Raw genomic sequence first — 41094 nt, forward strand, 5'->3', positions numbered from 1 at the left:
GCTACCAGCAGGAGCGCATCCGTATCGACGTGATGTACAAGCACCCGGACAACCGGCGCATCGTCGACGAGTACAAGAACATCCTGATCGCCTGCAACAGGAAGGGCGAGATCAACAAGCTGGAAAACGCCCGCCTCACCCGGCTTAAGACCCTCTCGGTCCGCAACAAGATCCCCGGCGCGCTCTTTTACACCCTCGACGAGATGCTCAAGAAGGACAAGAAGCTGGTCGACCTCGAGGAGAGCAACTACATCTCCGAGACCCGGCAGATCCTCGAGGGGATGTTCCTCTCCGAGCGCCACATCGAGAGCACCATCGACACCGAGGACATGCTGAAGCTCCTCTTCGCCAAGAAGCAGGCCGCCGAGAACCGCGACCATGCCTTCGAGGAGATGCTTTTAGACGCGAGCAAGGTCTGCGACGAGAAGATCCGCGACGGCGCCGACATCTCCATCCTCGAGGGGTACTCGTACATCATCACCTACTTCGACCGCTACGACGCCACCTCCTCTGCAATCAACCAGCTGGCCTTCATGGAGAACGTGAAGATCTCCGAGGAGATGATCCGGAGCCTCTTGGGGAACAAGAACGCCTTCGACCTCCTGGCCCCGGGGCTCTTCACCAAGCTCTTTCTCTCCGGCATCTTCGAGGACAAGTACCTGGGGAACTACGGGCGCAAGAAGGTGATCCACCTGGCCGAGGGGTTGAAACTCATCGAGGAGAACCGGCTCACCATCACGGCACTTCTGGAGAAGCTGCAGCAGATCGACAGCGACGAGCGGCTCTACCTGATCCTGCTCGAGCACGTAAAAGAGCGGATCCGCAACTTCTACTCCAAGTACAGCACCAAGGCAGACCAGGAGGCCCTCCAGAAAGAGCTCACCGAGGAGCTGAACCACAAGAAGCTCGTCGAGGGGGAGATCCCCGAGCACCTGTTCCACGAGACCATCCTGGCCATCAAGAAAGAGGCGATCTACATCCACAACCTCCTGCCCCAGATCATCGCCGAGAAGAACGGCTCGCTCAGGGAGGACTTCCTGGAAAACTCCGGCCTGGACCGCTTCTACGTCGAGGAGCTCGAGCGCGAGTTCTTCGAGCTGAACGACCTGAACCTGGAGGAGCTGTACCAGATCCGCAAGGGGCTTAACTGATTCAATTAACAATGGACACTTGGCAACGAAAACCCCGTGCAACGGAAGGCGCACCAAAGCGCTACTTTTGTCGGGTGCTGGCTTTTCGTCAGGTGTTGTTCTTCACCCTTTCCGGTTTGGTGGTATCCCCTTCATCCTCTTCATCCCTGTTTCTTTTTTTGCTCTTCCCCTAAAAACGTGTTGGCAGCGTTGACTCCTTTTTCCCTTGCCGTTGGGGTCCGGGTTTTATCCGAGGACATCCGGAAGCCCGCAAGGTCCGCGTCATCCGCGTGCTAGGGCCTTTGCTTTTGACTTTCCCGACGATTTTCCCTAAAGTACCCACTGTGTAAATTTTTTACTCAGAGGTAAAAATGGCAGTCATCAACGAGCAGTTGACCCGGATCAGCGACAAGATCGCCTCCTTCGGCAAGGAAAACCTGGACGAGACGCTCCACATGGTGAGCGAAGGGGTGCGGCTCATCTCCTCGGTCGAGCGGGTCCGCATCTACCTCGAGGATCTGACCCGCGGCGCGCTCTCCTGCGCCTTCGCCTGCGGCGACTTCGCCGATGACATCCGCGAGGAAACCTTCCCCATCATCTCCAGCGAAGCCGCGGTCTCCCTCACCTTCGTGAACCAGAAGGTTGCCCGCTTAAACCGCCCCACCGAGACCGGCCTCCCCCTGGACCGCGAATTCTCCGCCCGCTTCGAAATCGAGGCCAGCGCCATCCTCCCCATCGCCAGCGAAGGGAAGTCGATCGGCGTCGCCTGCCTGGACGGCATGGAAGTGACCGGAGAGCAGATCGCCATCCTTTCCCACTTCCTCGCCAAGTCCGGGGAGCGGCTCGACCAGGCCCGCAAGTACCACCAGCAGCTCCTCTTGGCGCGCCGGGTCGAACTCTACAAGCGGCGCGAGGCGGCCGGTTTCATGGTGCGCTCCGCCGTGCGCCTGGTGGACGGTCTCACCCTCGCCTCGGTGCTGGTCCCCAACCGCGAGGGGATGGAGGTGCTGGCGAGCCACGCCGAGGATCCCGAACTGAAGATCGCCTACGACAGCGTGGGGAGCATCGGCCTCAAGCAGGGGACCTCGCTCGTCTCGCGCTACGTGAACGAAAACGGCATCATCGTCGACGAGCAGCTGTTAAAACCGCTCTACGTCCCGGACCTCTGCGACGAGACCATCCAGCGCCGCGCGCTCACCGAGGAGATGGCGCTGCGCTCCCTGTACATGGTGCCGCGCTTCGAGCCCAACACGCACCGCATCATCTGCCTCATCAACTACTTCACCCGCCAGCGCGGCAGCTTCACCGAGTTCGAGCGCGGCCTGTTGCAGACCCACGCCGAGATGGTGGAGCGGGTCATCAACGAGGTGGGGGGCGAGCACCTGGAGATCAAGGTCCTCTCCGAGATCTCCGATCTTTTGCAGGAGAGAAACGAGGGGCTGCACCAGTTTCTCACCAAGGTGCTCTCCAAGGCGACCGAGCTGATCGGTGCCGACACCGGCTCCATCGCCATCGTCGAGGAACGCGAAGGGGAGAAGTGGCTCGTCGTCGAGGACGAGGAGGGGAACATCGTCGGCGCCAAGAACAAGGAGTGGATCAAGAAGAAGATCCCCCACTTCAAGATCGGCGGCCCCGAACTCCCCGTCGAGGAGCGCAGCCTCACCGGGTACGTGGCCTGGTCCAAGAAGCCGCAGATCATCGGCCAGGTCTCCGACGCCGGGCAACACCAGGGGTTCCACCGCTCCATGAGCGAGCTCATCAAGAGCGAGATGGCGGTACCGGTGGTCTCCGACGACCAGGTGATCGCCGTCATCTGCCTGAACTCCCTGCAGGAGGGGTACTTCACCGAGGAGCACAAGCGGATCCTGCAGATCATCGACCGGCTCACCTCGCGGCACATCTCGGACATCCAGCGCATCGAGAGGCTTCAGAACGAGGTGACCAAGCTGCAAAGCGACATCGCCTACAAGGACCCCAAGGTCTCCTCCTATCGCCTGGGGAACATCATCGGCAACAGCCGCAAGGCGCAGGAGATCGTCGAGTTCATCAACACGGTCTCGGTCCCACTTGCGAACCGGATCGCGCTTTGGAGCCGCAACATCCTGCAGGAGGCGACCATCGGGCTCCCCTCCATCCTGGTCTTAGGCCCCACCGGCGCCGGGAAGGAGTTCTTCTTCAACAACCTCTACAACAAGCTGAACGAGCTCTACCGCAAAGAGGTGAACCCGGACGGCGAGCTTCCGGTGAAGAAGACCAACATCGCGGCCTACAGCGGCGAGCTCACCTACTCCGAGCTCTTCGGGCACACCAAGGGGGCATTCACCGGCGCCTACAGCGACCGCAAGGGGATCATCGAGGAGGCCGGAGGCGGGGTGGTCTTCCTGGACGAGATCGGCGACGCCGACCCGAAGACCCAGGTGCAGCTTTTGCGTTTTCTGGATAACGGTGGCTTCGTGCGCCTTGGCGAGAACCGCGAGAGGATCAGCCGCGTCCTCCTGGTCGCCGCCACCAACAAGGACCTGCGCCGCGAGATAAGCCTCGGGAACTTCCGCGAGGACCTCTACCACCGACTGACCGAGCTCTCCGTCGTGGTGCCGTCGTTAAACGAGCGGCGCGAAGACATCCCCGACCTGGCCACCCACTTTCTGGGGAAGCTCTACCGCACCTACCGCGGCCGCGAGGAAGGGCGCGACGAGTTGCCGGCCCTCTCCCAGGACGCCAAGGACGCGCTGGTCGGCCACAACTACCAGGGGAACATCCGCGAGTTGCGGAGTATTTTATTGCGGGCGCTCTTCTTCAGAAGCGGGAAGGTGGTGACCGGGGCGGACATCAAGCGGGCGATACGGGACGGCTCCCGCGACCAGGTGGTGCCGGCGGCCGAGCGGCTGGCCGACGAGGTGGCGGCCGGGATACTCGGTGCGATAGCGGCCGGGCAGGACTTCTGGGAGGCGGTCTACGAGCCCTTCTCGCAGAGCAAGATCTCCCGCGACGTGGTCTGTCTGGTGATCGAGAAGAGCCGCGTCCAGGCGGGGAAGACCATGCCCGAGATCGCGCGGCATCTCAAAGCCGTGGGTGCCAACCTCGAGGACGAGGAAGAGCGCAAGCGCTTTTTCAGGTTCAAGAACTTCCTCTACAAAACCGTGAGGATCTGAACAGGTAGCCTGATAGACGAAAGGCCGGAAGTCGTAGGGGCGAATAATCATTCGCCCGTGACTCCGGCCTCCCCCAACGCTCCCAACGCTCCCAACGCTCCCAGCCCGCGCAGTCCCCAGTCGCCGGCCACCCTGCCCCGCTCAATACGGCCGCAGCTGCTTCCCCGAGCCGATGTGCCAATGCAGGTGTTTCGAAGACTGGTAGTCGCCCAGGTTCGTGTAGACGCGGGCCGCGCCGCAGCGGGCCATCAAGTCGCCGGCAAGCGCCTTTGCCGCGCGCATCAGTTCCAGAAGCAGCTCGTTGTCCGCCTCCTCCAGCGCGATCAGCGACTCCACATGCTTTTTGGGCAGCAGGACGATATGGTGCTCCCATATGGGGTTTGTGTGGTGGAAGGCGAGAACCTGGTCGTTCTCGTAGCAAACCGGCACCTCGATGGCGCCGGTCAGGATCTTTTCACAGTAGAAGTCACACGACGTCATCTTGCAGCGTTCTCCTTTTTTCGGTTAGGTACTGCGCTTAGCTGCCGCAGACTATCCCAATCGGCACGACGAGTAAATGGAAACCGCTGCCTCTCCCTCAGGCCACATAAACTTTGACTAAAACGGCCGCAAGATGGTATCGTCTGAGCCACTTTCACCGGTTTCTCGGGCAGGTACGACAATGAGCTCCCCACATCTCTCCGTAGTCATACCCTCCTACAACGAGGAGCTGCGCCTGCCCCGTTACCTCGACGAGGTATGCCAGTACCTCGAGGGGCGTGGCTGCGCCTACGAAGTGCTGGTCGTCGACGACGGCAGCCAGGACGGCACTGCGGCCGTAGTGGAAAAAGCCATGTCCCGCTACCGGCACCTGCAGCTGCTGCGTCTTCCCGAAAACCGCGGCAAGGGAGCGGCGGTGCGCGCCGGGATGCTGCAGACAACGGGGAAGTTGCGGCTTTTTGCCGACGCCGACGGGGCCACGCCCATTGCCGAACTGGAGCGCCTGGAGCTGGCGATAGCCGACGGCGCCGACCTGGCCATCGGATCCCGCGCCATCAAGGGAAAAACCACCCGGGTACGCGGGACGCTGCACCGCAAGATCATGGGGACCATCTTCAACGCGGTGGTTCAGGTGCTGGCCGTTCCCGGCCTCCAAGATACCCAATGCGGCTTCAAGCTCTTCACCGACACTGCCGTACGCCGGACCTTTTCCCTCCAGATGCTGGACGACTTCGGCTTCGACGTAGAGATCCTCTACCTGGCACGCAAAGGTGGTCTCAGCATCGCCGAGGTTCCGGTTAACTGGGTGGATATCCCGGGAACCAAGGTCGACCTGGTGCGCGACTCCCTGCGCATGCTGCGCGACATTCTCGCGGTGCGGGGCAACGACCTGCGCTGCCTGTACCGTGACCGCGAAAAGCCGGCGTTCCCCCCCAACCTCTCAAGCCACGGAAAGTAAATCCCCAGCCCTTAGCCCTTACTCCCTAGCCCCTGCCTCTCCCCCTGCCTCATCCCTTCGTCTCTAACCGTCACCCTGATGGTCGTCCCCCTGCCCGGCGCGGTCTCCAGGCTGAAACGGCCACCCAGCAGTTCCGTCCGCTCGCGCATGATGGTGAGCCCCCAGCCGGAGCCCGTCGGTTGCGGCAGGTCGCTTTGCGGTTCGAATCCCTTGCCGTCGTCGGTTATGGTGAGACTTACCCCGCCGGCATCGTGCAGCACCACCGTGACCTTCGAGGCCCCTGAATACTTGGAGGTATTGTTGAGCGCCTCCTGGGTGATCCGGAACAGCGCAGTCTCAAGGGTGCTCCCCAGGCGCGGGAAATCCTCGCCGGCCAGGACCTCCACCTTGATCCCGGTCCTTTTCTGGTAGCGCATTCCATAGGAGCGGATCGCCTCCACCAACCCCAGGGTGTCGAGCTGGTGGGGGCGCAGCTCCGCCATCAGGTCCCGGATACTCGTGTTGACGTCCTTGAGGAGCAGTCTCGAATCCTCCAGGATCTGCGGGACGTCCGCAGCGGCCCCCTCCGGCACCCGCAGCCCCAGGTGACGAAGGTTGAACCCGAGTGCCACCAACAGCTGTCCGACGTGGTCGTGCAGGTCCATGGCGATCGACTTGCGCAGATCCTCCTCCTGCACGATGAGCCGCTGGGCGTACCGTTTCTGGGTCTGCTCCGCCAACTTGCGCGGCGTGATGTCGCGGATGATCACAAACGAGTGGTTTTCATCGTGCAGGATGACCGAGCTCACCTCCGCCTCGAACGTGGTACCGTCGCCGCGCACGCAGGTCAGCTCGCATTGCAGCCTCCCCTCCCGCACGCGTTGGGCCAGCGCCTCCTGCAGGCTTGGATCGCCCTGGTCCACGACGCCCGCGCGCCCGATGCGACAGAGTTCCTCTTCGGTCCTGCCGAACATGGCGCAGGCTACCGGGTTCGCCGCAATCACGGTGCCGTCGGGCACCGTCAGGAAGACCGCGTCCATGTTGTTCTCGAACAGGATCCGGTAGCGTGCCTCGCTCTCCAGCAGCTTTGCGGCGTCGGCCCTGCGCACTTCGGCCACCCTCGCCTGAAGCTCGGCTTCGGCAGCCCGGATGCGCAGATTATGCAGTGTTTTTACGATGAGGCAGATAGCGGTGCCGCTGATGATGAAGACGAGCAGGCCGACCCGGTCCGAGGCCTGCTGGACCATGAAGAAATGGCCGCGGGGAACCAGTTGGTAGGATATCAGCAACGTGGAGAGAAAGGTCGCCAGCAGTCCTGCTGTGGCACCTCCATAAAGCGCGGTCAGAGTAACTGCCGGGAAGAAAAACAACAGCGGGAAACGCTCGCCGACGACATCCTGCAGTTGGGCCTGTAACATGGCGGCAAGGGCCACCGCGCAGACAGCGGAAAGGGCCTTCCAGAATCTGTTCAACGTGTTTTTCAATACCCCCATCCGTCCCCCAGAACTGACAGTCTGCCTCTTATACTCAAGCTCTCTCACAGCACACCCAGGCGTTCATGAGCTGATAGGATATCAGATTCTGCGATGTTGTCTTCAGCCCTGTACGAGGTGGAGCTTTACAGTGTGCGGATTTGCCAGGTCCTATACGTTTGAGGCGCCAGGGGAGTAAGTGAGAATGCGGAGCGATCTGACGGCGGGTCAGCTAGGTACTTTGCGCGGATAACGACAGCGCGTGAAGCTTTGGGCAGGCAAAGGGGGGAAATGGCGAGGTGGCAAAACCGAGGCGGCGCGGGCTCCGGATGACGAGGCACATCCCGGCTCCCTGCACCGCCACGGCGGCTGCGGCTACGGGGTTTGCGTCGACTCCCAGGGGGAACCGTCGGCCTTGGTGAGCAGGACCGACTTGGCGATATCGTCCATGCCGTAGCTCACCACCGCACGCCCGGGGGTACCCTGCCCAAGGCCAAGCTCCATCGGCCAGAACACCAGCTCGGCCAGGCCGATCGTGAAAAGGTCGCCCGCGATGTAGACGACGATCCTCGCCTTGGTCCCTTCGGGGCTGCCGTTGACGAACTCATAGAGATCGGTCTTGGTGTTTTCCTTGATCTCCGACAGCTTCGGAACCCCCAGGGTTCCCACGATGGTCATGCGGCTCGAACCGTTTTTCACGTTCTCCAGCGCAATCGGAGCCGGCGCGGTTGCCGCCTTGTAGATCGAGCAGCCCTGCAGAGCAAAAGCCAAAACCAAAAGAAGATACAGCACACGCTTCATAGATACATCCCTCCAATTGTAGTAATTACACAACAACAGTATCTTCTCGACATCCCGGCCCGGCCTTCAGCTACTGGAGCCTGCGAGATAGCCCGAGCCAGGGTTATAAACTTTCGACGCACACTTCAAGCGGCATCCGCCGCCGTGAAAGATCCTGTCGCACCGCTCCCACACCTGGCACGACCCGAGCGAATATAGGAGATGTCACACCGAAAGTAAATTAAAAAAGGCTGAGTGTACCATCCGCTTCAGGAGGAACAGGGGGATTTGCCCGAAAGGCCGGCACCGCGTGCTTCAGTCAGACCTGCACCGGTCCTCACCCGGTCCAAGTTCCCCGCCAGCCTCCGCCGGGGGCCTCGAACGCAGGGAAGATGTTCACGGTAGTTTTGGCGGCCTTTTATGCTATGATGTCCCCTTCTGTGCGTGCCGGCCCTGGAAATTGCCGGCTGCCCATCAACTTTTCGAAGGACGGACCATGAGCACGATCACGAACAATACAGTCGTTACTCTCAGCTACACCGTTGCCGATACCGACGGCAACCTGATCAAGGCGGACGACGAGCAGCTTCAGTACCTGCATGGCGGCTACGGCGGCATCTTCGCGCCGGTTGAGGCGGCCCTCGAGGGGCAGAGCGTCGGCTATTCCGCCACGGTAAAACTGCAGCCCGCAGAAGCCTTCGGCGAATACGACCCCGAACTGGTGGACATGGTCCCCGTCGAGCAGCTCCCGCAACCCCTGGAGGTCGGCATGCAGCTGGAGGGAAGCCTCCCCGACGACAGCGACGCACCGCCCGCCTATGCGACGGTGACCGACATCGCCGAAGGCAAGGCAGTCCTCGACGCCAATCACCCGTTGGCGGGCATGGCGCTCGTCTTCGACTGCACGGTGGTAGCGATCCGCGAGGCCACCCAAGAGGAGCTCGCCTCGATTAAGGAGAGACGCAGGGGATAAGCAGTTGACGATCGACGATTGACAGCGAAAAGCAGAACGCACGAGGGCCGGTCATTTATGACCGGCCCTCGCTTGGTTTCCAACGGTGGCATTTTTTTGTTTGCCTACTCGATCCCGAGTCTCTCTTTGATCTCCCTGGCCGAAGCGCTGGTGGCATAGACCGCGGTGCCGACGTCGAAGAGTTTCGACTGCCTGAGGCCTCCCACCACGACAGGATCGAGCCCCGCTTTCTGTGCCAGCTCTACGGCCACGTCAATGGCTTCAGGGTCGTCGCTTGCGATAGGGATGCCGATCCTCTCGCCCTTCTTGTTGACACCCTTTTTGAGATCTTCGAAGTAGACCGAGTTGAACGCCCTCACGATCCTCGCCTCGGGCAGCAGGCGGGAGACCACCGTCCCCATGCCGCCCGAGTCCTGCCGCGCCTCGATCGCCATCACCCCGTCCCGCTCCGGGTAGGGGTTCGAGGTATCGATGACGATTTTTCCCTTCAGGGCCTGCTTCGTCTCCCGCTCCAACTCGCGGTAGCTCATAAGCGGAATGGAGAGGATGACCACGTCGCCGAAGGCGATGGCCTCGTCCACCGTCCCCGTGCGGGCGCTCGCTCCCGCCTCTGCGACCAGTCCCTGCAGCGCTTCGGGGTGCCTCGAGCTGAAGAAGATCTCGTAGCCCGCCTTGCCGAGCAGAATCCCCAGGTTGCCCCCGATATGACCAGATCCGACGATGCCGATTCTTGTTACCTTCATCTTCGTCTCCTCCACGACTGTTCCGGTTACGGTGCCCATGCTGCTTAGTTCATCGTAATACAACTCATGGGGCGAGGAAAGGGGACCAAGCATCGAGGGGTAGAAAACGGGCAGGGATCTTCAAGGTGCCCTAACCGTACCTCCACTTGCCAGATTAAATTAGAACTCTACAATCTTATGCGCAGCGATGATGAGTTTTGGAGGTAACCATGGACTTGGCGGAGTTGCGGACGATTCTCAGCGCAGCCTTCATTGTCTTCGGCGCCACGGTCTTTTACATTGCGTCGCTCGTATCGGGGCACAACATCTACAAAGATCTTGAATATAAAATCGCTATCCTCCTAACGATTATCATTGGTTTCATACTATTTATCTTTTCGCCGCTCTGCTTTGTGATCCTTTTCCCAGAGCTATTCTGCCTTGACCGAAATCTCAGCCTCAGCCCGACGAACGCCATTGATAACCTTTGCTGTCCATCCAGCTACCTACTGCGGACGATCAACGCCATTCACGACCTTATCTTAGGGCACTTGTTCTGGTCCTTCTTACTTACGGCTACGGGTCTTGGCCTGGTTTTCGGCTGTCTGTCAGCGATAAAGGCACGTACAAGCTTTCTCCACTGGATCAGATCAAAGACAGGGCTTAAATACCCCATTTACACCTATGGCCTTACCTGGGATCACCTGCTGATGAGGGTCAAAAGCCATGGGAGGATCAAACTTAAAGCAGGGGAGGACATAATAGACGGGGAACTGCTTGTTTCTTCGATAAAGGAGGAGCAGAAGCAGGTAATACTCAGGAACTATCGCAAAATATCCCCAGACTCCCCCTCCGGGCATCATCCTTCAGATGGAGAAATTCTGGTTACTGAATTTGCACAAATCAAGGAGATCCGCGTCCCTTCCGAATCGTTCAATCTCCATTACGACATGTTCAGCCACTCGACCCAGGCGTTATACCTTGCCTGTGCCGCTCTTGGGCTCACTATGCTTGCCGGTGGGTTCAAAATAACGGCATCGTTCTTGGCGCAAAATTTTGAGAGGCTCAGTACCTTCTATGTCTGGGGTACCTTCCTATTGTTGGTCATCGCTGTCGCTGCGACAGCAATTTCCGTAATGTTGTCGAGAATCGATTTTAAACGTAACAGAACTGCCTTTTATCTAACACCATTCGTATCAGGCAGCATTTTATTGAACGTTGCATTAATTTCCATAGGAACTGTGGAGACTATTCTAACTTTAATCAATACACCTGTTAATTTTAGTTATATTTCTTATTCGCTTTTATTCTCAGGAGTCACAATAACTGCAATTATTTGGCATACAAGTCGGACAAAGATGGGAATTATTGAAAAATTCCTGAATATCGTTTCCGACAGCACTATTCATAGTGATATGGTCACGGAATTATTCCACCAGATCTATCTTCGTTTAGACTTGATCAACCTGAATCAAACCCAGCAATGGGCTACTGCTCTCTTAGCTGGCAGTGACAATGGGGAACCGTACCGCACGATTCTCGATGTGAGGATGTACCCTGAGCGTCTGGCAGCCTGCGTCGATGCGTGTCGGGGCCAATTACCCAACTTTTTTCGCAGGATCGGCGATCTCATCATAGATGAAGATTTCAAAGGTGATGAGATCAATATTCTCCTACTTCTCAACAACTACCTCGCGAAAACTTCCAAACGGAAAGACTTTCCTATCCTACCTCCCCCACCCTAGGACTCGAACGTCAGGGGATATCCGCCTCGACGAGTTGCGCCAAAAGCGTGAGCGACTCCTGCCAGCCGAGATAGCACCCTTCCACCGGGATCGCCTCGGGTATCCCTTCCTGCACGATGCTGAGTTCCGTCCCGCAGGAGACCTTGCGCAGGGAAACCGTCACCACCATCTCTCCGGGGAGATTCGGGTCGTCGAAGCGGTCCGTGTGCCGGATCTTCTCGTTGGGGACCAGTTCCAGGTAACTGCCGCCGAAGAAGTGGCTTTGGCCGGTACTGAAGTTGGTGAAAGACATGCGGTAGTCGCCGTCCACCCGGGCATCCAGGTGGTGCACCTTGCCGGTAAAGCCGTGCGGCGGAAGCCATTTAGCCATGGCGTCGGCATCGAGAAAAGCGCGGTAAACCTTCTCGGGCTTGGCCCGAAGTACCCGGTGCAGCGTGACACTGTTCGTGGACATGATCGTTTCCTCCTTCAGACTGAAGTTACCGAGACGGAGACAGCTTTACCTCTTCTGGGATTATACCAGCGCCGGAAGGTTCACTACGAGGAGGAAAAACACCGAGGCGAGAGGAAAGGGCTCTGCCCCAACGAGAAAAGCCCCGGCAACCAGGGCTTTTCTTGTGTCTTTCAACATTTGCGGAAGGCTTTACTTCTTCGCAGCGGCCTTCTCGTCGAACTTCGCGTTTTTCTCAAAGACCACCAAGGCACCCTGGTCCTTGCCGTGCTCCGGGTGGTATTTTCCGAAGGGAACGGTGTTGAGCGAGATGAAGTTCAGCTGGTTCGCTACCGGAACGTAATCCTGCATCGCGGTCTTCACCGCCGTGGCGACGGCCTGGACGATGAGCCCAGCGATCCCTCCGCCTGAATTCTGCCCGGCCGTACTCACCTGCAAGACGTTCCGGTACTGCCAGAGAGTCTCCCCGCTCGTAGTCGATTTCAACACGTAGGTGATCCCCACGGTGACATGCCCGCCGATCACGTAGTAGCTGGTGTCCCACTGGTCGATGGTGATGTACATGACCCCGTCGGCGCCGAAGTACTGCTTGAATTTGCTCGGGGGAACGTTGAGCAGCATTTCGGACGAACTGATCCCCTCGGACTTCAGGATGTCCGAGATAGCCATCGCCGGGTACGAGTAGAATCCGACCGCGCCAAGTGCCGGTGTAAGGGTCGTGGTGAGGCAGTCGGAGGCATCGGCGGCCGTCGTATTGTTGATAGGGGGCAGCACCAGCACCGTCACCGGCATGTTCTGGTACATGTTGGGGAAGGCTTCCGCCTTGGTAATTTTCTTCGGTACGCAACCTGACAGTACGCCCGCCACAAGCACCAACGCGATTAAATGTCTCACGGTTCTCCTCCGCTTATTTTACAGTTTTGCTGTTGGTCTTGTTGATCATGTAGTCGACGAAAACGGCGGACTCGGGGTACAACTCCCGCTCCTGCTTGTACTTGGCCACAGCCTCGGCGTTTTTCCCGGTAACGGTGAGCAAGTAGCCGTAGTCCGCATAGATTCCCGGCGGCACTCTGCCACTGGAACTTTTGTCCTTCGAGTTCGCAATGATGTCGTCCAGCGCTTCGAACCTCTGTTTCATGGTCTGCTCATTGGGCTCGCGAACATACTCGAGCTGCGTCTTGGTGTAGTCGCCGTAGTAGTAGACGGGTTTTGTGGCACACCCGGCAAGGGTGAGCGCCGCCAGGGCCAGGGCAAGGGATCTTGTCACGGTACATGTACCTCCGTAGTCACGTCATTTACGATGTACACCGTCTTGAGCACCACGGTTACACCATTTTTCTCGATTTTCACACGGTGCGTCCCCTCGCCGATCTTGGACACGTTATTGTCCGAGGTGATCGCGATAGGAGCCCGGTCGTCCAGGTACAGCATGGCTTTTTCGTACTCGCCGGTAAACGAGATGATACCGTAGCTCGTTCCGGTGATGATGTTGGTGTTGCGACACGAGCAGAGCCCGATGATCAACAGCAACGCCGTCACGATTTGGATGCTTATCTTTTTCACGCCCCCCCCCCTCACTGCGAGATGTACAACTTGTCGAAATCCCGGTCGGGCAATTGCGCCCCTGATGCCGGAACACAGAGGCTCACCTCGTCATCCACGGTGGATCCGAGTGTGGTCACCACCTTGATCTTCCCTAAGCTCACCCCCGGCAGTTCGATCGGCAACCCGGTCTGCGGATTCGCGATGACCTGCCCCTTCTTATAGACGGCAAACTCGTCGTTTACCTTGATCCCCTGCGCCTTCCCACCGGCAATGATGTACTGGCCGTTGGTGAAGGAGAGCACGTAGCTCCTCCAGGGCTTGTCGAGCAGCTTGTCGATGACGTTACCGATCATCTTGGTGATCGCCGCGGAGATCGCCTTGTCGTCGAGGGTGGCGTCGTAGCCCGCCCGGCTGCCGACCCCCAGAGTCGAACCGACCTCGCTGGCCGCTTCGCCGGAGCCTTCAGTACCAAAGACCACCTGGCCGGTCTTGGTATCGACCAGCCTGATGTTCACCTTCGCGTAGGCAGTCTGTTTCTTGGAGCGGCTGAACACTCCTACCTCGCTGGTGTCCTTTCTGCCGAACTCGGAAACGGAGCCGATGATCAGGTAGTCCGCAGGGACGTTGATGGCAGCGATCCGGCCGTGCTCCACCTCGTCCTGGACCCGGTTGAAGTCGGCACGTTCCAGCATGATGAACTTGTTGGTCTCGGTGAGTCGGGCTGCGAGGATGTCGGAAGCCTGCTTGCCGACCCGGTCCCCGTAGTTGTCCATAAGGAAGTTGTTGCCGTACTTCGTTTCGTTGGAGAACCTCGCTATCGCCACCTTGCGCTTTAAGGTCCTCGATTCGAGCTGTTGCTTGAGAGCCGGTGCTACTATAGGAGTACCGGTCCTCATATCGCCGTTTGGTTCGTTGACCACCGTCGCGGCGGCACATCCGCTCAATAGTCCAACAGCCACTAGCAAACTTAAATATTTTTGTTTCACATTTCCCTCCTGAATCAACAACCATCTGGACACAGCGACAAGGCGAACCAACGAGAATCATTCTTTGGGAGGAACATTTTTTTGCTTACAATTTCTTTTTTAATAAGCTTCTTTCTATTTACCGCGCAACTTTTCTAATATTAATTTCCACTACAAAACCACCAAGACATTTAAATACAATGACAGAGAAAGTCGGCAAGTCCCGTCTCCACCAGCACAGATCTCGCCCCCCGCATGCCGGACGATTCACCCGGCATGCCCCACTCCTTTGTTCCGTCGATTTGGCCTCTCAAGACGAATGCCATAAGGCCCGCATGACTCCGACCGGTGCTCCCCGCACTTTCCCGGGAAACGTCTCAGACTCCGGGTTGTCAGCCCCGCTGGCGCTCGGGACTACAGGCAGAGCCGTAGGACGCACCTCGGTTAATTGCGCCTGCCCGAAAAAAAAGAGGTTACAGCATAAGCCGTAACCTCTTCTAGCCTTCAACGATGTGTAGATGGAGACCGGGAAACCGGGCTCTTTCGGTACCTCAGCGCAGACCGCCGGTCACATGCAGCGTCTCGCCGGTGATGTAAGCCGCGTCGTCCGAGGCGAGAAAGACCACCGGCCCCGCGATCTCCCCGACCGTGCCGACGCGGGCCAACGGCGTGGTCGCCTCGATCCACTCGCGCATCGGCCCCTCATGGAAGCCGGCACTCTGCACCCCTTCGGTCACCACCATGCCGGGGTTCACCGCATTGACGCGGATCTTGCGCGGCGCGAGCTCCTTGGCGAGCACCATGGTGATGGCGTCGACCGACGCCTTGGTCGCCGTGTAGACCGCCGAATTGGCCGGGGCGATGGTCGACACGCCAGAACTTATGTTGACGATGCTCCCCCCCTTCTCGCCGAAGATGCGCGCGGCTTCCTGCGATACCAGCAAAAGTCCCAGGACGTTCAGATCGAACTGCCGGTGGAAGTGTTCCGGGGTGATCCCTTCCAGGGGGGCGAACTCGTAGACCCCCGCGTTGTTCACCAGGACGTCCAAGGCGCCAAAGGCCTCTTTCGTCGCCTCGACCAGCCCCCGCACCTCCTCGGGTTTGGCCAGGTTCGCGTGGATGGCGACGGCCCTGCCGCCGTCTTTCACGATCTGTGCGACCACCCGGTCCGCCCCTTCCTTGCTCGAGCTGTAGTTGACGGCTACCGCGGCACCGGCTGCCGCCAGCTGCAGCGCTATCTCGGCGCCGATCCCTTTCGAAGCCCCCGTGACGAGTGCTACCTTACCCTCCAATTTTCCAGTCATGATCGTTCTCCTTTTGACGGTTAGCCGTTGCGTTGTTGAGTTCCTCTTTATGCCTGGGCCATAACGCCACCACGGCAGTTATGAACCAGAGCGCCGATATCGCTAGTACCATTTTCATGACTCACCTTCTCTTTCGTTGCGGGCGCCCGGCGTTACCGCTTCCTGCGCGCCCTTTGCGACAAACTGCACGTTACTTCGAACCTGCGGCACCTGCCGTTGCAGGTTCGTCCGACCAGCCGCCGCCGGCTGCGGCGAAGATGTTCACCAGGTCGTTTCTCAGGCTGGCATCCGACGCCGCCAGGCTCGCCTCGGCATCCAACCGGTTGCGCACGGCGATCAACACGTCGAGCAGGCCCGTATAGCCGTTTCGGTATTGCTGCACGGCCAGATCGGCCGCCCTGCGGTTTTGCTCCACACCGTTTCTCAGCGAGGCGTTGCGGGTGGTCTCGTGCAGGTAGCTCGACAGGGCGTTCTCCATGTCGGCAAGCGCCTCCAGCACCGTCTGCTGGTAGCCCAGGAAGGCCTGCACCTGCCGGGCATCGGCGGATGCGATGCGCGACCGGATCGCGCCGAAATTCAGCACCGGCTGGACCAGGTTGGCTCCGATACCCCACGGTGTCGCGGAAAACGGCGTCGACGCCTGCACCCCGAAGAGGGCGGTCAACGAGATATCCGGAAAGAGCTCGGCCCTCGCCGCCTTTTCCGCCGACATGCTGGCGGCGAAGCGGCGTTCGGCCGCCCGCACATCGGGTCGCGCCGCGAGGACCTTGGCCGGCGCCGCGATCAGGATGCCGTGATCCAGGGGGCGCAGCTTTTCGGCGCCGGCAAGAAGGCTGTCCCTGGTTCCCGGGGGATGCCCCAGCAGTACGTTAAGGCGGTTACGGGCGCCGTCGTAGGCGGCCTCCAGGGCAGGCAGCAAAGCCTCCGTGGTGGAAACCTGGGCGCCGGCGCGTTGGACATCGAAATCGCTGGCAAGTGCACCCTGCATCTGCGCCCGGACCAGTTCCAAGGTCTTTTGCTGGGTCTCCAGATTCTGCTTGGTCAGGGAAAGCTGGCGCTCGCTGTTGCGCATGTCGAAGTAGTTGCGGGCCACTTCCACCAAAAGCCCCACCCTGACCGCCCGCTGGCTCGCCTCGACCGATTCCCAGATCGCCGCTGCTTCCGCCGCGCGGGCACGGTTGCGGCCGAAAAGATCGAGCTGCCACGAGGCCTCGACGCTGGCCCCTGCGATCCCCACGGCCTGGTTACCGGTGGCGAACCCCTGGTTGCCGCGAAACGCCGTGCCGACGCCGTTTATCTCCGGGAAAAGCCGGGCCACGGCGCCGGCGCGTCCGGCCCGCGCCTCTTCCACGCGGGCCTTGGCGATCTTCAGGTTCTTGTTGTTGGTAAGCGCCTCGTCGATGAGCAGATCGAGTGTGGGGTCCCCGAAACGGTGCCACCACCGGTGGTCGACCTCGGCGTCGGGGCTTAAGGCCAGCGCCCCCTGGTGAGCGGCGTCGGGAAGGCGGCTCCAGTCGGCAGGTGTGTCGATGCCCGGGTCGAGGTGAGCGGCCGGTCCGGCGCAGCCCGCAATAAGCGCAAGGGATAACAGCCCGAGTAAGGCGATGGCCCAGGTGATTTTACGCATGGTGATGTACCTTTTCCGTTCGCGTGATGCGCTTTTCCAGCGTGCGCAAAAGCACATAGAATACCGGTGTCAGAAACAGCCCGAAGAAGGTGACCCCCAGCATGCCCGAGAACACCGCCACCCCCATGGCGTGGCGCATCTCCGCCCCCGCGCCGGAGGAGAGCACCAACGGCACCACCCCCATGACGAAAGCAAACGAGGTCATCAGGATCGGACGCAGCCTCAGGTGCGAGGCCTCGATGGCCGCGGCCAGCGTGGTACTGCCGGCAATCTCCAGATCGCGGGCGAACTCGACGATCAGGATCGCGTTCTTGCAGGCGAGCCCCACCAGGACGAAGAGGCCGATCTGGGTGAAGAGGTTGTTTTCCCCGCCGGTCGCCCAGACCCCGAAGATGGCCGACAAAAGGCACATCGGGACGATGAGGATGATGGTGAGCGGCAGGAACAGGCTCTCGTACTGTGCGGCCAGCACCAGGAACACCAGGAGCACGCAGATGGGGAACATGTAGAGCGCCGTGTTGCCGGACAGGATCTGCTGGTAGGTGAGTTCCGTCCACTCGAAGCTCATCCCCTTGGGGAGGGTTTCCTCGAGCAGCTTCGTTATCGCCGTCTGTGCCTGGATGGAGGAGACCCCCGGCGCCGGCCCGCCGTTTAGATCTGCGGACCGGAAACCGTTGTAGCGCATGGCGTTGTCGGGACCGGTGGTTTCCGAGACCTTGAGGAGCGAGCCGAGCGGAATCATGCGTCCCTCGAAGTTCCTGGTATGCAGGTTCAGGATGTCGTCCTGCCTGGAGCGGAACTCCCGGTCGGCCTGGGCGATCACCTGGTAGGTGCGCCCGAATTTGTTGAAGTCGTTCACGTACAGGGAGCCCAGGTAGATCTGCATGGTATCGAAGACGTCCTGCACGTCGACCCCCAGTTGCGAGGCTTTGGTACGGTCCAGGTCGGCGAAGAGCTGGGGCGTCGAGACGTTGTAGCTGGTGAACACCCTCGAGAGCTCGGGGGTCCGGGCCGCCTTCGCCTGCACCGCCTTCATCGCCTGGTTCAGCGCTTCGTACCCCTGGTCGGTCCGGTCTTCGACCTGGAGCTTGAACCCCCCGATGGTGCCCAGCCCCTGTACCGGCGGCGGCGGGAAGATCGCGATGAAGGCGTCCTTCATGCCGGCGTATTTCTGCTGGAGCCGCTGGGAGATCGCGATCCCGGAGAGCTCCTTGGCCTTGCGCTGTTCGAAGGGCTTGAGCGACACGAAGACGATCCCCGCCGAGGGGCTGTTGATGAACCCGTTGATGGAGAGGCCGGGAAAGGCGATGGCGCTCTCGACCCCGGGCTCCTTGAGCGCCAGATCGGTCATCTGACGGATCACCGTCTCGGTGCGGTCGAGCGTGGCGCCGTCGGGCAGTTGCGCGAAGCTCACCAGGTACTGCTTGTCCTGGGTGGGGACGAACCCGGACGGCACCCGGGCGAAACCGAGATAGGTCGCCCCCAAAAGCACGAGGTACACGAAAACGGCGGCGCTTTTGCGTCCCAGGATGCCGGTTACCCCGCTGCTGTAGCGGCTCGAACTTCTCGCGAAGAAGCGGTTGAAGACTGCGAAGAAGCGCCCGAGGACCCGGTCCATGGCCCGGGTCAGCCGGTCCTTGGGGGCGTCGTGCGCCTTTAGCAGGGTCGCGGAAAGGGCCGGCGAAAGCGTGAGCGAGTTGAACGCGGAAATCACGGTGGATATGGCGATAGTGAGGGCGAACTGCCGGTAGAATTGCCCGGTCAGGCCGCTTATGAAAGCGATCGGCACGAATACGGCACACAAGACGAGCGCTATGGCGATAATCGGCCCGGTCACCTCGCGCATCGCCTTGACCGTCGCGTCCCGGGGCGACAGCCCGCTCTCGATGTTGCGCTCCACGTTTTCCACCACCACAATCGAGTCGTCGACCACGATCCCTATGGCCAGGACCAGGCCGAAGAGCGACAGGGCGTTGATGGAGAAGCCGAAGAGGAGCATGACGCCGAAGGTCCCGATGATGGAGACCGGCACGGCAAGCAGCGGAATGATCGAGGCCCGCCAGGTCTGCAGGAACAGGATGACCACGATCACCACCAGCACCACGGCTTCCAAGAGGGTGTGGACCACGGCCTTGATGGAGTCGCGCACGAAGACCGTCGGGTCGTAGGCGATGCTGTAATCGAGCCCCTCGGGGAAGTTTTTCTTCAGCTGCGCCATGGTACTGCGGACCCTGTCCGAGATCTGGATGGCGTTCGAGCCGGGCGACTGGAAGATCGGGATGGCGACGGCCGGCTTGTTGTTCAAAAGCGAGCGCAGTCCGTACTGCGAGGCGCCGATCTCCAGCCGGGCGATGTCCTTAAGGCGCGTGACCACCCCGTTGTTGCGCTTGACGATAATCTCCGAGAACTGGCTGGGATCCGTCAGACGTCCCTGCGCGTTGATGGGGAGCTGCAGCTCCACCCCCTTTTGGTAGGGAGGGCCCCCGATGACCCCGGCCGCGACCTGCACGTTCTGGCGGCGGATGGCGCTTACCACCTCGTTCGCGGTCATGCCGCGCTCGGTCACCTTTTGCGGATCCAGCCAGATGCGCATCGCGTAATCGCCCGAGCCGAAGAGCTGCACGCTGCCCACCCCTTCGATCTTCGCGAGCTGATCCTTTACGTTGAGCAACGCGTAGTTGCGCAGGTAGAGCATGTCGTAGCGCTCGTTGGGCGAGTTGAGGTGCACGACCATGGTCAGGTCCGGAGAGCTCTTCACGGTCGTAACGCCCAGCTGGCGGGTAACTTCCGGCAGCCGCGGCAGGGCCTGGTTCACGCGGTTTTGCACCAGCTGCGTCGCCAGATTGGGGTCGGTGCCCAGCTTGAAGCTCACGGTAAGGGTCAGGGTGCCGTCGCTGGCGGCCTGCGAGTTCATGTAGAGCATGTTCTCGACGCCGTTGATCTGCTCCTCGAGCGGCGTCGCCACGGTCTCGGCGATGATCTTCGGGTTGGCCCCGGGAAACTGGGCCTTGACGATCACCGACGGCGGCACCACCTCGGGATATTCCGAGATCGGCAAGAGGAACATGGCGACGAGACCGGCGAGGAGTATGACGACCGATATCACGCCGCCGAATATGGGGCGGTCGATAAAAAACTTTGAAAGATTCATGACTAGGCTCTTTCGGATCTGCTCCGCGTGACGGATATGCCCCGATGCTGATGGGTGAATGCGGCCGGACGACCCGGTCTTAGGAAATCTCTCCGGCCGGGACCCACGTGCCCCGACCGGACCGGCTACTTGGCCGCAGCCAACGCGGCACCGGAGCCAAGAGGCACCGCTTTCGCCTGTACGGGCTCGCCGGGTTTTACATGCTGCAGCCCGTCGACGATCACCCGGTCCCCGCGCGCAAGCCCCGCCAGGACGATGCGATGTCCCTGGGCCTGCTGTCCGAGATCCACCTCGCGGTAGACGACCTTGCCGTCGGCGCCCACCAGGTAGACGAACTTCTTACTCTGGTCGCTGCCCACCGCCTGTTCCGGCACCAACAGCACCTCTTTCGCGCCGCTGCTCGCCAGTCGCACCTTGGCGAACATCCCCGGCACCAGTCGGCCGTCGCTGTTGGCGAACCTGGCGCGGGCGCGGATGGTGCCCGACGACGAGTCGATGCGGTTGTCGAAGCTGTAGATGGTCCCCTTGTAGGGGTGCCCAGCGTCCCCCTGGACCGCCAACTCGACCTCTATCCGGTCTTCCTTGTCGCGCGACGCGGCGGGGGTGCGGAAATTCTGCATGTAGGTCTGCTCGTCCACCTCGAAATCGACGTAGATCTCGTCCTTCGACACGACCGAGCAGAGTACCGGCGCGCCGGCACCGGCCTGGACCCGGTTCCCCAGGGTTATTTCCGCCCGGCTGACGCGTCCTCCGATGGGCGCCTTGACGAAGGCATGGTCTAAGTCGATGCGGGCCTGCTTTAACTCCGCCTCGGCCCCCAGGATTGCGGCCTGGGCCACACGGCTTGCGTTGGCACGCTCATCGAAGACCCGTTGCGCGATGGCCTGCGTCTTGATCATGTTGGCGGCGCGATCCAGTTCGGTGCGGGTAAATTCGCCGTTGGCCTTCGCCGATACGAGGTTGGCTGCGGCCTTCGCTACTGCCGCCTCGTAGGGGCTCGGATCGATAACAAACAGGACGTCGCCCGCCTTGACCAGTTGGCCGTCCCTGAAGCGCACGCCGGTGATCCGGCCGCTCACCTCCGGGCGGATCTCCGCGGATTCCACCGCATGCATGCGCCCCGAGAACTCGGACCAGATGCGCACCTGTTGCGGCTCGACGGCAACCACGTTCACCTGTGGCGCGGGAGCGGGGGGCGGGGCTACCTGCGCGTCGGCCCTGGTCGCGATATGGTAAAATGCAGTAACCGCCAGCGAAAGCACCGCGAGGGTCCCCACGCCCAGGAGTACCGCCCTCCTTTTTGCCAAACTCGTCGTATTTTTAAACATCGCTTTTCCCCTCTCTGAGAACTTCGTGGTCGACCCGATGCATTTAGTCCGGGCCGGCATAGGTTCAATTTGTTATTTTAAAAGAAACAATTTCTTACAAAAAAAAAGACGCAGTGCTCCCTAGGTTCCTTTTTTGATCTCTTCTATCACGTCCGCCAGGGTCGTTTTGGTCAGCGTCTCCTCGAAAGAGAGCTGTACGTTCTCGAGGACCTTGTCGATCATGTGTTTGAAACCGCAACTGACCGGGCAGAGGTTTTGGGCCGGGTACGAGTGCACGGCGAAGACCTTCGGGGCATCGACCGCTTCGTAGATGTCGAGCAGCGTGATGTCGCCGGCGGCACGTGCCAGCTGGCAGGTACCCGATTTCCCCCTCATGGTACGGACCAGGCCGGCCTTCGAGAGTTTGGACAGGATCCGCCTGACGAAACTCGGGCAAGCGTTCACGCTTCCTGCCAGGTCCGTCGAGGTGAGGTCGGCCCTGACGCCATAGCCAAGTCCCGCCATGAGGTGAATCGCAATCGAGAATTGTGTGTTGTTCGCTGACATATTTGTTACCCTAAAAGAAACAATTCCGAATTGCAACAAAAAACTTCGGATTCGCGATGCGGCGCACGCGCCGACCCGGTTCGCTCCCCAGGAGGGATTGGGCTTTTAATAGCGGCTTCGGTGCGCCGTGCGGCGCCTGGACAAACTCCTGCCCTTTCCTGCTAAGCTTCGGCCCCCCCTTCTCCATCACAACCAATTCCAGCTTCACCAGCGCCCAAACGATATTCGCTGCCGAACGTTCCCCGAGCCAAACCGCGCCTGCAGCTAAGAACTGTTCCCTTGAACTCCTCTGCGGTGAGGCTCTTGTCTTTGATCCGCTCTCTGGCTTCAAAAGCTCTATCAAACATTCATGTTGCGCCTAACCATTAATGTGTCAGCATTGAGCGAGCAGTATCTGCGATAACCGCCACAGAGACCCCGCAACGCGGAAGACTGTAGGTCGCTCAGTAGTATTCTTGCAATTTTGCCGTACACTTTGCCGAGACATACAGCGCCGCAGATCTGGATACAATACGTCACGCCGCTATGGCATTCAAGACTCATCAACCTGAGGGAGGCGAACATGACAGACATCGATCGGTACCAGCAACTCGCAGTCACCTACGCCACGGAGTTTGGAACCAAAGTCATAGCGATCATCATTTTCTGGTTGGTTGGCCGCTGGCTGATCGGGCTTGTGGGGCGGATGCTGCAAAGCGTGTTCGAGCGGCAGAAACTGGACCCCACCCTGATGCGCTATGTCGGCAACTTTGTGGCGGTTACCCTGAACATCATCCTGGTTGTCGCCATCCTGGGATACTGCGGGATCCAGACCACCACCTTTGCAGCATTGGTAGCCGGTATCGGTATCGCGATAGGTGCTGCCTGGGGAGGGCTGCTCTCAAACCTTGCCGCGGGGATTTTTCTCGTCGTCCTGCACCCCTTCAAGGTCGGGGATTTTGTCACGATCGGAGGGGTCACCGGTACGGTGAAGGAGATCGGACTATTCGTCACCTCGGTCAACACCCCCGACAACGTCCTCACCCTGATCGGGAACTCCAAGATTTTCGGCGACAACATCCAAAACTACGCCGCCAATCCGTTCCGCAGAGTGGAGCTGAAGTGCCAGCTCGCAGGGAGTGCCGATCACGTCGCGGCGATGCACCTGCTGAGGGAGCACCTGGCCAAAGTACCCAACGTGCTTGCGCAACCGGGAGTTGAGGTGGAGATTCTGGAATTCACCCTGGTCGGCCCCGTGCTGGCGGTCCGCCCCTACTGCCACAACGACCACTACTGGCAGGTTTATTTCGACGGCAACCGTACCATTCGCGAAAGTCTCCTAGCGGCCGGCTTCCCCGCACCGATGCCGGCCCAGATGGTCCTGGTCAGCCAGCCCCAAGGAGCTTGAAGAAAAGCGGAAAAGCATGTCGTGTCGGTTTCAGCCGGCCGCGCGGCGCTTCTGCCATCCGCAAGGGATGTCAAAAAGAGTGGGCTATCAGGCCCAAAGACCGTCGTTGGTGACGCCTCGACGCGAGACGACATCGAACGGATGGTCATTGCAGCCGATTGAGGGCGACAGCTATGAACACGACGACCGCAGCAGACCCGAAACCCCTGCTAAAGCATCTCGACCAGCTGATTCCCGACCTCGAAGCCTTCTACAAGGACGTCCATTCCCATCCCGAGCTGTCGATGTGCGAGACCCGAACCGCGGCACTGGCCGCGGACTGGCTTCGCAAGGCCGGTTACCAGGTGACGACAGGGGTCGGCAAAACGGGGGTGGTGGGACTGCTTTGCAACGGGGAAGGGCCGACCGTCATGCTGCGCGCCGACATGGACGCCCTCCCGGTCGAAGAGGCAACCGGCCTTCCCTATGCAAGCCGGCTGACCGCAACGGATGCCGAAGGAAAGAGCGTGCCGGTCGGGCACCTGTGCGGGCATGACATGCACGTTGCCTGGCTCGCCGGGGCGGCGGCCCTGTTCGCCCGGGAGCGGGGTCTCTGGCGGGGTACGGTGATGGTGGTTTTCCAACCCGGCGAAGAGACGGCGCAGGGTGCCCAGGCCATGCTCGACGACGACCTCCTTACGCGTTTTCCCCGTCCTGCGGTGGTACTTGGGCAGCACGTCATGCTGGGCGCGGCCGGCGACCTCGCCGGAAGTGCCGGCCCCATCACCTCGGCAGCGGACAGCCTCCAGATCAGGCTGTTCGGTCGCGGTGCGCACGGGTCGATGCCGCAGGCAAGCGTCGATCCGGTGGTCATGGCCGCGGCGACGGTCCTGCGGCTGCAGACCATCGTTTCCCGCGAGGTGGCCGCCACCGAGGCGGCGGTACTCACGGTCGGCGTCTTGCATGCCGGCACGAAAGAAAACGTCATCCCCGGCGAGGCGATCATCAAGCTGAACGTGCGGACCTTCGACGCCGGGGTCCGCGAGCGGGTGCTCGCTGCGATCGAGCGCATCGTCAATGCCGAGGCAGCTGCGTCAGGTGCGCCCCGCCCTCCCGAAATCACCCCCTTGGACCGCTACCCTCTCAACGTGAACGACGCGGCGGCAAGCCAGCGGATCGCCGAGGCGTTTCGCGCCCACTTCTCACCGGCTAGGGTGCACCATACCGGGCCGGCACCGGCAAGCGAAGACTTCGGCTGTTTCGGCACGGCCTGGCAGGTTCCCTCGGTCTACTGGTTTGTCGGCGGCACCGACCGGGAGCGCTATGCCAAGGCCAAGGAGGCCGGGACGCTCAACCAACTGCCGGTCAACCACAGCCCCCAGTTTGCCCCCGTGATCCACCCGACGCTGGAGACCGGCGTCGAGGCGATGGTTGTCGCGGCACTCGCCTGGCTCGCGCCAGAGGGGGGGAAGGCGGGTTAACGCCGCTCTTGAGGAGCGCGGAGTTTGCAATGAAAGAGCACTGGATGGGAACGCTGCTCCTGGCACTCGACCTCTCGGGGACCTTCGTTTTTGCGTTGAGCGGTGCAACGGCGGGGATCAAGAAGCGCCTCGATCTGTTCGGGGTCCTGGTCTTGTCATTTGCGGCGGGAAACGCCGGGGGGATCGCCCGGGACGTCTTGATAGGTGCGGTGCCTCCGGCGGCGCTCGCCACCTGGTATTACCTGGCGGTTTCGCTGCTCGCCGGAGTGGTGACCTTCTGGCGCCCCGCCGGGATCGACCGGCTGCGCAACCCGGTGCTCCTGTTCGACGCTGCGGGACTCGGACTCTTCGCGGTTGCCGGCACGCAAAAGGCGCTCAACTTCGGGCTCAACCCGGTCATGGCGGCTCTCCTCGGCATGCTGACCGGGATCGGCGGCGGGATGACCCGCGATCTGTTTCTGACCGAAGTGCCCATCGTGCTGCGCGCCGACATCTATGCGCTCGCCGCCCTGGCTGGCGCCGCCGTGGTCGTGATCGGCTCGGCAGTGCGGCTCCCGGCTACCGCGGTGACCATAGCCGGCGCGGCCCTCTGTTTCGCCCTTCGGTACCTGGCCATGTGCCGAGGCTGGCGGCTTCCGGTCGCCGACGATCCCCAGCCCCCCAAGACACCTGCACCCAAGGACCGCAAAGACGACGGCGGTTCGCTCTAGCCCCTCCCCCCCTTACTTGCCGAACACCTTCCGCAACAGCTCGGTTCCCCTGGCTGCAGGGTCGGTGCGGATTTTCTTTTCTTCCTCCCCAAGCATTACGAACAACCCGTCAACCGCCTTGGTCGTCACGTAGGTGTCCAGGTCCAGGGAACCCGCGGTGGCTCCGGCAAAGGGAATCGACTTGAGACTGTCGGTCATCTGATTGTAGCGACGGGTCACGCCGACGTTCTGCATGCTGGACGCTACAGCCGGCTTGAATGCCGAGAAGATCTTCTCCCCGGTCTTTTCTTTGAAGTATTCGGTTGCAGCAGTGTTGCCACCCTGGAGGATTTTCCTGGCATCGTCGAAGGTCATCTCTCGAAGCGCCGAGACGAAATATTCCGCAGCCTTGGGTGCCGCCTTTTCCGCAGCACGGTTCATGCTCAGGACGAATTCGTCGACCTGGGGCTGGAACCCGAATTTGCCCAGCAGATTGGTGACGCTGCGGATCTTTTCCGGTATCGGGATTTTGATCAGGTCGTTAGCGAAGTAGCCGTCTGTTTTGGCGACCGACTTGACTGCCCTCGAGGTCCCTGTGGCAAGGGCTTCCTTCAGCCCCTTGACGATGGTGGAATCGTCCAGATTGCCGCTTTGGGTGTCGGAAAGACCCAGTTTCTTTCCCAGGTCGTCCAGAAAGCCGGCATGGGCTGCGGTGAAGGAGAGCGTAACGAAGACCTGCACGAGAATGGCTGCCAGGATGCGATGACGTTTCATGGTACCTCCAGAGTTTGACCGCGCGGCTGTGCTCCACCTGTAGCACAGATCCCACCTGCACACAAAGGAGATCGTCACAAGACGGGGCACCTGGTTTTCGTCCAAGGAACACTACCTTTTTGGCTACCGATGACCGACACCGGGACGATCAGCGCGCCGGTTTTGCGACCCATTTCTTCAGAAGCAGGGCGAAGAGCGTCACGGCGGCGAAACCTGCACCGGCGTAGAAGGTAATGGGAGCACCGAAGCGGTCCCACAACTCCCCGGCCGCGGCGCTGGCGATCAACATGGCGATACCGCTTACCAGGTTAAAAAAGCCGAAGGCGGTGCCGCGCAGGTCTTCCGGGGCCGCGTGGGCGACCATCGCCGCGAGCAATCCCTGGGTCATCCCCATGTGAAGCCCCCAAAGCGACACCCCCAACGCGACGGTACTCCAATGGCCGCTTGCCGCCAAAACGAAATCCGCCGCGATGAGGACCAGCAGCCCCAGCGACAGCAGCGTCGCGTGGCTTTTGCGGTCGGAAAGCCTGCCGAAGGGGTAGGCCGACCCCGAGTAGACCAGGTTCATGCCGACCATCACCAAGGGGACCAAGGCAACCGGAACGCCACCCTCTTTGGCGCGCAGCACCAGGAACGCCTCGCTGAAGCGCGCCAGGGTGAAGACCGCGCCGATGCCGACCACCCACCAGTAGGCTCCGGTCAGGCGGGCCAGGTTTTCGCGACGAATGGGGTTGGTGCGGCGCGCGCCCTCGCTCCGCGCCGGTTCTTCCACGCCGAACGCGAGCAGCAAAACGGCGAGGAACCCCGGGACCAGCGCGACCCAGAACACGGCGCGGAAATCGTCGGCCCAAAGAAGCATGAGCCCGACCGCCAAGAGCGGCCCCAGGAGCGCGCCGACCGTGTCGAGGGCCTGGCGCAGCCCGAAGGCGGCGCCGCGCATCCCGGGTGGAGCGAGGTCGGCCACCAGCGCATCGCGGGGAGCACCGCGCACCCCTTTCCCCACCCGGTCCAGCATGCGGGCGGCGAAAACGAGGCCCACCGTCGGCGCGACGGCAAAGAGAGGCTTGGTCAGCGCGCTCAGCGAGTAGCCGAAGACCGCCAGGAACTTGCGCTTGCCCAGGTAGTCGCTGAGCGTGCCGGAGAAGACCTTGACGATGAGCGCAGTGGATTCGGCCAGCCCCTCGATGAGGCCGACCAGGAAGGTGCTTGCGCCGAGCGATCCGACCAGGAACAAAGGGAGCAGGCTGTGGATCATCTCCGAGGAGATGTCCATGAACATGCTGACCAGCCCGAGGGTCCAGATGCCGCGCGGGATACGCTTCAGGGTATTAGAGCCCATACTGCCACCCGTACCGTGATTCCGTGAAAAAGCCGTCAGTACAACGCCATGGGAAGAGGTCTATCCAGGAAGACACTTCACCGTGCACCCTCAACCCACGATACGCCAACGGCTTACTGTGTCAACATCTGCCAGGTACTGTGCCGGGGACTACCGTGTCGCGGTACGTCGCCAGGTAGCGAGCACCCCAAAGAGCAAGGCAGCGACCATGACGAGGGCTCCCGCCACGAAGAAGCAGCGGGCCAGGGCATGGTCCCAGGAGAGCATGTTCAGGCGCCCGAGCATGACCTCCCAGTCGTGGTAGTCCTCCACCTCGCTCCCCGTCACGCCGCCCAAGAGCATCAGTTGCCCCGCGCGGGCATCGTCCGCATACGGGGCCACGTCGAGAAGGCTTTCGCCGAGCCACCAGAAGCCAGCCGCTGCTGCGAAGCGGTCCCGGCGTCTTAAAAAGGAGCATGCCACCGCGGCCGGCACCAGAAGTTGCATGAGGGTGCCGCCGGCGACCTGGAGGAACCGGCCGAAGGGGGAGAAAAGGACGTGTCCGGCTTCGTGGAAGGGGAGCAGTACCAGGTGAAGGAAGCTCTCTCCCACGTAGTTGGAAGCGATGGGGTGGGAAAGGAAGCGGAAGGTGAGATAGCTAAGCAGCGCGAGAAAGGCGGCGCGGGCATAGGTGACGCCCGCCCCCGCAGGTTCTACCATCGTGGCGCGACCGTCAAGAAGATCGACCGGGGAGGAGGCGGAGGCGCGAGCTCGCACCTTCGCGAAAATCACCCCGCAGTTGCGGCAGGTGGTGTCGCCCTCCCGGGACAGAGCGGCACATTTCGGGCACACCTGGAGAGTCTCAGGTTCGGATAGGGACATCTGCGACCTTCTTCCCATACCAGCCGTGTATCATAAGGGCTTGGAAAAACCGCACCGGGCACGCGATCCCGCTTTCCCGGATGAGGGCCTCCGTTTCTGCCGGGGGGATGACCGCCAGCACCTCTTTCAGTTGCTTCGGCAGCATCGCCAGCGACTCGGGCGTGCCGCCCATCAGTTTCTGCACCTCCGCCCAACCAGCAAGCATCGACGGGAATTCCGCCGAGTCCAGGTCGAAGCTGATCTCGGCGTTCACCAGGTAGCCGCCGCTGCGCAGGTGGCTGGTCATGCGGCGAAAAAAGCCCGCCCGTTGTTCGCGCGGCACGAAGTGGGCGACGAGGACACTCAAGGTCGCATCGAAGACGAGCCCGTCGGGGAGATCCTCGACGTACCCGTGGATGAACTCGCAGCGATCGGCCACACCGGCTTCCCGGACACGCTCCCGGCACATGTCGAGCATCCCGGCAGAAGGGTCCAGGCCGACGAAGCTCCATTCCGGAAAGGTTTGCGAGAGCGTGAGGATTTCCGCCCCCGTCCCCACCCCCACGCAGAGGATCTTGGAGCGGGCGGGAAGATCCTTCAGGACCAACCCGATCAGGAAATGCAGGCAGTCCGAGATCCGCTGCAGCTTGCTGTTTTTCTCGTCGTAGAGTTGCGCAGCCTCTTTGGAAAAGAAATCCACCGGCTTTTTATTCATAAATCATCCTGCTTTCCCGATGCCGCAGCTTGAACGGGGCGGCCATGCGGTCAAAAAACGCTAAGGCTTAAGGGGAGCACCAGGTGCCGTTATCTTGAATGCCTGAAGGTTGTTCATCTTCAGGTAGTCGGCAAATTCCCTGTCCAAGCCGTCGATGTGCTCGATAAAGTACTTGAAGAGACTGGTCTCCACCTGGTGGGCCAGGTCGAGCGAGGATCGCTTCTTGCGCAGCATCTGCTGCAGATCCTGCGTCTCCTGCTTGAACTGCGCATGGGCCTTTTGCTGCTTGTACAAGCCGTAGTAATTACAGCTCTGCATCAGCTTTTCTTCCTCGAAGAAATGCTTGTTGGCGTAGGCGTACAGGAAGTCCAGCACGTCCCGGACCTCGATGTCGTCGGCCCCCTCCGTCAATTTTTCGGAGAGCTTGTTGATCTGCTCCAGCATCTCCTGGTGCTGCCTGTCGATCCCCGGATGCCCCAGACGCAGATTCTCATCAAAAACAATGGACATAAAAGGCGTCCTCCCTACCTTAAACGGTTACACTACCGCGCCACTATCCGACCACTTGACGACATTGTCAAGAGAGGTAAACCGCCGACGTTGCGAAAGATGCCTCGCCACGAGGTTCGGGGTACATCAGACGTCGTCGAGCTCATCGAGATCGTCCAACTCTTCGCGATCGAGCTTCTCGTCCAGGCAGTCCTCGCAAAGCCAGTTGCCGTCATCCATCCGCAGATGGCTGCGCTGCACCTCCAGCGGCTTACCGGCAAAAGCACCACATCTCGCACAACCACGCCCGGGCACCTGACCAACACGCATGTTCCACCTCCCTAACAGAAGAGATCACGTCACTCGTCCGACTCCTTTCGTTTTGCAGCCACAACCTGTCATTCTCCCAACCAAGATAGCGGCTCACCTTAAAACAGAGCGTGCTCTTTGTAAAGTCTTTACAATGTTGACAGTCTAAGAATCAGAGCGCCCGACGAGACGAAGGGCACGGTTAAAAGGAGAGGGCCGTTGATCGTTACCGAGGGTCCCTTGACCGGCTCACCTGATATACCCCCAAAAAAATTCGCTTGCCATCGCCCCAGAAAAGGTTAGAGTTTTCTAAAATTTTAAAAGGAGGTGCCCCGCCCATGCCTCACACAAAAGGAGAGGATCCCGATCTCATCGCAAAAACCGAGCAACTGTCCAAGGTAGTGACCACCGAACTGCACGCCTACCTGCTTTCACTCATCCCTTCCCCCCAGCGTGTAGTCGACGTCAACAACCGCCACCAGGAAAGCTATGCCGCCTCGTTAAAAGGTAGCCCCGAGGACATCAAGAAGTGCGAGGAAAGCCGCGAGGAGAGCCGTCAACTGCATAACCTTTATCAAGCCCTCGGGAAGGCCTTCGCGAAGGTCGATCCGAAGGTACCCCAGATGCTCGGTTTTGAGCAGCCTAACGAGAAGTTGACGTCCGCGGTGCCCGTTTTGGCAGAACCGCAGGATTTCAGGGTGGTGTACAATCCCAAGGGGCAGTTGGTTGGCGGGCTGAGCCGAGTCCTGGGAGCAAAGGCCTACGAAGTCTGGGGGTGCTACGGCGACCCGATGGTAGAGTCAAACTGGATCCGTCTGGCCGAGTCCTTCAATTGTAGAGGGATCATCATTGCCGGATACGAAAAGGGCAAAGTACTCTGGCTCAAAGTGAGGGCCATCCGCAACGACGGCCCCGGTCCCTGGTCCAACGTCGTCGTCATCAACCCGACCTAAACACCCTCGCACCTCCGCTTGACCTCGTTCATGCGGAGGTGCATTCTTCGTGCGGCATCTTCTATGTTCTCCATCTAACCCGGCCTTCCCCCAGTGGAAGTCCCCTGCCGAACAACCGCAGCGGCATCAGCCCAGCAGCCACGGTACGTCCCCCCGCCTGATGTAAGCCCTCCGACCAAAATTCGCAAACTTTTTTCAGATTTGACGATTTTCCGGGAGAATTTAAAAATTTTCTGGAGATTCGTCAAATTTCCCGGAGATTTTGCAATTTTCAAAAAAAAATTGCAATTCCCGCTGGGATTTCGCAATTCTCGTGGAGATTTCGCAATTCTCGTGGAGATTTCGCAATTCTCACCGAGATTTCGCAATTCTCGCCAGGACTTCAGGTTTTCGGTTCAGGAGCGTGTAAATCATACGTAAAAATTGCCACTTCGGCACCTGGCGGCCTCCGTCGAGGCCTCCAATGGTCCAGGACAAGGCAGGCACCTGAGGGTTCGCCGGACACGAAAAAGCCCGCCTGTGGTGAAGGCGGGCTTTTTCAGACGGTTCATCGTTCAGACGCTCATGATGTCGGCTCTGCCCTCAATGGCTAGCCCTCTTGATGCTTGCGGTTACACGACGAGCCCCCCCTTTTCGCCCCCGGGATTCTTCCCCTGGCGAGCCCGGGGCTACCTGAACAGCTTCAAGCGTCCGGCAAGCGGCTGGATCTCCTTCTCGCCGGGCTGCCCTGCCGGTTTGCCAAACGGCATCTGGGCCAAAAGCTTCCAGGTCTCCGGGACCCCCCAGTTCTGTCGCACCGCCTCGTCTATCACCGGGTTGTAATGCTGCAGGGTCGCCCCAAACCCTTCCAACTCCAGCGCGGTCCAGATGGCAAACTGCAGCATGCCCGAGGACTGGCTGGACCACACCGGGAAATTGTCCCGGTACAGGGGGAAGGAGCGCTGCAACCCCTCCACGACCGCGGTGTCCTCGAAGTAGAGGATGGAGCCGTAGCCGCTGCGAAAGGATCCGTCGATCTTCGCCTCGGTCCCCGCAAAGTTCTCGGGCGGGACGATCTTCTTCAGCTCGGCCTTGGTCAGGTCCCACAGGCGCAGGTGGTGCTCACCCAAAAGAACGAGCACCCTGGCACCCTGCGAGTTGAATGACGACGGCACGTGCCTGAGCGCCTCGGCCACGATCTCCTCGATGCGTTCGTCGCTGGCAACCGGTTCGCTGCTCAGCGCGTAGTACGACCTTCTGTTTTTCACTGCGTTTAAAAATGAACTGCTCACCTGCTATCCCTCCTCTGCATGGCTACCGCCCGCTCCGACTATTTCAGCTGCTGCAACAGCGCCGCGTTGTCCTTGTTTTTGATCATCTCCACGTCCAGGGTGATGGCGATCTCGTCCCCGACCAGGACCCCGCCGGTCTCCAGCGTCTTGTTCCACACCAGACCGAAATCGCGGCGGTTGATGTGGGCAGTGGCGCTCGCGCCGCGGCGCAGGTTCCCCCAGGGATCCTTGCTCTCCTTGCTGGGACCTTCCACGACGAGCACCACCTCTTTGGTCTGGCCGTGCAGGGTGAGGTCGCCGGTGACCCGCAGCCGCCCCTTGCCGGCCTTTACCACCTTTTTCGAGACGAAGGTCATGGTCGGGTAGTTGGCGACGTCGAAGAAATCGGCGCTGCGCAGATGCTCATCGCGTTTGACCACATTGGTGTTGATCGAGGCGGTATCGATCACGATCTCCACCTTGGACTTGGTGACGTCCCGGTCGTCGATGACCACCGTTCCGGAATGCTTCTGGAAGTTGCCGTTCACGCTGGACACCATCAGGTGTTTAACCCGGAAGCCTACGTTGGTGTGGTCCGGATCGATGGTCCAGGTGGAGGCCAGGGCCAGGCCAGGTAAGGACAGTGCGACAAGGGTACTGATACCCGCCAAGATGCGTTTCATGGTGTTCTCCTTTTCTCGTGGCTCCGCGGAGTGCGGGGCGTTTTTTGATTGGCAAGGCCGATCGGTTCCCTGAAGCACGCGTTGTCCCAGTCGCGCGTCTGGTAAATTTGCGCTTCAAATGGGACTGAAAACGTCCTCTTGAGACACCAATTTACCTTATTGCGCGAAAAATACAGTAATAGAAACGGGTAAAAGGCTGGTAATTTCAGGCAGCGGTCCGACGCTGCTTGAACTCGGAGGGGGTGAGGCCGGTGACTTTTTTGAAGACTTTGGAGAAGTAGGAGTGTTCTTCGAACCCGAGCTCGAAGGCGATTTCCTTGATGGAGAGTTCGGAGAAGAGGATCAGGCGCTTGGCCTCGGTGATGAGGCGGTCATCGATGACGATGGACACGTGTTTGCCGGTGTAGAGCTTGACCACCTCGCCCAGTTTGCGGGGGGAGATGCCCAGCGCGGTGGCGTAGTAGGCCACGGTGTGTTCGGCCTTGAAATGCCGCTCGATCTCCGTGTTGAAACGGTTCCAGAGGCAAAGTGTCGAGTTCACGTCGTGAGGTACCAGGTGTGCGGCCGTCAGGCGCAACTCTTCCAGCTTGGCGATGAGGGCGCTTAACAGGTGCCTGGCGGCGTGGAGGTTAAAGGGGTCGGCCTGGCGGCATTCGTGCGCGAGCAGGGAAAGGTAGCGCGCCACCCAGTCGGCCTGTTCCGCGGTGAGGCGCAGGGCAGTGTGGTCCATGAACTGGGAGAACAAAAGGTGCGAGGAGAGTCCCAGGAACTCCTCCGTGAACCTGATCGCTGCCCCGCGGCAGGCGGGCGTGGGGACCAGGCTATGGATTCTGCCCTTGGGGATGATGAGGATCGTGGGAGCCGGGTACTCGATGCTGTCCGAGTCCAGGAGGTGCCGCACCGCCCCGTCGCGGATCCAGATGATCTCCTGGTAGGCATGGCGGTGCGGCATTTCCCCCTGGCGGGTCAGCCGGGCGGCCAGTTCGTGGTCAAGTTCCAGGTAGGCTAGTTGCGCGGGGATACGGTCGAAATGGCAGCCCGGTTCACTGGATTTGGGTTCGGTAGGGTAGGGTGTCAAGCGTCAGCCTCTCTGTTGTTCCGACCTAAAGCGCGCGGATCGTTATGTCCGCTCGACAGATATACGCCATGTCGGGCAGCAGATCAATGGCGATGAGGGCGACCAGGCTTCCCCGTTCATTCTTTCAGGCCTGTCCCGGGGTTTTTCCCCAACGGTCTCACCCTGCCGCAAGAAGGAGACGAATCTCCTCGTCCAACTGCTCGATGTGAGCGGCAATGTCCTTTCCTTCGCCTATCAGGCGCCCACGTTCTGAAAAAGCACTGTCAGCAGCCTGCCTGGCGCACTCTTTTTCCGTCTGGAGCGATTCAACGATGAACTCGTGACGTCTCTGCTCTTCCGCTCCAAAGAGGTCCAGCTTGTCCCACAGGTAACAGAGAAAGGCGGTGCCGAGGCCTACCGCCACTCCTACCAATACCGGGGTGAGGTACGGGGCGAATTGCCCGATTACCGGGATTGTTGCCACTGCTTTGTCGACGGCTTCCTCCGCCAAGATACCGAGACTAACGGCAACTCCGCCGGCGATGAACTTCCCCGCCTCATGGTAGGCTTCCGCTTTGCTCAACCCCTCAGGGGGGGCGACGATGAACTTGAAACCCCGGAGAAGGGATGAGAATCCTTCCCTGATGATCCGCACGGCATTCTTGGCGGTCTTCAGGAACATGTTGACCAGCGTGGTAACCAGGTTGGATAAGAACCCGCTGATTGCTCCGTCTTTGAAGGCCACCGCCACTTCTTTCCATTTCGAGAGGACGCGCTCCCCCACGCGCCTCAATCGCTGAGCAAGTGCCCCTGCCGTTGATTGGCTCGCATCTGTCGCTATACCGTTAGCCAGTGCGTCCCGGGTTTCACTCCACATCGCGCGGGCAAGCTCCAGGAGAAATACTCCCATCGCCTGTTGCAACCCCATTTTCGCGCCTTCCGCACATCCGGTCTTCGCAATCCTTTCCGAATAGTAGGCGGCCTTCTCCGTTGACGTCGGCAGGTGTCGCTCGGCCGTCTTCTCTCCGCGCCGAACTGCAGCGTTCACCCTGCGGTTATCGTGCCCGTGGGCCTCCTTTTGGGAGCGGCCACTGCCGTCACGTGCCTGCTTTTCCTGCCATTCGTGTTTGTCCTGGTCACCGAGGGAGCGGTTGGCCGCTTGATGGGTAGGGGCCAAGTTCTCCTTATCTGCACCGAAGTCCCGCCTTTTCTCCCGGGACTGCATGAAACCGCCCTCCTCGTGGTACCTCTTCGTAGCGAAGATATGGTCCACGTCGGCGCTATCGGGATGGGTTTCCCGTCCGCTGTAGCTATCGGTCAGCCAGCTGCTCTCGTTTGTTTCATAGAGATCGGACGGATCCTCGCCGTAATGGATTTCATCGTCTACGGTACGAGCCTCCTTGATCTCGTTGGCAGCGGTGCGATACCGGCTGGTGCGGTAGTCATTGTCATGGTATCGGTCCTCCTCCCGCGCATAGCACCCCTGGCGCGCATTGTTCACGGTCGTGACGTTTCCGCCCTCCTTGTCCTCGAACAGGACCTTCGCAAGCCCGAAGGGGCGGATGATGGCCTCCAGCACTCTACTCTGGGCGTCGTTCAAGTACCCATCCACCTTCGACTTCGAGTACTCCCCGGCCAGTTCATCTACAATCCGTTTGGCTTCACCGATAGTGACCGGGGTGTAGGTTGTTTCGCCGGCGAACAACCCCAGCCCCGACAGTCCAGCTATGTCTTCTTTGGCTAACCGGTAGCCGTCAGCGGAGACGGGATTGGAGATCCGCCGGAAGCTCTCCCGCATCGCCGATTTCAGTTTCTCGTCCATGTGAACCTCCTTGGAGACGTATTACGCGCAAGCCCTAACCGTCAGTACATGTTCCTGAAACGCATCAAGGATTGCCTGCTCGCCAGGGGCCACATGCTCATCTGCCTGGACGACCATATCGAGCACGAATCCAAGCCGATCCAGGCTTCTGCTGTCACGGCATTCGCTTACCTTGGCCATGGCGCTTTCGATCGACATCGGCTGATTGAACAGGTCCCTGCCGATCTGGAGGGACTCTTCGGGATCGATGCAAAGGAAGGAAATGGCATTGGCCGCTGCTTCGAATTCCTTTTCATCGACGTGCCCGTCTGTCTGGGCCGCTGCCGCGGCCAGGGTGTACATCAACTCGACTTCGGATCGGGTAAATCGTTGTCTCTTCACCTCGGCGAGAAGGCTCTCGTATTTTTTCAGCAAGTTAGCCACCGTCGCATTGAACGTTTCAGCTTCGGCGCGGTGCTGCTCAGCCTGAGCCTTCCTTTTTGCTTCGGATTCTTTCCACCCCGCCAGGTTTTCTTCCGCCTCTTTCCGGTACCGTTCCGCCTCATCCGAGTCACCGCTTACCTGGTCGAATACGGTTTTTCCTGCCAGTCCAGCGGCAGCGCCAAGTGCGACACCGGCTGCGGTGGTAGTTCCGGCCGCGCCGATCAAGACAGCCAACGAGCCGCCCCCCGTTATCGGTGCGGCTACAATTGCACCGACTCCCGCCGCCACCCAACCGAGACTTTTCCAAACGGACATGATTCCCTCCTGATGCAGATGTGCTCTTTGAGCCAGGTTTAAGTGACGTTTGGGATCCGAGGACCACCATGCTGATGCAGGACGACAAAATAATGGGATAGGGACAGCGAAGCCGTGTGTCACCCATCTCTGATTCAATTAATAAGGATCGGAGCAGTCATGAGATTACTTTAGGAGGATCGTTACCAGGGGAAATTGCCTTGGGTTAGAGTAGTGAGCAGGACCACCAGATTACCCTTTCCAGTTGACTTCGAAGCCGCGGCATGCTGGTATGGGCGCGTCATTGAACCGAAGCGGCAAGGAAGGATGCATGAACGTGAGCCGCCTGCGCAGTCAGCAGGCCCAAGAGAGAGAAGATCTGCCCCGCACGCCCAAGGAGATCGGATCGGCGCCGGTTTCATAACCTGCGACAACTTCAGCAGCTATTTCAGGAGATCTTCATGCTGGTAACTACCACGGAGAACGTCACGGGATATCAGGTCGTCGAGGTCAAGGGACAGGTTTTTGGTGTGGTGGTGCGCAGTCGCGGATTGGCGGGCAATATCATGGCCAGCTTGCGCTCCATCTTCGGCGGCGAGATTACCGAGTACACCCAACTCCTCGAGGAGGCGCGCCGACATGCCATCGACCGCATGGTAAAAAACGCTACGATGATGGGAGCCAACGCCATCGTCATGATGCGCTTCGATTCCGCCGAGATCGGTCAGTCGATGAGTGAGATTGTGGCGTACGGGACGGCGGTGAAACTGGAAAAACGGGAGGGGTAGAGCATGCTGAGGTATGTGCTCCTGGCCGTCGGGCTGGCCTTTCTTGGAGTGGGTTTGCTGCAGTGGTTCATTCGCGGCACCTGCTATTATCCCCAGCTGATCTGGGGAGCGGTGCTGACCGTGGGGGTGCTCGCCGAGCGCTGGCGTTACCGGCGTATCGAACAGGAGAGGGCCGCACATTGGCAGAAGACCGGCGAACGCTTCATCGACCCGGAGACCGGGAAGACGGTGGAAGTTTACTACGACCCGTCCTCAGGCGAGCGGCGCTACGTTAACGCCGACCGCGATTCCCGATAACGCAATAGTCCCATTACCGGAAGGAGCGCCAGAGAGGCGCCCTTGAAATCTTGCTAGACTTCCACACCCCACCCTGTGCCAGGTAACATTTCACGGGCGCCCCTCTGCCCCACTTTCGAGGGCGAGGGGGGGTCCCTTGCGAAAAAGCAGTGCCCCCTTCGATCTTCACAGCTCCTTCAGTCCGATTAGTTCTTCGTCCTGGTTGAGACAGGCCTTGTAAAACTGGCGGAACTCTTTGAAGTCCTTAGCGGCTATCCGCTTCACCGAGATATTCACCTCCCGGCGCACCTTGATTACCCCCTCCGACTCCTGCACCTCGTAGATGTAGCTGCCGAATTTTTCGTGGACGAGCTTCATCGGCTTGGGCAGGCTTTCCACCTTTACCGTCTTGGGTAGCCGTATTGTGGCGGTGGCGACCAGTCGTCTCGGTGCCTCGAATTCAATATCGCTGGTCCGGGTCGAGGATCCGACCGAGCTCTCGTTGCCCAGATGGTCGGCATCAAAGAGTGGGTTGAAGATGTACCACTGCCCCATTTTTCTGGTGAAGTCCCGAATTTCCAGAGTTGTGGTGTTTCTCAGTATCCCACCACGGTCGGCGGGCTCGAGTTGTAACTTGAGGATCTCAAAATCCTTGTACTGCTTGGAGACCCCCTCTTTTAACGCTTCCAGCATCAGGTGCTGGGGGATGCTCGGAATGGCGTGATACCACTGGTTCGGGCTATAGGTCCGGGACCGACTGGTCAGGGTGACGCTATGGACGTCGTGAATATCCGCCTCGATCGTTTCCTCGACCGCGTTGTTTTCCACGGGCTGCGGCGGTATCAGGACCAGTTCGCCCCCTTTGTCCCGGGGAATGAGCGCGTGCCGGTGCTGGAGCACCTCGGGAAGCAGCCCGTAGGGAACCAGTGCCGCAGTCGCATCCAGGAAGGAATAGCCCGAGGCTGGAGTCTTAAGGGCCACCACGGCATGATCGAAGTAGCGCGGCGAGGGAAGGTCGGAGGTGATGAGACTGGGAACCCGGACCAGGGCTACGGCACCATCGACCCCGATGCAGCGGAGCAGCGAGAGGAGCAAGACCGCCTTGTCCTTGCAATCCCCGTACTTGTTCTTCAGTGTCTCCTCCGCGGGGTGCGGAAGGTAAGCGCCGCTGTTGAGGTGAATGGAGACATAGCGCATCGACTTCACGAAATCGTACAGCGCCTTGATCTTGTCATCTTGCTTCGCCAGGTCCTTGGTCAGTTCCTCGGCCTTCTGCCTGACCTCCCCACTGGTGGAAACCTTGGGTTCATAGAGACCGGACCACCACCGGCCGATCTCGTCCCAGGTGGCCAGGCTGGCAAAGGTAACGCTGCTGCCGGTCTCCTGCGAGGGTACGCTTACCGGCTCGGGTGTGGTCGGCTTTACCTCGGAGGTCCCGTAAAGGTAGAAGAGCTCGCCCTTGTCGGTTTTCCGTTCCCTGATCGCGGTTGGCGCCGGTGTGGCAAAGCGCTCCCTCTTAGCGACCTTGGTGCCCGGTTCGAAACGAAGCACGACAAGCGTCTCTTGGGTAGGAACCAGTACGTCGAAAAAGCCCTGGAAGAGGAAGAACCCCTTGTCCACATCGGGACGAAAGGTGCGCTTGACTACCACGCGCAAAACCGATCCTTCCTCGACCCCTTTGAAGGAGATGGTCTTTATTTTCAGGTCAGAGTAGTTGAGGGCGGTGAACGGTTCTTTGATGAGGGCTTGGGAAACGTCGGTGACAACCTTCTTCCCGTTAGGGAGGTACACCTCAGCTGAAATGATCTCGATGGATTCCTTGCTGGCGGAGAACGTGGCCGTCAGCTCTCCGAGAGCCTGCACGGCCTGAGTGGTGTTCGGGCGTACCGCTCTGTCCTGGTACACCACCTGGTTGCCGTCCTTGTCCACCGAATGGTACTCATGGTTAAAGACCACCATGGCCATGCCGGCGTCACCAGGGGAGTATTTCTCCTTGAGGCCCGCTTGAATCAAGGCTTCCAAGTGGGCCGCCGAGACCTTTTGGTGAAACTCTCCCATCACCTCCGCAGCAGGCCAGGGTATGTCGGGTGCTGCGTAAGCGATTGAAGAGAAAGAAACGAAGAGTACGGCGAGAACGGTCTTTTTCAAAAAAGTCAGCATCTTTCACCCGTAACGTGCTGGAGGTTATGTTGCAGTAGGGATGTTTCGCATATTGGCCGACCAGGCGTCAATAGATCTCTTCAGCAAGATCCGATAGATCTTGATCTTCTGGTTTCTGTGGCTCGCCCCCACCTATCCAGGCAGTCCGCGAAGACCTCCCTCAGAAGAAATCACATCACCCGCCCTAACTCCACCTGCCCCCGGGAACAACAAAAATGTCAAGCCAGAGCCGCTTTAGTCGTTTGCTTTGAGAGGCAATATTCCCTTCTTTGTCAAAATCTTTTTGAACTTATGATAAAACATTGCTGTTCTAAACGGTTCACCTACAAGTACAACCAGCAACAGATATATTGCTGTCGCCCCAACCAATAGACCAAAATCGGTTAATGACGAAATGTTGAATGAATACTTTATTGCAATCAAATAATACATTGAAATCACGAACACCATCAATAATGACCACGCAGCTCCAATAAAATCGACGAAACCAAAAGTAATCCGAATTTTGTCGTTATCGACGCAAATATATGAATGCATGCTTCTAATTTGAGCCATGGTGAAAACGCCCAAGGCGTAAACTGTCATTATAAACTGATATGTGTCATAATTTGTGTTAATCCCTGTTGCTATCTTAAGATTCTCATCTCTTCTTAACTGTTTTACAAAGTCTGACTCAGTACTGGATTTATCACAACATTTTATTAGGTAACCATATCTTTCAAGCTTTCGTCTCACAAAAAGCTGCTCACGATTTTCACAAAATTTCTTTGTTAATTGTACTATCGCTGTAAAACCTGCAACTACAGCACTAATCACTTTCAATACATCATTCGTAGATAATTCCATCAACAGTTTATCCTTTTTTGACCTTGAGGACGAGCCCAGAGGGACGGTCATAGGTTGATAAGATTCGTGCGGGAGAAACTTATAATCTTACCTGATTAGCGCCAATCTTCCGCTGTCCGCAACCACGCCTCAGGGCGACGACCAGTGCAAACAGTCGCAGCGATCAGGCGAGGCAGCATAGCGGCAAGATCAAAGCGGCGGTTAAATCGGTACTGATACTCCCCGAGATACC

General features: G+C 59.7%; 38 protein-coding genes and 1 pseudogene (1 of these 39 running past the window's edge). 11 read left to right on the forward strand and 28 right to left on the reverse strand.

The features are described from left to right. Window positions 1-1151, forward strand: the 3' portion of a protein-coding gene (locus GMST_RS16565) for a TIGR04442 family protein (RefSeq protein WP_183355809.1). It extends 691 nt beyond the left edge of the window; 1151 of the gene's 1842 nt are visible here — the last part of the coding sequence; its start codon lies off the left edge, out of view; it ends in the stop codon at window positions 1149-1151. Window positions 1152-1501: 350 nt separating this feature from the next. Next, complete coding sequence (locus tag GMST_RS16570; protein WP_183355810.1) at window positions 1502-4282, forward strand: GPMC system transcriptional regulator; 2781 nt, start codon at window positions 1502-1504, stop codon at window positions 4280-4282. A gap of 141 nt (window positions 4283-4423) precedes the next feature. Here GMST_RS16570 and GMST_RS16575 read toward each other — a convergent pair whose 3' ends face one another. Continuing rightward, window positions 4424-4762: an HIT domain-containing protein gene (locus GMST_RS16575; RefSeq protein ID WP_183355811.1), complete on the reverse strand. Its 339-nt coding sequence runs from the start codon at window positions 4760-4762 to the stop codon at window positions 4424-4426. A 181-nt stretch (window positions 4763-4943) separates the two neighbouring features. On the opposite strand from GMST_RS16575, the gene GMST_RS16580 reads away from it, so the two are divergent. Further along, window positions 4944-5720, forward strand: coding sequence for a dolichyl-phosphate beta-glucosyltransferase (locus GMST_RS16580; RefSeq protein ID WP_183355812.1), 777 nt, complete (start codon window positions 4944-4946; stop codon window positions 5718-5720). Window positions 5721-5731: 11 nt separating this feature from the next. On the opposite strand, the gene GMST_RS16585 is transcribed toward GMST_RS16580, so the two are convergent. After that, window positions 5732-7183, reverse strand: a complete 1452-nt coding sequence (locus GMST_RS16585; RefSeq protein ID WP_183355813.1) for an ATP-binding protein — start codon at window positions 7181-7183, stop codon at window positions 5732-5734. Window positions 7184-7546: 363 nt separating this feature from the next. Continuing rightward, window positions 7547-7972: a hypothetical protein gene (locus GMST_RS16590; RefSeq protein WP_183355814.1), complete on the reverse strand. Its 426-nt coding sequence runs from the start codon at window positions 7970-7972 to the stop codon at window positions 7547-7549. A gap of 475 nt (window positions 7973-8447) precedes the next feature. On the opposite strand from GMST_RS16590, the gene GMST_RS16595 reads away from it, so the two are divergent. Next, window positions 8448-8924, forward strand: coding sequence for an FKBP-type peptidyl-prolyl cis-trans isomerase (locus GMST_RS16595; protein ID WP_183355815.1), 477 nt, complete (start codon window positions 8448-8450; stop codon window positions 8922-8924). Window positions 8925-9028: 104 nt separating this feature from the next. On the opposite strand, the gene GMST_RS16600 is transcribed toward GMST_RS16595, so the two are convergent. Beyond that, the gene (locus GMST_RS16600; RefSeq protein ID WP_183355816.1) at window positions 9029-9667 is read right to left on the reverse strand and encodes an NADPH-dependent F420 reductase; all 639 of its coding nucleotides are present in this window, start codon (window positions 9665-9667) and stop codon (window positions 9029-9031) included. Window positions 9668-9876: 209 nt separating this feature from the next. Between GMST_RS16600 and GMST_RS16605 the strand changes: the two genes are divergently transcribed. Continuing rightward, on the forward strand, window positions 9877-11391 hold the full coding sequence (locus GMST_RS16605; RefSeq protein ID WP_183355817.1) for a hypothetical protein: 1515 nt from the start codon (window positions 9877-9879) through the stop codon (window positions 11389-11391). A gap of 10 nt (window positions 11392-11401) precedes the next feature. On the opposite strand, the gene GMST_RS16610 is transcribed toward GMST_RS16605, so the two are convergent. From GMST_RS16610 to GMST_RS16655, 10 genes are all read right to left on the reverse strand, one after another. Next, window positions 11402-11845 carry an SRPBCC family protein gene (locus tag GMST_RS16610; RefSeq protein ID WP_183355818.1) on the reverse strand — a complete coding sequence of 148 codons (444 nt, stop codon included), beginning with the start codon at window positions 11843-11845 and terminating at the stop codon, window positions 11402-11404. A 189-nt stretch (window positions 11846-12034) separates the two neighbouring features. Beyond that, entirely contained in the window at window positions 12035-12736 is a 702-nt protein-coding gene (locus tag GMST_RS16615; RefSeq protein ID WP_183355819.1) for a GNA1162 family protein, read from the reverse strand. Window positions 12737-12749: 13 nt separating this feature from the next. Continuing rightward, window positions 12750-13109, reverse strand: coding sequence for a DUF4810 domain-containing protein (locus GMST_RS16620; protein WP_183355820.1), 360 nt, complete (start codon window positions 13107-13109; stop codon window positions 12750-12752). After that, complete coding sequence (locus GMST_RS16625) at window positions 13106-13405, reverse strand: hypothetical protein (protein ID WP_183355821.1); 300 nt, start codon at window positions 13403-13405, stop codon at window positions 13106-13108. Before GMST_RS16625 ends, GMST_RS16620 begins: the two co-directional genes overlap by 4 nt. A gap of 11 nt (window positions 13406-13416) precedes the next feature. Beyond that, window positions 13417-14373 (reverse strand): CsgG/HfaB family protein, encoded by a 957-nt coding sequence (locus tag GMST_RS16630; protein WP_198424569.1) that lies wholly within the window; start codon window positions 14371-14373, stop codon window positions 13417-13419. A gap of 530 nt (window positions 14374-14903) precedes the next feature. Further along, on the reverse strand, window positions 14904-15656 hold the full coding sequence (locus GMST_RS16635; protein WP_183355822.1) for an SDR family NAD(P)-dependent oxidoreductase: 753 nt from the start codon (window positions 15654-15656) through the stop codon (window positions 14904-14906). Between the two features lie 190 nt (window positions 15657-15846). Next, on the reverse strand, window positions 15847-17283 hold the full coding sequence (locus tag GMST_RS16640; RefSeq protein WP_198424570.1) for an efflux transporter outer membrane subunit: 1437 nt from the start codon (window positions 17281-17283) through the stop codon (window positions 15847-15849). Next, window positions 17276-20434, reverse strand: a complete 3159-nt coding sequence (locus GMST_RS16645; RefSeq protein WP_183355823.1) for an efflux RND transporter permease subunit — start codon at window positions 20432-20434, stop codon at window positions 17276-17278. The genes GMST_RS16640 and GMST_RS16645 overlap by 8 nt, the downstream gene beginning before the upstream one ends. Window positions 20435-20559: 125 nt before the next feature. Next, entirely contained in the window at window positions 20560-21762 is a 1203-nt protein-coding gene (locus GMST_RS16650; RefSeq protein ID WP_183355824.1) for an efflux RND transporter periplasmic adaptor subunit, read from the reverse strand. 120 nt (window positions 21763-21882) lie between these two features. Next, a complete protein-coding gene (locus GMST_RS16655) occupies window positions 21883-22308 on the reverse strand; it encodes an Rrf2 family transcriptional regulator (RefSeq protein WP_183355825.1) in 426 nt (141 codons plus the stop codon). A gap of 562 nt (window positions 22309-22870) precedes the next feature. Here GMST_RS16655 and GMST_RS16660 point away from each other — a divergent pair. From GMST_RS16660 to GMST_RS16670, 3 genes are all read left to right on the forward strand, one after another. After that, window positions 22871-23695: a mechanosensitive ion channel family protein gene (locus GMST_RS16660; RefSeq protein ID WP_183355826.1), complete on the forward strand. Its 825-nt coding sequence runs from the start codon at window positions 22871-22873 to the stop codon at window positions 23693-23695. 173 nt (window positions 23696-23868) lie between these two features. After that, the gene (locus GMST_RS16665; protein ID WP_183355827.1) at window positions 23869-25155 is read left to right on the forward strand and encodes a M20 family metallopeptidase; all 1287 of its coding nucleotides are present in this window, start codon (window positions 23869-23871) and stop codon (window positions 25153-25155) included. Window positions 25156-25184: 29 nt separating this feature from the next. Next, window positions 25185-25865: a trimeric intracellular cation channel family protein gene (locus GMST_RS16670; protein WP_198424571.1), complete on the forward strand. Its 681-nt coding sequence runs from the start codon at window positions 25185-25187 to the stop codon at window positions 25863-25865. A gap of 12 nt (window positions 25866-25877) precedes the next feature. Here GMST_RS16670 and GMST_RS16675 read toward each other — a convergent pair whose 3' ends face one another. The 6 genes from GMST_RS16675 to GMST_RS16700 form a co-directional block, all read right to left on the reverse strand. Further along, entirely contained in the window at window positions 25878-26618 is a 741-nt protein-coding gene (locus GMST_RS16675; RefSeq protein ID WP_183355828.1) for a DUF4197 domain-containing protein, read from the reverse strand. A gap of 148 nt (window positions 26619-26766) precedes the next feature. After that, entirely contained in the window at window positions 26767-27957 is a 1191-nt protein-coding gene (locus tag GMST_RS16680; protein WP_183355829.1) for an MFS transporter, read from the reverse strand. Window positions 27958-28107: 150 nt separating this feature from the next. Then, window positions 28108-28818: a zinc ribbon domain-containing protein gene (locus GMST_RS16685; protein ID WP_183355830.1), complete on the reverse strand. Its 711-nt coding sequence runs from the start codon at window positions 28816-28818 to the stop codon at window positions 28108-28110. Beyond that, the gene (locus tag GMST_RS16690; RefSeq protein ID WP_183355831.1) at window positions 28799-29512 is read right to left on the reverse strand and encodes a class I SAM-dependent methyltransferase; all 714 of its coding nucleotides are present in this window, start codon (window positions 29510-29512) and stop codon (window positions 28799-28801) included. The genes GMST_RS16685 and GMST_RS16690 overlap by 20 nt, the downstream gene beginning before the upstream one ends. Before the next feature lie 60 nt (window positions 29513-29572). Continuing rightward, on the reverse strand, window positions 29573-30022 hold the full coding sequence (locus GMST_RS16695) for a bacteriohemerythrin (protein WP_183355832.1): 450 nt from the start codon (window positions 30020-30022) through the stop codon (window positions 29573-29575). Between the two features lie 126 nt (window positions 30023-30148). Continuing rightward, complete coding sequence (locus tag GMST_RS16700; RefSeq protein ID WP_183355833.1) at window positions 30149-30331, reverse strand: hypothetical protein; 183 nt, start codon at window positions 30329-30331, stop codon at window positions 30149-30151. Between the two features lie 317 nt (window positions 30332-30648). On the opposite strand from GMST_RS16700, the gene GMST_RS16705 reads away from it, so the two are divergent. Then, a complete protein-coding gene (locus GMST_RS16705; RefSeq protein ID WP_183355834.1) occupies window positions 30649-31263 on the forward strand; it encodes a hypothetical protein in 615 nt (204 codons plus the stop codon). Between the two features lie 668 nt (window positions 31264-31931). Here the strand turns inward: GMST_RS16705 and GMST_RS16710 are convergent. The 5 genes from GMST_RS16710 to GMST_RS16730 form a co-directional block, all read right to left on the reverse strand. Further along, a complete protein-coding gene (locus GMST_RS16710; protein WP_183355835.1) occupies window positions 31932-32534 on the reverse strand; it encodes a nitroreductase family protein in 603 nt (200 codons plus the stop codon). A 38-nt stretch (window positions 32535-32572) separates the two neighbouring features. Next, entirely contained in the window at window positions 32573-33196 is a 624-nt protein-coding gene (locus GMST_RS16715; protein ID WP_183355836.1) for a YceI family protein, read from the reverse strand. 205 nt (window positions 33197-33401) lie between these two features. After that, window positions 33402-34274: a helix-turn-helix domain-containing protein gene (locus tag GMST_RS16720; RefSeq protein ID WP_183355837.1), complete on the reverse strand. Its 873-nt coding sequence runs from the start codon at window positions 34272-34274 to the stop codon at window positions 33402-33404. Window positions 34275-34431: 157 nt separating this feature from the next. Continuing rightward, window positions 34432-36075, reverse strand: a complete 1644-nt coding sequence (locus GMST_RS16725; RefSeq protein WP_183355838.1) for a hypothetical protein — start codon at window positions 36073-36075, stop codon at window positions 34432-34434. A gap of 21 nt (window positions 36076-36096) precedes the next feature. Beyond that, the gene (locus GMST_RS16730; RefSeq protein ID WP_183355839.1) at window positions 36097-36813 is read right to left on the reverse strand and encodes a tellurite resistance TerB family protein; all 717 of its coding nucleotides are present in this window, start codon (window positions 36811-36813) and stop codon (window positions 36097-36099) included. Window positions 36814-37253: 440 nt separating this feature from the next. Between GMST_RS16730 and GMST_RS16735 the strand changes: the two genes are divergently transcribed. Then, window positions 37254-37580, forward strand: a complete 327-nt coding sequence (locus GMST_RS16735) for a YbjQ family protein (protein WP_183355840.1) — start codon at window positions 37254-37256, stop codon at window positions 37578-37580. A gap of 3 nt (window positions 37581-37583) precedes the next feature. After that, the gene (locus GMST_RS16740; RefSeq protein ID WP_183355841.1) at window positions 37584-37877 is read left to right on the forward strand and encodes a hypothetical protein; all 294 of its coding nucleotides are present in this window, start codon (window positions 37584-37586) and stop codon (window positions 37875-37877) included. A gap of 165 nt (window positions 37878-38042) precedes the next feature. Here GMST_RS16740 and GMST_RS16745 read toward each other — a convergent pair whose 3' ends face one another. From GMST_RS16745 to GMST_RS16755, 3 genes and pseudogenes are all read right to left on the reverse strand, one after another. Further along, window positions 38043-39914, reverse strand: a complete 1872-nt coding sequence (locus GMST_RS16745) for a DUF3858 domain-containing protein (protein ID WP_183355842.1) — start codon at window positions 39912-39914, stop codon at window positions 38043-38045. Window positions 39915-40250: 336 nt separating this feature from the next. Continuing rightward, on the reverse strand, window positions 40251-40862 hold the full coding sequence (locus tag GMST_RS16750) for a hypothetical protein (RefSeq protein WP_183355843.1): 612 nt from the start codon (window positions 40860-40862) through the stop codon (window positions 40251-40253). Between the two features lie 95 nt (window positions 40863-40957). Continuing rightward, window positions 40958-41094, reverse strand: a pseudogene (locus GMST_RS16755) (IS1595 family transposase); the annotation flags it as partial.

This window comes from Geomonas silvestris, assembly GCF_014193515.1.
GTDB classification, from domain to species: domain Bacteria; phylum Desulfobacterota; class Desulfuromonadia; order Geobacterales; family Geobacteraceae; genus Geomonas; species Geomonas silvestris.

Coding starts and splice junctions, on each gene's coding strand:
- GMST_RS16570 (WP_183355810.1), top strand. CDS start 1,502: ATGGCAGTCATCAACGAGCAGTTGACCCGGATCAGCGACAAGATCGCC.
- GMST_RS16575 (WP_183355811.1), bottom strand. CDS start 4,762: ATGACGTCGTGTGACTTCTACTGTGAAAAGATCCTGACCGGCGCCATC.
- GMST_RS16580 (WP_183355812.1), top strand. CDS start 4,944: ATGAGCTCCCCACATCTCTCCGTAGTCATACCCTCCTACAACGAGGAG.
- GMST_RS16590 (WP_183355814.1), bottom strand. CDS start 7,972: ATGAAGCGTGTGCTGTATCTTCTTTTGGTTTTGGCTTTTGCTCTGCAG.
- GMST_RS16595 (WP_183355815.1), top strand. CDS start 8,448: ATGAGCACGATCACGAACAATACAGTCGTTACTCTCAGCTACACCGTT.
- GMST_RS16600 (WP_183355816.1), bottom strand. CDS start 9,667: ATGAAGGTAACAAGAATCGGCATCGTCGGATCTGGTCATATCGGGGGC.
- GMST_RS16605 (WP_183355817.1), top strand. CDS start 9,877: ATGGACTTGGCGGAGTTGCGGACGATTCTCAGCGCAGCCTTCATTGTC.
- GMST_RS16610 (WP_183355818.1), bottom strand. CDS start 11,845: ATGTCCACGAACAGTGTCACGCTGCACCGGGTACTTCGGGCCAAGCCC.
- GMST_RS16635 (WP_183355822.1), bottom strand. CDS start 15,656: ATGACTGGAAAATTGGAGGGTAAGGTAGCACTCGTCACGGGGGCTTCG.
- GMST_RS16640 (WP_198424570.1), bottom strand. CDS start 17,283: ATGCGTAAAATCACCTGGGCCATCGCCTTACTCGGGCTGTTATCCCTT.
- GMST_RS16645 (WP_183355823.1), bottom strand. CDS start 20,434: ATGAATCTTTCAAAGTTTTTTATCGACCGCCCCATATTCGGCGGCGTG.
- GMST_RS16650 (WP_183355824.1), bottom strand. CDS start 21,762: ATGTTTAAAAATACGACGAGTTTGGCAAAAAGGAGGGCGGTACTCCTG.
- GMST_RS16655 (WP_183355825.1), bottom strand. CDS start 22,308: ATGTCAGCGAACAACACACAATTCTCGATTGCGATTCACCTCATGGCG.
- GMST_RS16660 (WP_183355826.1), top strand. CDS start 22,871: ATGACAGACATCGATCGGTACCAGCAACTCGCAGTCACCTACGCCACG.
- GMST_RS16665 (WP_183355827.1), top strand. CDS start 23,869: ATGAACACGACGACCGCAGCAGACCCGAAACCCCTGCTAAAGCATCTC.
- GMST_RS16670 (WP_198424571.1), top strand. CDS start 25,185: ATGAAAGAGCACTGGATGGGAACGCTGCTCCTGGCACTCGACCTCTCG.
- GMST_RS16675 (WP_183355828.1), bottom strand. CDS start 26,618: ATGAAACGTCATCGCATCCTGGCAGCCATTCTCGTGCAGGTCTTCGTT.
- GMST_RS16680 (WP_183355829.1), bottom strand. CDS start 27,957: ATGGGCTCTAATACCCTGAAGCGTATCCCGCGCGGCATCTGGACCCTC.
- GMST_RS16685 (WP_183355830.1), bottom strand. CDS start 28,818: ATGTCCCTATCCGAACCTGAGACTCTCCAGGTGTGCCCGAAATGTGCC.
- GMST_RS16690 (WP_183355831.1), bottom strand. CDS start 29,512: ATGAATAAAAAGCCGGTGGATTTCTTTTCCAAAGAGGCTGCGCAACTC.
- GMST_RS16695 (WP_183355832.1), bottom strand. CDS start 30,022: ATGTCCATTGTTTTTGATGAGAATCTGCGTCTGGGGCATCCGGGGATC.
- GMST_RS16700 (WP_183355833.1), bottom strand. CDS start 30,331: ATGCGTGTTGGTCAGGTGCCCGGGCGTGGTTGTGCGAGATGTGGTGCT.
- GMST_RS16705 (WP_183355834.1), top strand. CDS start 30,649: ATGCCTCACACAAAAGGAGAGGATCCCGATCTCATCGCAAAAACCGAG.
- GMST_RS16715 (WP_183355836.1), bottom strand. CDS start 33,196: ATGAAACGCATCTTGGCGGGTATCAGTACCCTTGTCGCACTGTCCTTA.
- GMST_RS16725 (WP_183355838.1), bottom strand. CDS start 36,075: ATGGACGAGAAACTGAAATCGGCGATGCGGGAGAGCTTCCGGCGGATC.
- GMST_RS16730 (WP_183355839.1), bottom strand. CDS start 36,813: ATGTCCGTTTGGAAAAGTCTCGGTTGGGTGGCGGCGGGAGTCGGTGCA.
- GMST_RS16735 (WP_183355840.1), top strand. CDS start 37,254: ATGCTGGTAACTACCACGGAGAACGTCACGGGATATCAGGTCGTCGAG.
- GMST_RS16740 (WP_183355841.1), top strand. CDS start 37,584: ATGCTGAGGTATGTGCTCCTGGCCGTCGGGCTGGCCTTTCTTGGAGTG.
- GMST_RS16745 (WP_183355842.1), bottom strand. CDS start 39,914: ATGGGAGAGTTTCACCAAAAGGTCTCGGCGGCCCACTTGGAAGCCTTG.
- GMST_RS16750 (WP_183355843.1), bottom strand. CDS start 40,862: ATGGAATTATCTACGAATGATGTATTGAAAGTGATTAGTGCTGTAGTT.